General features: G+C 69.2%; 55 protein-coding genes and 4 pseudogenes (1 of these 59 cut by a window edge). 22 read left to right on the top strand and 37 right to left on the bottom strand.

Annotated elements, in window-relative coordinates; genetic code table 11:
* Positions 1–790 carry the 3' portion of an NAD(P)-dependent alcohol dehydrogenase gene (locus tag AB0F17_RS25620; protein WP_358027219.1) on the top strand. It extends 320 nt beyond the left edge of the window, so the window shows 790 of its 1,110 coding nt (coding positions 321–1,110); the start codon falls outside the window, past its left edge; it ends in the stop codon at positions 788–790.
* Between the two features lie 8 nt (positions 791–798).
* Here AB0F17_RS25620 and AB0F17_RS25615 read toward each other — a convergent pair whose 3' ends face one another.
* The 4 genes from AB0F17_RS25615 to AB0F17_RS25600 are packed head-to-tail and all read right to left on the bottom strand — an operon-like array spanning position 799 to position 5,399.
* Positions 799–3,057 (bottom strand): acetate--CoA ligase family protein, encoded by a 2,259-nt coding sequence (locus tag AB0F17_RS25615; RefSeq protein ID WP_358027217.1) that lies wholly within the window; start codon positions 3,055–3,057, stop codon positions 799–801.
* Positions 3,042–3,830: an enoyl-CoA hydratase-related protein gene (locus AB0F17_RS25610; RefSeq protein WP_358027215.1), complete on the bottom strand. Its 789-nt coding sequence runs from the start codon at positions 3,828–3,830 to the stop codon at positions 3,042–3,044. The genes AB0F17_RS25615 and AB0F17_RS25610 overlap by 16 nt, the downstream gene beginning before the upstream one ends.
* Complete coding sequence (locus AB0F17_RS25605) at positions 3,827–4,237, bottom strand: OB-fold domain-containing protein (protein ID WP_358027212.1); 411 nt, start codon at positions 4,235–4,237, stop codon at positions 3,827–3,829. The genes AB0F17_RS25610 and AB0F17_RS25605 overlap by 4 nt, the downstream gene beginning before the upstream one ends.
* On the bottom strand, positions 4,227–5,399 hold the full coding sequence (locus tag AB0F17_RS25600; RefSeq protein ID WP_358027210.1) for a thiolase family protein: 1,173 nt from the start codon (positions 5,397–5,399) through the stop codon (positions 4,227–4,229). Before AB0F17_RS25600 ends, AB0F17_RS25605 begins: the two co-directional genes overlap by 11 nt.
* 258 nt (positions 5,400–5,657) lie before the next feature.
* Here AB0F17_RS25600 and AB0F17_RS25595 point away from each other — a divergent pair, with 258 nt between their 5' ends.
* Complete coding sequence (locus AB0F17_RS25595) at positions 5,658–6,698, top strand: NADP-dependent oxidoreductase (protein ID WP_358027207.1); 1,041 nt, start codon at positions 5,658–5,660, stop codon at positions 6,696–6,698.
* A 252-nt stretch (positions 6,699–6,950) separates the two neighbouring features.
* Here AB0F17_RS25595 and AB0F17_RS25590 read toward each other — a convergent pair whose 3' ends face one another.
* Both AB0F17_RS25590 and AB0F17_RS25585 read right to left on the bottom strand, forming a co-directional pair.
* Positions 6,951–7,574, bottom strand: coding sequence for a TetR/AcrR family transcriptional regulator (locus tag AB0F17_RS25590; RefSeq protein WP_358027204.1), 624 nt, complete (start codon positions 7,572–7,574; stop codon positions 6,951–6,953).
* A 67-nt stretch (positions 7,575–7,641) separates the two neighbouring features.
* On the bottom strand, positions 7,642–8,463 hold the full coding sequence (locus AB0F17_RS25585; protein WP_358027201.1) for a glucose 1-dehydrogenase: 822 nt from the start codon (positions 8,461–8,463) through the stop codon (positions 7,642–7,644).
* Between the two features lie 135 nt (positions 8,464–8,598).
* Between AB0F17_RS25585 and AB0F17_RS25580 the strand changes: the two genes are divergently transcribed.
* From AB0F17_RS25580 to AB0F17_RS25570, 3 genes are all read left to right on the top strand, one after another.
* The gene (locus AB0F17_RS25580) at positions 8,599–9,660 is read left to right on the top strand and encodes an extracellular solute-binding protein (RefSeq protein WP_358027199.1); all 1,062 of its coding nucleotides are present in this window, start codon (positions 8,599–8,601) and stop codon (positions 9,658–9,660) included.
* A 97-nt stretch (positions 9,661–9,757) separates the two neighbouring features.
* Positions 9,758–10,915, top strand: coding sequence for an ABC transporter ATP-binding protein (locus AB0F17_RS25575; RefSeq protein ID WP_358027197.1), 1,158 nt, complete (start codon positions 9,758–9,760; stop codon positions 10,913–10,915).
* Positions 10,916–10,918: 3 nt separating this feature from the next.
* Positions 10,919–12,655, top strand: coding sequence for an iron ABC transporter permease (locus tag AB0F17_RS25570; RefSeq protein WP_358027194.1), 1,737 nt, complete (start codon positions 10,919–10,921; stop codon positions 12,653–12,655).
* 161 nt (positions 12,656–12,816) lie between these two features.
* Here the strand turns inward: AB0F17_RS25570 and AB0F17_RS25565 are convergent, their stop codons facing one another.
* The gene (locus tag AB0F17_RS25565; protein WP_358027191.1) at positions 12,817–13,008 is read right to left on the bottom strand and encodes a hypothetical protein; all 192 of its coding nucleotides are present in this window, start codon (positions 13,006–13,008) and stop codon (positions 12,817–12,819) included.
* A gap of 353 nt (positions 13,009–13,361) precedes the next feature.
* Between AB0F17_RS25565 and AB0F17_RS25560 the strand changes: the two genes are divergently transcribed.
* Positions 13,362–14,960, top strand: a complete 1,599-nt coding sequence (locus AB0F17_RS25560) for a 2Fe-2S iron-sulfur cluster-binding protein (protein ID WP_358027188.1) — start codon at positions 13,362–13,364, stop codon at positions 14,958–14,960.
* Positions 14,961–15,205: 245 nt separating this feature from the next.
* On the opposite strand, the gene AB0F17_RS25555 is transcribed toward AB0F17_RS25560, so the two are convergent.
* Both AB0F17_RS25555 and AB0F17_RS25550 read right to left on the bottom strand, forming a co-directional pair.
* Positions 15,206–15,424 (bottom strand): nitroreductase/quinone reductase family protein, encoded by a 219-nt coding sequence (locus AB0F17_RS25555; protein ID WP_358027185.1) that lies wholly within the window; start codon positions 15,422–15,424, stop codon positions 15,206–15,208.
* 29 nt (positions 15,425–15,453) lie between these two features.
* Positions 15,454–16,095, bottom strand: coding sequence for an NAD(P)H-dependent oxidoreductase (locus AB0F17_RS25550; RefSeq protein ID WP_358027183.1), 642 nt, complete (start codon positions 16,093–16,095; stop codon positions 15,454–15,456).
* Between the two features lie 208 nt (positions 16,096–16,303).
* Here AB0F17_RS25550 and AB0F17_RS25545 point away from each other — a divergent pair, with 208 nt between their 5' ends.
* Genes AB0F17_RS25545 through npdG form a run of 3 tightly spaced genes read left to right on the top strand, consistent with a single transcriptional unit; the run spans position 16,304 to position 20,284 of the window.
* Positions 16,304–18,892 carry a bifunctional FO biosynthesis protein CofGH gene (locus AB0F17_RS25545; protein ID WP_358027180.1) on the top strand — a complete coding sequence of 863 codons (2,589 nt, stop codon included), beginning with the start codon at positions 16,304–16,306 and terminating at the stop codon, positions 18,890–18,892.
* A gap of 13 nt (positions 18,893–18,905) precedes the next feature.
* Complete coding sequence (locus AB0F17_RS25540; protein ID WP_358027178.1) at positions 18,906–19,604, top strand: 2-phospho-L-lactate guanylyltransferase; 699 nt, start codon at positions 18,906–18,908, stop codon at positions 19,602–19,604.
* On the top strand, positions 19,601–20,284 hold the full coding sequence (gene npdG / locus AB0F17_RS25535; RefSeq protein ID WP_358027175.1) for an NADPH-dependent F420 reductase: 684 nt from the start codon (positions 19,601–19,603) through the stop codon (positions 20,282–20,284). The genes AB0F17_RS25540 and npdG overlap by 4 nt, the downstream gene beginning before the upstream one ends.
* Before the next feature lie 102 nt (positions 20,285–20,386).
* On the opposite strand, the gene AB0F17_RS25530 is transcribed toward npdG, so the two are convergent.
* The gene (locus AB0F17_RS25530) at positions 20,387–20,806 is read right to left on the bottom strand and encodes a PPOX class F420-dependent oxidoreductase (RefSeq protein ID WP_358027172.1); all 420 of its coding nucleotides are present in this window, start codon (positions 20,804–20,806) and stop codon (positions 20,387–20,389) included.
* A gap of 97 nt (positions 20,807–20,903) precedes the next feature.
* Between AB0F17_RS25530 and AB0F17_RS25525 the strand changes: the two genes are divergently transcribed.
* From AB0F17_RS25525 to AB0F17_RS25515, 3 genes are all read left to right on the top strand, one after another.
* Positions 20,904–21,416, top strand: a complete 513-nt coding sequence (locus AB0F17_RS25525) for a MarR family transcriptional regulator (protein WP_358027169.1) — start codon at positions 20,904–20,906, stop codon at positions 21,414–21,416.
* Complete coding sequence (locus tag AB0F17_RS25520) at positions 21,383–22,045, top strand: MBL fold metallo-hydrolase (protein ID WP_358027166.1); 663 nt, start codon at positions 21,383–21,385, stop codon at positions 22,043–22,045. Before AB0F17_RS25525 ends, AB0F17_RS25520 begins: the two co-directional genes overlap by 34 nt.
* Positions 22,046–22,200: 155 nt before the next feature.
* A complete protein-coding gene (locus AB0F17_RS25515) occupies positions 22,201–22,356 on the top strand; it encodes a VOC family protein (RefSeq protein ID WP_358027877.1) in 156 nt (51 codons plus the stop codon).
* Positions 22,357–22,372: 16 nt separating this feature from the next.
* On the opposite strand, the gene AB0F17_RS25510 is transcribed toward AB0F17_RS25515, so the two are convergent.
* The 3 genes from AB0F17_RS25510 to AB0F17_RS25500 all read right to left on the bottom strand — a co-directional run bounded on the left by AB0F17_RS25510 (position 22,373) and on the right by AB0F17_RS25500 (position 25,223).
* Positions 22,373–22,924, bottom strand: a complete 552-nt coding sequence (locus AB0F17_RS25510) for a YciI family protein (RefSeq protein ID WP_358027163.1) — start codon at positions 22,922–22,924, stop codon at positions 22,373–22,375.
* Between the two features lie 94 nt (positions 22,925–23,018).
* On the bottom strand, positions 23,019–24,224 hold the full coding sequence (locus AB0F17_RS25505; protein WP_358027875.1) for a carboxylesterase family protein: 1,206 nt from the start codon (positions 24,222–24,224) through the stop codon (positions 23,019–23,021).
* A gap of 120 nt (positions 24,225–24,344) precedes the next feature.
* Positions 24,345–25,223, bottom strand: coding sequence for an alpha/beta fold hydrolase (locus AB0F17_RS25500; RefSeq protein ID WP_358027160.1), 879 nt, complete (start codon positions 25,221–25,223; stop codon positions 24,345–24,347).
* A gap of 77 nt (positions 25,224–25,300) precedes the next feature.
* Here AB0F17_RS25500 and AB0F17_RS25495 point away from each other — a divergent pair, with 77 nt between their 5' ends.
* Complete coding sequence (locus tag AB0F17_RS25495; RefSeq protein WP_358027158.1) at positions 25,301–26,143, top strand: helix-turn-helix domain-containing protein; 843 nt, start codon at positions 25,301–25,303, stop codon at positions 26,141–26,143.
* Between the two features lie 129 nt (positions 26,144–26,272).
* On the opposite strand, the gene AB0F17_RS25490 is transcribed toward AB0F17_RS25495, so the two are convergent.
* On the bottom strand, positions 26,273–26,929 hold the full coding sequence (locus AB0F17_RS25490) for a CBS domain-containing protein (protein ID WP_358027155.1): 657 nt from the start codon (positions 26,927–26,929) through the stop codon (positions 26,273–26,275).
* A gap of 276 nt (positions 26,930–27,205) precedes the next feature.
* On the opposite strand from AB0F17_RS25490, the gene AB0F17_RS25485 reads away from it, so the two are divergent.
* Both AB0F17_RS25485 and AB0F17_RS25480 read left to right on the top strand, forming a co-directional pair.
* Positions 27,206–28,099 carry an ABC transporter ATP-binding protein gene (locus AB0F17_RS25485; protein ID WP_358027152.1) on the top strand — a complete coding sequence of 298 codons (894 nt, stop codon included), beginning with the start codon at positions 27,206–27,208 and terminating at the stop codon, positions 28,097–28,099.
* A complete protein-coding gene (locus AB0F17_RS25480) occupies positions 28,096–29,685 on the top strand; it encodes an ABC transporter permease (RefSeq protein WP_358027150.1) in 1,590 nt (529 codons plus the stop codon). Before AB0F17_RS25485 ends, AB0F17_RS25480 begins: the two co-directional genes overlap by 4 nt.
* A gap of 76 nt (positions 29,686–29,761) precedes the next feature.
* Here the strand turns inward: AB0F17_RS25480 and AB0F17_RS25475 are convergent, their stop codons facing one another.
* Positions 29,762–30,235 (bottom strand): nitroreductase family deazaflavin-dependent oxidoreductase, encoded by a 474-nt coding sequence (locus AB0F17_RS25475; protein WP_358027147.1) that lies wholly within the window; start codon positions 30,233–30,235, stop codon positions 29,762–29,764.
* Positions 30,236–30,313: 78 nt separating this feature from the next.
* Entirely contained in the window at positions 30,314–30,766 is a 453-nt protein-coding gene (locus tag AB0F17_RS25470; protein WP_358027144.1) for a helix-turn-helix domain-containing protein, read from the bottom strand.
* A gap of 89 nt (positions 30,767–30,855) precedes the next feature.
* On the opposite strand from AB0F17_RS25470, the gene AB0F17_RS25465 reads away from it, so the two are divergent.
* Positions 30,856–31,449 (top strand): dihydrofolate reductase family protein, encoded by a 594-nt coding sequence (locus AB0F17_RS25465; protein ID WP_358027141.1) that lies wholly within the window; start codon positions 30,856–30,858, stop codon positions 31,447–31,449.
* A 79-nt stretch (positions 31,450–31,528) separates the two neighbouring features.
* On the top strand, positions 31,529–31,915 hold the full coding sequence (locus tag AB0F17_RS25460; RefSeq protein WP_358027138.1) for a PPOX class F420-dependent oxidoreductase: 387 nt from the start codon (positions 31,529–31,531) through the stop codon (positions 31,913–31,915).
* A 19-nt stretch (positions 31,916–31,934) separates the two neighbouring features.
* On the opposite strand, the pseudogene AB0F17_RS25455 reads toward AB0F17_RS25460, so the two are convergent.
* The 3 genes and pseudogenes from AB0F17_RS25455 to AB0F17_RS25445 form a co-directional block, all read right to left on the bottom strand.
* Positions 31,935–32,324, bottom strand: a pseudogene (locus AB0F17_RS25455) (response regulator transcription factor); the annotation flags it as partial.
* A 59-nt stretch (positions 32,325–32,383) separates the two neighbouring features.
* Complete coding sequence (locus AB0F17_RS25450) at positions 32,384–32,761, bottom strand: zinc-binding dehydrogenase (RefSeq protein ID WP_358027136.1); 378 nt, start codon at positions 32,759–32,761, stop codon at positions 32,384–32,386.
* 89 nt (positions 32,762–32,850) lie between these two features.
* Positions 32,851–32,982: pseudogene (locus AB0F17_RS25445) on the bottom strand (hypothetical protein); the annotation flags it as partial.
* On the opposite strand from AB0F17_RS25445, the gene AB0F17_RS25440 reads away from it, so the two are divergent.
* Positions 32,942–33,166 carry a hypothetical protein gene (locus AB0F17_RS25440; RefSeq protein WP_358027133.1) on the top strand — a complete coding sequence of 75 codons (225 nt, stop codon included), beginning with the start codon at positions 32,942–32,944 and terminating at the stop codon, positions 33,164–33,166. The pseudogene AB0F17_RS25445 and the gene AB0F17_RS25440 sit on opposite strands and share 41 nt — an antisense overlap.
* Positions 33,167–33,244: 78 nt before the next feature.
* Here AB0F17_RS25440 and AB0F17_RS25435 read toward each other — a convergent pair whose 3' ends face one another.
* Complete coding sequence (locus AB0F17_RS25435) at positions 33,245–33,733, bottom strand: hypothetical protein (RefSeq protein ID WP_358027130.1); 489 nt, start codon at positions 33,731–33,733, stop codon at positions 33,245–33,247.
* Here AB0F17_RS25435 and AB0F17_RS25430 point away from each other — a divergent pair.
* A pseudogene (locus tag AB0F17_RS25430) lies at positions 33,704–34,241 on the top strand (SDR family NAD(P)-dependent oxidoreductase). The gene AB0F17_RS25435 and the pseudogene AB0F17_RS25430 sit on opposite strands and share 30 nt — an antisense overlap.
* A 57-nt stretch (positions 34,242–34,298) precedes the next feature.
* On the opposite strand, the gene AB0F17_RS25425 reads toward AB0F17_RS25430, so the two are convergent.
* The 5 genes from AB0F17_RS25425 to AB0F17_RS25405 form a co-directional block, all read right to left on the bottom strand.
* Positions 34,299–34,508, bottom strand: a complete 210-nt coding sequence (locus AB0F17_RS25425; RefSeq protein WP_358027127.1) for a hypothetical protein — start codon at positions 34,506–34,508, stop codon at positions 34,299–34,301.
* Between the two features lie 141 nt (positions 34,509–34,649).
* Positions 34,650–35,687: a LacI family DNA-binding transcriptional regulator gene (locus AB0F17_RS25420; protein ID WP_358027125.1), complete on the bottom strand. Its 1,038-nt coding sequence runs from the start codon at positions 35,685–35,687 to the stop codon at positions 34,650–34,652.
* A 112-nt stretch (positions 35,688–35,799) separates the two neighbouring features.
* Positions 35,800–37,317 carry a cytosine permease gene (locus AB0F17_RS25415; RefSeq protein WP_358027123.1) on the bottom strand — a complete coding sequence of 506 codons (1,518 nt, stop codon included), beginning with the start codon at positions 37,315–37,317 and terminating at the stop codon, positions 35,800–35,802.
* Entirely contained in the window at positions 37,314–38,000 is a 687-nt protein-coding gene (locus AB0F17_RS25410; RefSeq protein ID WP_358027120.1) for a gamma-glutamyl-gamma-aminobutyrate hydrolase family protein, read from the bottom strand. The genes AB0F17_RS25415 and AB0F17_RS25410 overlap by 4 nt, the downstream gene beginning before the upstream one ends.
* Before the next feature lie 2 nt (positions 38,001–38,002).
* The gene (locus AB0F17_RS25405; RefSeq protein ID WP_358027117.1) at positions 38,003–39,358 is read right to left on the bottom strand and encodes a hypothetical protein; all 1,356 of its coding nucleotides are present in this window, start codon (positions 39,356–39,358) and stop codon (positions 38,003–38,005) included.
* A gap of 167 nt (positions 39,359–39,525) precedes the next feature.
* Here AB0F17_RS25405 and AB0F17_RS25400 point away from each other — a divergent pair, with 167 nt between their 5' ends.
* Both AB0F17_RS25400 and AB0F17_RS25395 read left to right on the top strand, forming a co-directional pair.
* The gene (locus AB0F17_RS25400) at positions 39,526–40,233 is read left to right on the top strand and encodes a flavodoxin family protein (protein WP_358027114.1); all 708 of its coding nucleotides are present in this window, start codon (positions 39,526–39,528) and stop codon (positions 40,231–40,233) included.
* Positions 40,234–40,282: 49 nt separating this feature from the next.
* Positions 40,283–41,524, top strand: coding sequence for a DUF1116 domain-containing protein (locus AB0F17_RS25395; RefSeq protein ID WP_358027111.1), 1,242 nt, complete (start codon positions 40,283–40,285; stop codon positions 41,522–41,524).
* 305 nt (positions 41,525–41,829) lie between these two features.
* Here AB0F17_RS25395 and AB0F17_RS25390 read toward each other — a convergent pair whose 3' ends face one another.
* From AB0F17_RS25390 to AB0F17_RS25340, 11 genes and pseudogenes are all read right to left on the bottom strand, one after another.
* Positions 41,830–42,834 carry a LacI family DNA-binding transcriptional regulator gene (locus tag AB0F17_RS25390; RefSeq protein ID WP_358027109.1) on the bottom strand — a complete coding sequence of 335 codons (1,005 nt, stop codon included), beginning with the start codon at positions 42,832–42,834 and terminating at the stop codon, positions 41,830–41,832.
* Between the two features lie 86 nt (positions 42,835–42,920).
* Entirely contained in the window at positions 42,921–44,402 is a 1,482-nt protein-coding gene (locus tag AB0F17_RS25385) for a cytosine permease (protein ID WP_358027106.1), read from the bottom strand.
* 407 nt (positions 44,403–44,809) lie between these two features.
* On the bottom strand, positions 44,810–45,121 hold the full coding sequence (locus AB0F17_RS25380) for a hypothetical protein (RefSeq protein ID WP_358027104.1): 312 nt from the start codon (positions 45,119–45,121) through the stop codon (positions 44,810–44,812).
* The gene (locus AB0F17_RS25375; RefSeq protein WP_358027101.1) at positions 45,108–45,773 is read right to left on the bottom strand and encodes a flavodoxin family protein; all 666 of its coding nucleotides are present in this window, start codon (positions 45,771–45,773) and stop codon (positions 45,108–45,110) included. Before AB0F17_RS25375 ends, AB0F17_RS25380 begins: the two co-directional genes overlap by 14 nt.
* A 46-nt stretch (positions 45,774–45,819) precedes the next feature.
* Complete coding sequence (locus AB0F17_RS25370; protein WP_358027099.1) at positions 45,820–46,152, bottom strand: hypothetical protein; 333 nt, start codon at positions 46,150–46,152, stop codon at positions 45,820–45,822.
* Positions 46,149–46,918 (bottom strand): annotated as a pseudogene (locus AB0F17_RS25365) (DUF4158 domain-containing protein). Before AB0F17_RS25365 ends, AB0F17_RS25370 begins: the two are co-directional and overlap by 4 nt.
* 163 nt (positions 46,919–47,081) lie before the next feature.
* Entirely contained in the window at positions 47,082–49,190 is a 2,109-nt protein-coding gene (gene scpA / locus AB0F17_RS25360) for a methylmalonyl-CoA mutase (RefSeq protein WP_358027873.1), read from the bottom strand.
* Positions 49,191–49,213: 23 nt separating this feature from the next.
* Positions 49,214–50,896, bottom strand: coding sequence for a methylmalonyl-CoA mutase family protein (locus AB0F17_RS25355; protein WP_358027096.1), 1,683 nt, complete (start codon positions 50,894–50,896; stop codon positions 49,214–49,216).
* Complete coding sequence (locus tag AB0F17_RS25350; protein WP_358027870.1) at positions 50,893–52,635, bottom strand: biotin carboxylase N-terminal domain-containing protein; 1,743 nt, start codon at positions 52,633–52,635, stop codon at positions 50,893–50,895. Before AB0F17_RS25350 ends, AB0F17_RS25355 begins: the two co-directional genes overlap by 4 nt.
* Before the next feature lie 8 nt (positions 52,636–52,643).
* Positions 52,644–52,829 (bottom strand): acyl-CoA carboxylase subunit epsilon, encoded by a 186-nt coding sequence (locus tag AB0F17_RS25345; RefSeq protein ID WP_358027093.1) that lies wholly within the window; start codon positions 52,827–52,829, stop codon positions 52,644–52,646.
* A complete protein-coding gene (locus AB0F17_RS25340; RefSeq protein WP_358027090.1) occupies positions 52,826–54,364 on the bottom strand; it encodes an acyl-CoA carboxylase subunit beta in 1,539 nt (512 codons plus the stop codon). The genes AB0F17_RS25345 and AB0F17_RS25340 overlap by 4 nt, the downstream gene beginning before the upstream one ends.
* 91 nt (positions 54,365–54,455) lie before the next feature.
* On the opposite strand from AB0F17_RS25340, the gene AB0F17_RS25335 reads away from it, so the two are divergent.
* Complete coding sequence (locus tag AB0F17_RS25335) at positions 54,456–55,133, top strand: TetR family transcriptional regulator (RefSeq protein ID WP_358027087.1); 678 nt, start codon at positions 54,456–54,458, stop codon at positions 55,131–55,133.
* A gap of 381 nt (positions 55,134–55,514) precedes the next feature.
* Here the strand turns inward: AB0F17_RS25335 and AB0F17_RS25330 are convergent, their stop codons facing one another.
* Positions 55,515–55,664 carry an integrase core domain-containing protein gene (locus AB0F17_RS25330; protein ID WP_358027867.1) on the bottom strand — a complete coding sequence of 50 codons (150 nt, stop codon included), beginning with the start codon at positions 55,662–55,664 and terminating at the stop codon, positions 55,515–55,517.
* Between the last annotated feature and the right edge of the window lie 167 nt (positions 55,665–55,831).

Raw genomic sequence — 55,831 nt, 5'->3', positions numbered from 1 at the left:
GTACTACTGCCGCCGGTTCGGCGCGCTGAACGCGAGCGGGGTCCGGCCGGACGGCTCGACGACCCTGCGGGCAGGCGGCCGGGCCGTGTACGGCTCCTTCTTCGGACAGTCGAGCTTCGCCACGTACGCGCTCGCCTACGAGGACAATGCGGTGGTGATTGGCCCGGACGTCGACCCCAGCGTGGTCGCGCCGTTCGGGTGCGGCGTGCAGACGGGGGCGGGCACCGTCATGAACGTGCTCGACCTCGACGAGCGCTCCTCGCTCGTCGTGTTCGGAGCCGGAGGGGTGGGGCTTTCGGCGGTCATGGCGGCGCGGGCGCTCGGCGTCTCGACGATCGTGGTGGACCCGGTGGAGAGCCGCCGTCGGCTGGCGGTCGAGCTGGGCGCCTCCACCACGATCGATCCGAAGGCCGAGAACGTGGTCGAGGCCGTTCGCGACCACACCGGCGGCGGGGCGACGGGTTCGATCGAGACGACCGCGATCGTCGACGTCCTGTTCCAGGCGCTCGACTGTCTCGCGACGCGGGGCACGTGCGTCGCGCTCGGCGTCGACACGCCGCCGTTCACGTTCGGCATGGAACGGCTCTCCGGCGGCAGGTCCCTGCGCCGGAGCATCGAGGGTGACGCCGACCCGCACGAGTTCGTCCCCAAGCTCCTGGACCTGCACGCGCGCGGCCTGCTCCCCGTGGAGAAGCTCATCCGTACGTACCCCTTCGAGGACTTCGAACAGGCCGTGCGCGACGCCGAGTCCGGCGAAACGATCAAGCCCGTGCTCGTCTTCGACCAGTAGGCCGTCTCTCATAGCCAGAGGACGGCGGCGTCGAGCGCCTCGATCTCGGCGCCGTCGACCCTGAGCGGGTTGATCTCGATCGACGCCAGCCGGGGCCCGAGCCGTCCGGCCATCCGGGCGAAGTCGACGATCACCCGCACCAGCCCGTCGAGGTCGACGGGCGCGGACCCGCGAACGCCTTCGAGCAGCGCCTTGCCACGAAGCTCGCCCAGCATGTCACGTACGTCGCTCTCGTCCACCGGCAGCAGCCGCAGGCTGGTGTCGTCGGCGACGTGCACCCACACGCCACCGAACCCGACCGCCAGCGTCGGCCCCCAGTGCGCGTCGCGGACCAGTCCGACGATCAGCTCCAGCCCGCCGGCGCGCATCGGCGCGACCAGAGCCCCTTCGACGTGCGCGCCGGCCACGCGCGCGCCCGCGGCGGTCACCCGGTCGAACGCCTGGCCCACCTCCGCGTCCGTGCGCAGACCTAGGGCGACGCCGCCGATGTCGCTCTTGTGCAGGATCTGTGGCGACACGACCTTGAGCACGACGGGATACCCGAGCTCGCGGGCCGCCGCGACGGCCTCCTCCCGGGTGGCCGCCGCCCGCCACGGGACGACGGGGATCCCGTGCTCGGCGAGCAGCCCGAGCCCCCGCGCCTCCGACCACGGGCCATCGCCCGCCTGCGGGGGCGGGCCGTCCTCTGTCTCCGGCCACGGGCCGGCCACTGCCGATGGCCACGTGCCGCCGATTTCCTCTCGTGACGGGCCGTCATGGCCGTCGGCCTGCGGGCCGGTCTCGGCTTGCGTCGCCATGCGTCGTCGGCGTAGCCAGGCCGACCAGCGCATGGCCGCGCCGATCGCGTCGATGGAGTCGCGCAGACCGGTGAGGGCGTGGGGGACCCCCATCCGCTCCAGCTCGGCCGCGGTGTGCGGGCTGATCGTGTCGAAGGTCTGGTCCATGAGGACGCCACGGCCTCCGGCGGCGCGCAGCCCCTTCGCGATCATCTCGACCTTGTGCCTGATGCGTTCGGAGCGCTGCTCCGTCGGCAGGACGTAGACGGCGGCGAGCAGCGCCACGGAGGGATCGTCGGCGAACACGGCGAGGGCATCGGCGAAGAGCTGGGGGTTCTCGGACGCGGCGCCCGTGATGTCGAGCGGATTGCGCAGTGCGCCGTAGGAAGGGAGCAACCGCGACAGGCGCTCCTGCGTCTCCTCGGCGAGCGGCTCCAGCGGCACCCCGACGATTTCGGCCCGGTCGGCGATGATGTCGCAGGCGCCCCCGGAGATCGACACGACGCCGAGCCCGCCGGGCGCCAGCGGTCCGGTACGCGCGAGCAGCCCCGCCGTGATCGCCAGCTGCTCCAGCGACCCCACGCGGACGACGCCGAACTGCCGCAGCGCGGCGTCCACGAGCCGGTCGTCACCGACCAGCGCGCCCGTGTGGGTGAGCGCGATCTCGGCGGCGAGGGCGCTCGTGCCGACCTTCATCACCACGATCGGCTTGCGGAGCTCTGCCGCCCGCGCGGCCAAGCGCCGGAGGCTCCCGACGTCGCGGATCGACTCCATGAACATGGCCACCGAGCGCACGCGGTCGTCCTCGAGCACGGCCGCGGCCATGTCGACCGTGTCGACCATGGCCTCGTTGCCGGTCGAGATCACGTGGCTGAGCCCGATGTTCTGCGTGGCGGCGAACGACGCGATCGTGTAGGCCGTCGCTCCGCTCTGGGACACCACCGCGACGCCGCCGGGAGCCACTGAAGGCATCGGCCCCGACCAGGCGGGCGCCCGGTCCACGACGTTGACGAACCCGAGGCAGTTGGGGCCGACACACATGAGGCCGAGCTCGCGGCAGCGCTCGGCCAACTCCTGCTGGGCGCGTACGCCCTCGTGGCCCGTCTCACCGAATCCTGCGGCGAGCACGACCACCGAACGGATGCCGGCCGCCGCGGCGTCGGCCAACGCCACCGGCAGCGCGTTCGCGCCGACGAGCATGAGAGCCAGGTCGACGGGCTCGCCGATCTCGGTACAGCTCGTGACGGATGGGCGGCCGTGCACCTCACCGCCGTTGCGGTTGACCAGGTGGAGGGAGCCCTCGAAGCCGAGCCGCGCGAAGTTGGCGAACGAGCCGGTGGACCAGCCCAGCCGGTCGGAGGCGCCGACGAGGGCCACGCTCTTCGGCGACAGCAGCGCACGAAGGCGCGCGGAGACATCCCGCGCGGAACCATCCCGTGCGGAGACGTCACGCGAGGCGCCGGGCGCGCTCTCCCCTACTGGCCCGTCCACTGCGGCTTCCTCTTCTCGGTGAACGCCTTGGGGCCCTCGACATAGTCGGCCGATGCCAGGAGGGTCTCGCGGCGGGTGTGATCGCGCTCGAACGCGTCGTCGACGCTGTGCAGGAGACCGTCGAAGGCGGCCTCCTTCGTCAGCCGTACCGAGAGCGGAGAGCATTGGAGGATCTCGGCGGCCCAGCGTTCGGCGGTCGCCATCAGCTCCGCGATCGGCACCACCTCGTTGACGACCCCGATCCGGTGCGCCTCCTCCGCCTTGATGATGCGGCCGGTCATCAGCAGCCCCATCGCGTGTTTGAACGGCACCTGCCGCGCCAGCCGGTGGATGCCGCCCGCGCCCGCGAACAGCCCGACCCGCGGCTCCGGCAGCCCGAACCGCGCGTGGTCGGCCGCGATGACGATGTCGCAGGCGAGGACCATCTCGAAGCCGCCGCCGACGGCGGCGCCGTTCACCGCGGCGATCATCGGCTTCGGGCAGTCGAAGTCGCGCGTGATCCGGCCGAACGGCGGTCGCGCGTTGCCCTGGACCTCGCCCCCGGCGGCGGTGCGCTGCGCCGTCGCCTTGAGATCGTTGCCCGCCGAGAACGCCCGCTCGCCGGCGCCTGTCAGGATCGCGACCCAGACCTCGGGGTCGTCGCGGAAGTCCTCCCAGATCTCCTTGAGCTCCAGGTGCGCCTCCAGGTGGAGCGCGTTCATCACCTCGGGGCGGTTGAGGGTGATGTACGCGACGCGACCGCGCTTTTCGTACCGTACGAACTCGTAGCTCATGCTGCCCTCCTGAACTTCGGCACGACGACGTCGGCCGAGACGGGCTCGAACACGACCTCGAGCGGCATCCCGATCTTCAGCTCGCCGGGAGCGGCGCCGACGACGCTGGTGTTGAAGCGGACCCCTTCGGGGGTTTCCACGGTGGCGACGACGTACGGCTCCTCGAAGCCCGGATAGCGCTGGTGCACCACGACGAAGCTGTAGAGGCAAGCCCGGCCACTCGCGGGCTCCCACCGCACCTCGCCCGAGAAGCACTCCACGCAGCGCGGCTTGACCGGCCACATGAAAGCTCCGCACGAGCCACAGCGCTGGAGCATCAGCTCGCCCCTGGCGGCCCCCTCGAAGAAGGGGGCGCTGGCCTCGTCAGGCACGGGTATCGGCCGTTGTGCGGCGGCTTCAGGCGGCATGTTTGCTCCAGATCGTCGTCGAGTGGTAGTTGAGAACGCCGCCGTTGCCGCTCGCGAGCACGATGTCGTTCCTGCCGATCTGCCGCTCGCCCGCCTGGCCCCGCGCCTGGATCACCGCCTCCGAGAGCGGTGTGAAGCCCCACATGTAGTAACCGGACAGCTGCCCGCCGCCGGTGTTGGTGGGCAAGGAGCCGCCGGGGCCGAGCCTGCCGTCCTCGACGAAAGCGCCGCCCTCGCCCTTGGCGCAGAATCCGTAGTCCTCCAGCGTGACGAGCACGGTGTAGGTGTAGCAGTCGTACAGCTGCAGGACGTCGACGTCGTCGCGCGTGATGCCGGCCATCGCGAACGCGGTCTCACCGGCCCGCCGGGCGCCCGTGTCGATCCCCGGATCGCGGCCGGCCCGCTGGTTGTCTCCGGGCGCGGCCTGCGTGGCGGCGAGCAGGTGGACGGGCGGCTGACGGAGGTGCCTCGCGCGGTCGGCCGTGGTCATGACTACCGCGACCGCCCCGTTGGAGACGAGACAGCAGTCGAACAGGTGGAAGGGGTCGACGACCATCCGGGAGCTCTGGTGGTCGTCGATAGTCATCGGCTTGGTCATCTGCGCGCGCGGATTCAGCCGCGCCCACTCGCGCTGCGCGACGGCGATCGCGCCCAGTTGCCGGCTCGTCGTGCCGTACTCGTGCATGTGCCTGCGGGCGGCCAGCGCGTACGGCGGATTGCCGCCGAACTCTCCGTACGCGGCGCGAAGGCCGTTCATGCCGTTCCAGGCGCCTCGGCGGGCGTAGGCCGCGGCGGCGCCCACGTCCTGCCGCAGCGGCGCGTCGGCGTAGACGAGCACCACGTGGGAGACGATGCCCGCATCGAGGGCGAGCGCGGCGTACTGCACCATCGCTCCGGAGGTCGAACCCGCCGCGCTCATCACGTTGAGCATCGCGAGGTCCTGGAAGCCGAGCGTCATCTGCAGGCGCGGCTCCATGTCGACGTTGCCGTTGCCGTTGACCAGCAGGCCGTCGATGTCGGTCTTGTCCAGACCTGCGTCGGCGAGCGCGAGCGCGATCGCCTCGGCGGCGAAGTCGGCGGCGCTCCGGCCGTAGATCTTGCCCATCTCGGTGATCCCGAGGCCGACGATCGTAGCGCTGGTCTTCCATGGCGTTGCCTTCACGGCCGTGAAGCTATCCGAAGTCCATACGCAAATCAAACCTACTTCAATTCTGGAACTTTGGTCGCACGTATGCCTTGCTCGCCACGTGCACCGCGACACCCGAGAGCGGCCCCGTAGCTACCTCCACACTCGGACCACCAGAGGTGGACGGGCCGAACACTGCATGATACGAATTCAGTTCATGAAAAACTCTGGCCAGAGGTGCGGCGGGACCACCGAGTTGCCGCCAGCCGGGGCGGCACGCGAAGGCGTGCGGCCATGATCGGCCGTGAGGTTCAGCCGGTCGCGTACCCGCGCGGCGAGGTCCGTCCGTCGGACTTCCGCGTCGTCGAGGTCCCCGTGCGGGATCCGCGGCCGGGCGAGGTGCTCGTCCGCAACACGTGGACCTCCGCCGACGCCGCACTGCGGCTGCGACTCAGGGAGAAGTCGCCGCCGGGCTACTTCCCGGCCTTCCCGCTCGGCGCGCCGATGGACGGCATCATGACGGTCGGCGAGGTCATCGCGTCGCGCGTCGACGGGTTCGCACCGGGTGACACCGTCTGGCACGCCTCCGGGTGGCGCGACTACTCGCTCGTCGAGGCGGGCGGCCAGGCTCTGGGCGGCGTGGGCACGCTCACCAGGCTCGACGTCGAGGGCGTGCCCGCGCAGGCCTACCTCGGTGTGCTGGGCGCCAACGGGCTCACCGCGTACGCCGGGCTCTTCCACATCGCCGCCCTGCGGGAGGGTGACGTCGTGTGGGTCTCTGCGGCGGCGGGCTGCGTCGGCGGCCTCGTGGCGCAGATGGCGAAGATCCGCGGGCACCGCGTCATCGGCAGCGCAGGCTCCGCCGAGAAGGTGCGCTACCTCCTGGACGAGCTGGGCCTGGACGCCGCGTTCGACTACCGGGCCGGCTCCATCCCGGAGTCGCTGCGCGAGGCGGCACCCGACGGCATCGACGTCTACTTCGACAACGTGGGCGGCGACCACCTGCAGGCCGCGCTCGGCGCGCTGCGCAAGGGGGGCCGCGTGGCGATCTGCGGCATGATCTCCGAGTACGACGCCCCTGAGCAGCCGCCAGGGCCGTCCAACCTCATGCTGGCGGTGACCAACGACCTGACGATCCGCGGCTTCCGCGCCAGCAGCAACGCCCACCTGCTGCCCGAGATGACGCGGGAGGTGGGGGCATGGATCCGGGAGGGCCGCCTCCGCTACCGGGAGACGGTCATCGAGGGCCTGGAGCGGGCGCCGGTGGCGCTGGCCGGGCTGATGCGCGGCGACAACATCGGCAAGACGCTGGTACGGATCGACGCCGCCGGCTGAGACGGCGACAGCCGGTGAGCCCTCGTCAGGGCTCACCGGCTGGGTCTCACTGGCCGGAGCTCACCGCTCGGGGTCAGCCGTGAACAGCTCGGCCCCCGCGCCCATGACGGCGATGCGCCGGCCCAGCAGCGTGATCAGGAAGCGGATGTCCGAGGCGACGAGCTTGAGCCCGCTCTCCGGGTCCGGCCCGTCCAGACAGGCGTAGCAGTCGGTCAGTCGCAGCGCAGCGGCCCTCCGGCCGTTAGTTCTCCACTAGCTCTCGACCATGCGCAGCGCGCACCCGACGTAGAAGTCGCGCACCGCGTTGAGGGTGAGCCGTCCGCCCCAGCGGTACCACCGCCAGACACTGACCAGCAGCCCCAGCACGGCCTGGGCGAGGGTGTGCGGGTCACGCCGGGGGAACACCCCGGCCTCCATCCCGCGTTCCAGCAATCCGGTCCACGCCACCTCTATGTCGTGGACGAGGACGCGGGACGCCTGCCGGGCCTCCTCCTCGCGCTTGGAGCTGCGCGGGGTCTCCAGCAGGCCGATGTGGTTCTGCAGGATGCGCATCTGCAGCACCTCCTGCTGGGTGACGTCGAAGGCGCCGGACAGCGCGGCCCGCAGCCCCTCCGCCGGGTCGACGCCGGCCGCGGCCTCCAGGAAGTGCTCATGTGAGCGGTGCAGCTCGTGGTGCATGATGGTCAGCAGGCAGTGCGCCTTCGACTCGAAATAGTGATAGAGCGACGTCTGGCTGATGCCCACCCGGCCGGCCACGGCCGACCACTTGGTGGCCTCGTAGCCGAACTCCCCGAAGTAGCCGACGGCGGCCTCCAGGATGGCGCCGCGCTTGGACCGCGGTCCCGCGTCCATGTCAGCGATAGGCTTCCCCGCCACGCCTCCTCCTCTCGGAACGATCGCATCGTAGTCTACCGAACTGAGGTTGGTTCATGCCGCGAAATGATCAGACCGTGTCCAGTCCGAGGGTGTCGACCGTGCCGCGCCAGGCGAGCGAGCCGCCGTCGACGAGCCAGACCACGCCGTTGACGTACGCCGCCTCCCCGCTGGCCAGGAAGCAGACCAGGGCCGCGATGTCGTCCGGGGTGCCGATGCGCCCCACGAGCTGGGTGCGGGTCAGCATGCGCCGTCGTTCGTCCCGGTTGTCCCCCGCGTCCAGGTAGTCGCTCACCATCCTGGTCTCCGTCGCGCTCGGACAGTAGCAGTTGACCCTGATCCCATACCTGGCCAGCTCGACCGCCAGGTTCTTGGTGAGCAGCGCGACCCCGCCCTTGCTGGCCCCGTACGCCAGGCTCGACACCCCGCCGACCAACGAGCCGGAGGAGCCGCAATTGATGATCGACGGCCCGCGCGTGCTCCCCTTCAGGTACGGCACCGCGAACTTCGCGCACAGCCAGGAGCCGCGCAGGTTGACCGCCATCACCCGGTCCCACGCCTCCAGCGGCATCTCCTCGATCGAGAGCGGGACGCCGAGCATGGTCTCGTGAATGCCGGCGTTGTTGTGCAGGACGTCGATCCCGCCGAACGCCTCGGCCGCGGCCCGCATCAGCTCGCGCACCTGGTCCGCGTCGGTGACGTCGCAGTGCTGGTAGCAGGCCCTGCCGCCGGCCTCGGTGATCTCCTCGACGGTACGGGCGCCCGCCACGTCGTCGAGGTCGGCCACGACGACGGCGGCCCCGCGCGAGGCCGCCATCCGCGCCGTGGCGGCGCCCATGCCCCGTGCCGCGCCGGTGATCACGAAGGTCATGCCGTCCAGCTGAGCGCCCATGGGTTACTCCCTTGCTAAAACTGAGTTCAGTTTGGTAACTTCCAGGAAATCTAAGCCAGCGGCCACAAACCAGCAAGAAGTCAGCACGGGGGCACGTCGGTTCAGCTGGGAGCCGGTTCATCTGAGGAGCCCAGAATGCGCGCACATCCGCGACGGCCCAGTGCTCTGCCCGTCGTCCTGCTGCTGATGACCAGCCTGTCCCTGGCCGCGTGCGGCGGAGGCGGCGAGACGCAGGTCCAGGCCGTGCCCGCCTCGGCGGGCGTGGACGCGCTGATCGAGGCGGCGAAGAAGGAAGCCAAGATCACCGTCTACTCCGCCCAGGGGCTGGACGCCCTGAACGCTCTGGCCTCCGCCTTCGAGGCGAAGTACCCGGGCATCGACGTCGAGCCGGTCCGCGGCGTCGACGGCGACCTCAGCGTCAAGATCGAGACAGAGTTCCAGACCGGCAAGGGCATCGCCGACATGTTCGTCAGCGCGAGCCTGCCCTGGGTGCAGAAGCACGCCAAGGACGGCCGCTTCCTCGCGCCGACCGGTCCGGAGCTGACCGGCAAGGGCGCCTACGACATCAAGAAGTACGTCCACCCGGGCAACTACTTCGAGACCAACTCCGCGGTGCTCACCTTCGGCTGGAACACCAAGCTCTACACCAAGGGCCTGACGGACTACACCGACCTGCTCGATCCGGCCCTGTCCGGCGGGAAGATCGGCGTCATCGAGCCCACCGCGGCCTCCATCGTCGACTTCTACCTCTGGCTGGAGGAGACCTACGGCGCCGACTTCGTGCAGAAGCTGGCCGCCCAGAAGCCGCGCATCTACCCCAGCGCCCTGCCTATGACCGAGGCACTCTCCTCCGGCGAGATCGCCGCCGGCACCTTCGTGGCACCGCTGTCGCTGGTCCCCGCCAAGGCCAAGGGCGCGCCGGTCGACTTCAAGATGCCGCCCACCGGCGCCTGGGGCGCCCGCTACTACGGCATGGTGCTCAAGAGTGGCACGCACCCCAACGCGGCCCAGCTCTTCGCCGACTTCATGGTCACCGCGAAGGGCCAGGAGCTGATCACGCCGGCCGCCGGCGCGGTGCTGCCGGACATCCCCGGCACGCTGATCACCAACGACAAGGTGCGGCTGCAGGACCCGGCCAAGCTGACGCCCGAGGTCGTCACCGCCTACCACACGAAGTGGAAGTCACTCTTCCAGTAACCCCCTTCCCGCTCCGTCCAGCGATGGATGCCATGGCAGGCACCCGCGCCACGCGGGCGCCTGCCTGGTCCGATCTCCCCACATAAGGATTTTCGCCATGTCCCACGTGCGCATCGAGGGTCTGACCAAACGATTCGCCGGCAAGCCGCCCGCCGTCGCGGTGGACGACCTGTCACTGGAGATCGAACCGGGCGAGTTCGTGGTGCTCCTGGGCCCCAGCGGCTGCGGGAAGACGACCACGCTGCGCTGCCTGGCCGGCCTGGAGACGCCCGACGAGGGGCGCATCTCGCTGGGCGAGGAGACGGTCCTGGACCTGCGCGGGAAGCTCAACCTGCCGCCGAACAAACGGCGGATCGGGATGGTGTTCCAGTCGTACGCGCTGTGGCCGCACATGACGGTGCGCCGCAACATCGGCTACCCGCTGCGGGCCCGGCGCGTGGCCCGCGACCAGTCGCGGCAGTGGATCGAGGAGACCGCGGAGCTCGTCGACTGCGGGGCGCTGCTCGACCGCTACCCGGCCCAGCTCAGCGGCGGCCAGCAGCAACGGGTCGCGCTGGCGCGCGGCCTGGTCGCCCGGCCCGACCTGGTGCTCTTCGACGAGCCGCTCAGCAACCTCGACGCCCGGCTGCGCGACCAGGTCCGCGCCCAGCTGCACGAGCTGCACACCCGGCTCGGCTTCACCGCGGTGTTCGTCACCCACGACCAGAGCGAGGCGCTCGCCCTCGGCAGCCGCCTGGCGATCATGAGGGCCGGCCGGATCGAGCAGCTCGACACACCCCAGACCGTGTTCGAGGCCCCGGCCACCGAGTACGTCGCCGGTTTCATCGGCATGTCGAACCGGCTCCCGCTGCGCCGCCACGGCGACGGCTGGGACCTGAGCCCGCAGGGGGACGAGCCGCCCCAGGACATCGCCGGCGAGCTGCCGGTGCCACGCCCGTACGACGAGATCGCCGTACGACTGCGACCCGACGATGTGCAGCTCGCACCCGCCGGGCAGAAGCCGCCCGCGGGCGGCGTCGGCCTCGCCGCGCAGGTCGTGGACGCGCAGTTCGGCGGTCGGCACATGGACGTGACCATCTCGGTCGCCGGAAACCGTCTGCAGGCCCGCGCCGCGCTGACCGGCAGCCAGTGGGCCCGGAACCTGGCGCCCGCCCAGCAGGTCACCGCCTGGTTTCCCGCCGAGGCCGCCATCTGCTACGACTCCGGTGGCGTGCGCGTCGAGGCGCACCCGACCGCCACCACCGTGGGGGCGTGAGACGTGGCCGCACCCGTTGCCCCTCCTGTCGAGACGGCTGCGCCCGCCGCCATGCCACCGGCGCGCACCACGGCCCTGGCCCGCGCGCGGCGGCTGCTGCCGTGGCTGGGCGCGCTCACCTTCCTGGCCGTCATCGGCTACCTCGTCCTCGCGCCCCTGATCGGCCTGCAGTGGCTGGCGTTCGAGGACGGCGGCCGTGGCTACGCCGCCGCCTTCGACGACCCGCAGATCGGCGTCACCCTGCGCACCACCGTGGGGCTGTCGCTGGGCTCGCTGGTCATCGCGCTCGTCCTCGGGACGCTGCTCGCGTGGGCGGCGACCCGGCTGCCGCCCCGCCTGCGCCTGCTGCGCGCGCTGCCGATCCTGCCCATCGTGGTCCCGGCCGTGGCGGCGGTGACCGGCTGGGCGTTCCTGCTGTCGCCCCGGCCGGGCTACCTGAACGCGCTGATGCGCCAGCTGCCCTGGTGGAGCCACCTGGAGGAGGGGCCGGTCGACATCTACACGCTGCCCTGGATCGTGATCATCACCGGTTTCGGGCTGACGGCGTTCGTCTACCTGTTCGTCAGCTCGGGCTTCGCCGGAATCAACTCCGAGCTGATCGAAGCGGCGCAGGTCAGCGGGTCGTCGGCCACCGGGGTGTTCTTCCGGGTGACGCTGCCGCTGCTGCGGCCGGTGCTGGTGTACGGCGGGTTCGTGGCGCTGCTGCTGGGGCTCGGCCAGTTCACCGGGCCGCTGCTGCTCGGCCGTACCAACGGCATCAACGTGCTGACCACCGGCATGTACGTCGCGGTGTCGCAGAGCCCCGTGGACTTCGGCAAGGCCGCGGCGATCGGGTCGCCGCTGCTGCTCGTCGGCATCGCGGTCGTCCTGTGCCAGAAGGTGATGCTCGGCGATCACAGCCGTTTCGTCACCCACGGCGGCAAGGGGTTCAAGGGCGGCGGGCGGCCGTCGCGGCTCGCGGTCGTGGCCATCGTCCTGTACGGCCTGATCGCCATGGGGCTGCCGCTGGGCGCCCTCGCGATCGTGTCGCTGTCGTCCTTCTGGAGCGGCACGATCGACGTGAGCGGGTTCACCCTGGACAATTTCCGGCGCATCTTCGCCGAGTCCGGCATCACCGACGCCATCGTCAACAGCCTCACCATCTCCGTCATCTCGGTCGCCATCGCGCTGCCCGTGGGCTTCATCGCCGCGACGCTGCTGCTCAAGGGGCGACGCTTCCGGGCCGTCCGGACGGCCGTGGACTTCATCGTGGCCATGCCGCTCGGGATCCCGGCCGTGGTGTTCGGGGCGGGATTCCTGCTGACGTACAGCCGCGAGCCGTTCATCCTGTACGGCACGCACGAGGTGATCGTGCTGGTGTACGTCACGCTGATGCTGCCCTTCACCACCCGGATGCAGTTGTCCGGGATGGTGGCGCTCGGCGACACCTACCAGGAGGCGTCCCGCACCAGCGGGGCCGGCCCGCTGCGGACGAACGCCGAGATCGTGCTGCCGCTGATGCGGCCCACGCTGGCGGGCGCGGCGGCGCTCATCTTCGTGCTGCTCACCCACGAGTTCACCGCGTCGCTGCTGGTGCGGGCACCCACGACGCAGGTGATGGGGACGATCCTGTTCGACTACTGGTCCAACGGGTCGTATCCGACGGTCGCGGCCATCGCCCTGGTCATGACGCTGGTGACGTCGGCCGGTGTCTTCGCGGCCATGGCCGCCGCCGGCCCCGACGTCTTCGACAAGCTCTGACCGTCTCGGCTCCGGGAAGGAGACGACCGTGCCCCACACGTTCGACATCAGCGACGAGGTCGCGGGGGTGGACATGGCCGCGCTGCAACGGTACTTCGACACCCGCGTGCCAGGGTGCCGCTCTGGCTGAGCCTCATCCACGGCGGGCGGTCCAACCTCACCTACCAGGTGACCGACGGGCACAACCGCTGGCTGCGCGCCCGGCCCGCCCCGCGCACCCCCGCCAGGTACGCGCACGCCTCGACATGCAACCCGAGGTCCTCATCCACCACCACCCACGACACCGACTCATCGGCGACCACCACCCGCTCGGGCCGGTAGAACCGAGGCAGCGCACCTAACATGCCTGACATGCCTAAAGACCCCTGAATACTGGTGAGGCAGGAACGCGCCAACCCTACTTGCCTCACATGGCTGACTACTGAACTTGCCCAAGACAACCTGGGCCGCGGCGGGGAACACCCCCCACCAGCAACGCGCCCGCGACGGCGACGATCAGGCGTTTGACTCTCACGGATTCCTCCGCTCTTCGAGTGATGTGCGATATGCACCTGTCAAGCAGTAGGCGTTCGTCGGCGAGACGCTCCGGGTGAACGGCTCGGTCGCCGAGCGATCCCCTGGTCGGATCGTCGTCGAGGTCAGCCAGGCCTATGTCCACTGTGCGCGTGCGATTCTCCGGTCCCGGCTGTGGGACCCGGTCGTTCCGATGGCGTCCGTTCCCGCCGTCGCCGACGGGCCGCTGTCCGGCGCGGGCGTCGCCGGCTTCCTGGGGCCCACGCCGTTCTTCGTCGTGTCCTCCTGGGACCGTGACGGCGGCAGCGACACGAGCCCGCGCGGTGACACGCCCGGCTTCGTCCAGGTGATCGACGGGCACACGCTGGCCATCCCGGACCGGCGCGGCAACAAGCGCGCGGACACCTCTCGCAACCTGCTCGCCGACGACCGGATCTCCGTGGCGATGCTCGTTCCCGGCCGTACGGACGTGCTGCATCTGAGCGGTACCGCCGTGGTCACCGACGACGCGAACCTGCTGGCGGACATGGCGCTGGGCGGCGCCGTCCCGCAGGCCGCTCTCATCGTCACCGTGGAGCGGGCCGAAGTGCGGCACAACCAGGCCGTCGCCGCCGCGAACATCTGGGACCGCGCCAACCGCGTCGACGCGGCCACGCTCTCCGAGCTGATGGCGTTGACGACACGGCAACTCGGCGTGCGGAAGCCGGCGTTGCGCTGGCTGGCCAGGTCGCTGGCCGCGTTGTCCCCGCTGATCCGACGGATCATCAACGCCACCTACCGCCGCGCGCTCAAGAAGGAAGGCTACGGCGTTGCGACCGGCTCCCGCCCCGGGCGGCCGGTGCGGGTGATCGACGTGATCCGGGAGACTTCCGACGCGGTCACGCTGGTGTTCTCCGGGGCCGACACGGGGTTCGCGCCCGGCCAGTTCTACACGCTCATCATGGAGATCGACGGGCGTACCGTCCGGCGCGCCTACTCGGCCACCTCCGTCCCCGGCACGGATCGGCTCGCGCTGACCGTCAAACGGAACGGGCTCTGCTCCACCTATCTCAACGACCACGCCCGCGTCGGCACCGAGATGCGCGTCCTCGGGCCGTCCGGCAACTTCGGCGTGACGGATCCCGCGGCGGCCGGCGCGGACTATGTCCTGATCGGCGCCGGCAGCGGCATCACGCCGCTCATGAGCATCATGCGTACGGTGCTCGCCGCCTCGCCCGACACCACGATCACCCTGCACTACGGCAACCGCACCGAGGCCGACATCATCTTCGCCGACGAACTCACGGCGATGCGAGACGCCCATCCCGGCCGTCTCACGGTCCACCACGTGCTGTCTCGCCCCGACCCGGGTTGGACCGGCCGCACCGGCCGAATCGGCCCCGATCACCTGACCTGCTCAGAGGGGGCCCACTACTACGTCTGCGGACCGGCGGCCATGCTGACCAGCGTCCGGGACTGTCTCACCGGCCTCGGCGTCGCCTCGGACCGCCTGCACGAGGAGGAGTTCACCAGCGCGCCCGAGGCGGCTCCCGAGCTGACCGCACGGACGATGACGGTCGAGAACGTCGGTGACGTGGTGGTCGCCACCGGCCAGACCATGCTCGACGCGGGCCTCGCCGCAGGTGTGCCGATGCCTTATTCGTGCACCGTCGGCAGTTGTGGCGAATGCCGGATCCAGCTCCTCCATGGCGAGGTGCGGGGCACCGTCGAGGACGGCGGCGTCCTCACCTGCGTCTCCTATCCGCTGACCGACACCGCCGTCGCGATCGGACCGGCGGAACCTCGGGACTGAAAGCGTCGTGGCGGCCGCCATAACTGTTCGAACAGCTAAAAATATCTCTCTCATCGCAGAGGCGTGCCACGAAAGACTGATGACATCCACCCTCTACCTGATCAGCGGGTCGTGACGCAGTTCACAACTTCCGGGGAATGTCCGATCACAATTTACTTGTTCAGACAGCCAATGACGCGATGGGCGCCAGGCAAGTGGCGCCGCCCTGAGCGGCGACCTTCTCAGAACAAGGAATGTGATCATGCCTACGGTTCAGCGCACAACCCCGGGAACCAGCCGACCGGATTCGTCCGCTCCAGTCCGCTCTTGCGGCCGATCGTGGTCAGGACCAGGGCGTTGAAGCCCATGAAGGTGCCGCCGCCCTTGCGGCGAATCCGCCTGGCCATCACCTTGTTCAGCCATCGGAACGCCCATCCGGCCGGCAGACGGGCGCCGCGGGTTCCGGCGGGTGTGTTGAAGCTCATGTGACTTCCTCCATCGGTACGAGCGAGAGTCATGCCCGGGCGGCGGCCATCGCGGCCCTGGCCCGGATGACGCCGGGGATCAGCTCTCCTTCGATGCGGGCCCTGTTCAGCACGGAGGACCACCAGGCCAGGTCGTCGAGCATGATCTGCAGGCTGATGTCCGCCGCGGCATTGACCGGCTCGTCCTGGTCGTCGAAAGCCGCCTGCACGTACGGGATCACCACGGTGTTGCGCAGCGGAACAGCTTCGGCCTCGACGAACATGTGAGCCAGATGCTCGATCGCGCGGATCCCTCCCCCGACGCCACCGCTGTAGCCGACGGCCGCCACCGGCTTGTTGCGGAACCCGAACGACATCCACACGTTGTCGATGGCGTTCTTCAGCCCGCCGGGAACGCTGTGGTTGTACTCGGGGGTGATGACGACGAAGGCATCGGCTTGCTTCACCTTCTCGTTCCAGGCCCGCACGATCGGCTCGGAGTACGTCGGGTCGCTCATGTCGCCGATCGTCCCCATGTGCTCGGCGAAGATCGGCAGCGGCCACTCCCGCAGATCGGCGAGCTCGACCTCGAAGCCGTCGTACGCACGGACCCGCGACATGACCCAGGGCAGCACACGATCCGCCGCCCGGGTGGGGCGGGTGCTCCCGACGATGACAAGAAGTTTCGGCATGTGCTGCTCTCCGGATGGTCGATGCGCCGGCCCGGCCGCGCTGCGAGGGACGGCGGGCCGAGAGGGGGCCTCGCGGGCACTACAGTTATCGACGCATACTGTACATGTCATTAACTATGTTCGCACAGTGCCACTCACCAGGGAGATTCATGAGCTGCGACATCGCCCACCTGTGGACCTCGACCGCACGCGAGCAGGAGGGGTGTCTGTGAGCCAGGGTGTCGTGCCCGGCGAGTCGGCCGTCCGCCGGGCGTTGCGTCGAGCCAGGGACGGCGTCGCCCTCGACAAGACCGAGGCCGAGATGCTGCTGCACGCCCGCGGTGCGCAACTGACGGAGTTGCTGGCCGCCGCGTCCCGGGTGCGCGACGCCGGGCTCGTCGAGGCGGGCCGGCCAGGGGTGATCACCTATTCCCGCAGCGTGTTCGTACCGCTGACCAAGCTCTGCCGGGACCACTGCCATTACTGCACGTTCGCCACCGTTCCCGGGCGTACGCCGGCGGCGTTCCTCAGCGAGGACGAGGTGCTCGACATCGTCCGGCGCGGCGCCGAACTGGGCTGCAAGGAGGTCCTGTTCACTCTCGGGGACCGGCCGGAGGACAGATGGACCGCGGCACGCGAGTGGCTCGATGAGGCCGGCTACCCGGACACGCTCTCCTACGTGCGGGCGATGTCGATCAAGGTGCTGGAGGAGACCGGGGTGCTGCCGCACCTGAACCCAGGCGTGCTGACCTGGACCGACTTCCAGCGGCTCAAGCCGGTGTCGGCGTCGATGGGCATGATGCTGGAGACGACCGCGACCCGGCTGTGGTCGGAGAAGGGCGGCCCGCACCACGGCTCGCCCGACAAGGAGCCGGCCGTCCGGCTGCGCGTGCTCGAGGACGCCGGGCGCAGCTCGGTGCCGTTCACCACCGGGATCCTGATCGGCATCGGCGAGACCCTCGCCGAGCGGGTCGACTCGCTGTTCGCGATCCGCAAGGTGGCCCGGCAGTACGGCGGCATCCAGGAAGTCATCGTGCAGAACTTCCGCGCCAAGCCCGACACCGCGATGGCCGGCATGGCCGACGCCACACTCGACGAGCTCGCCGCGACCGTCGCGGTCGCCCGCCTGGTGCTGGGGCCGAAGATGCGCATCCAGGCGCCACCGAACCTGATCGCCGGCGAGTTCGAGCTGCTGCTGCGGGCCGGGATCGACGACTGGGGCGGGGTGTCGCCGCTGACGCCCGACCACGTGAACCCCGAGCGGCCGTGGCCGCAGGAGGAGACGCTGGCCGAGCACACCGAGAGGGCGGGGTTCTCGCTCGCGGAGCGGCTGCCGATCTACCCGGAGTACGTGCTTCGCGGGGAGCCGTGGCTGGATCCGCGGGTCGCCGGGCACGTCGCCGCTCTCGCCGACCCGGCCACAGGTCTGGCCGCCCCGGACGTCCGGCCGGTCGGGCGGCCGTGGCAGGAGCCGGAGGTCGCGCTGATCTCGACCGGGCGGACAGACCTGAACGCGTCGATCGACACCGAAGGCCGCACGTCGGATCGGCGGGACGACTTCGACTCCGTGTACGGGGATTGGGAGACGCTGCGGAATCAGGTGGCGGCGATGCCCTCCGCGATGTCGTCCGGCCCGGCCCGCGGGATCCGCCGGGAGTTCTCCGCCGCGCTGCTGCGTGCCGAGTCCGACCCGGGTGGGCTGTCCGATGAGGACAGCCTCATGCTGCTGTCCGCCGGCGAGGGCCCCGAGATCTCGGCGCTCGCCGCGCTGGCCGACGACGTCCGCCGGGACGCGGTCGGCGACGAGGTGACCTATGTGGTCACCCGGAACATCAACTTCACCAACGTCTGCTACACCGGCTGCCGGTTCTGCGCGTTCGCGCAGCGGCGTACGGACAGCGACGCGTACACGCTGTCGCTGGAGCAGGTCGGTCAGCGGGCGGAGCAGGCGTGGTCGGTCGGCGCGACCGAGGTGTGCATGCAGGGCGGCATCCACCCGGACCTGCCCGGCACGGCGTATTTCGACATCGCCGCCGAGGTGAAGCGGCGCGCGCCGGGGCTGCACGTGCATGCCTTCTCCCCCATGGAGGTAGTGAACGGCGCATCGCGTACCAACCTCTCCATTCGCGACTGGCTGACCGCGGCGAAGGAAGCCGGGGTGGACTCCCTGCCCGGCACCGCGGCCGAGATCCTCGACGACGACGTCCGCTGGATCCTGACCAAGGGCAAGCTTCCGACGGCGTCCTGGATCGAGGTCGTGACCACGGCCCACGAGCTGGGCCTCCCGACGACGTCGACGATGATGTACGGCCACGTCGACAACCCGGCGCACTGGGTGGCCCACATCAAGCTGATCAGGGACATCCAGGCGCGAACGGGTGGGTTCACCGAGTTCGTGCTGCTGCCCTTCGTCCACACGAACGCGCCGCTCTACCTGGCCGGCATCGCCCGCCCAGGCCCCACGCACCTGGAGAACCGGGCCGTGCACGCCCTGGCCCGGCTGCTGCTGCACGGCCAAATCCCGAACATCCAGACGAGTTGGGTGAAGCTGGGCCCGGCGGGGGTGGTCGACGTGCTCCGCGGCGGCGTGAACGACCTGGGCGGCACGCTGATGGAGGAGACCATCAGCCGCATGGCGGGCTCGGAGAACGGCAGCTACAAGACGATCGCCGACCTCGCGGCCCTGGCGCACGCCGCCGGCCGCCCCGCCCGCCAGCGAACGACCACCTACGGCGAGGTCCCCGCGGAACGCCTGGCGACAGGCCGCGAGCACGACGGCGTCTGGCGGCCGAACCTGCTCCCGCTGATCAGCGGCTGACTCGATGGGTCGTGTGGAGTATGAAGTGGACCTGGTCGTCCCCATCAAGGGGCTGGACCGGGCGAAGTCGCGGCTGCGCGGCGCCGTGCCGCCGTACGAGCACGCCGACCTCGTGCTCGCGCTGCTGCTGGACACCGTGACAGCCGCCGCGCAGGCCGGCGGGGTCCGGCGGGTCCTCGTGGTCTGCGAGGACGAGCGGATCCCGGCGGCGCTGGCCGGCACCGGCGTGGAGTGCGTCGACGAGCGCGGCCTTCCCGGCCTGAACGCGGCCCTGGCGTTCGGCGCGGAGTACCTGCGCACTCCGAACGACACCGTCAGAGCGGAGCACCCGCACACGCCGAACGGCACGGTCGGCGCGGAGCACCCGCGCACGGCGAACGGCACAGTCGGCGCGCTGCAGGCCGACCTGCCCGCGCTGCGCCCGGCCGACCTGTCCGCGGCGATCGAGGAGGCCGCCGGGCGGCGGGCGTACTGCGCGGACCGGCCGGGCACCGGGACCACGCTGCTGCTGGCCGCACCCGGGGAGCCGCTCCACCCGCGCTTCGGCCGGCGCTCCGCCGACGCGCACGCCGCCACCGGCGCCGTGCGGGTCGGCGGGTCGCTGGCGTCACTGCGGTGCGATGTGGACACCGAGTCCGATCTCGCCGTCGCGGCCGAGATCGGACTCGGAAAGTTCACCCTCGCCCGTTCTACCGCCGCATCCGGCGGATGAGCGAAATAACCAACACAGGAGGAAACGTGACCGACGTGACAAGCCTGACCGTGGGTGTGTTCGGGGGCACCGGCCCGCAGGGGAAGGGCCTCGCAGTGCGCTGGGCCAGGGCCGGCATCAAGGTGATCATCGGCTCGCGGAGCGCCGAGCGTGCCGAGACGACCGCCGACGAGCTGGGTGACGGCGTGACCGGCATGGACAACCAGGACACAGCCGCCATGGCGGACGTCGTGCTCGTCGCGGTGCCATGGGAGGGCCACGGTGAGCTGCTGGCCTCGCTGCGGGACCAGCTCGTCGGCAAGGTCGTCATCGACTGCGTGAACCCGCTCGGCTTCGACAAGCAGGGCCCCTTCGCGCTCCCCGTCGAGGAGGGGAGCGCCGCGCAGCAGGCGGAGAAGCTGCTGCCGGAGTCCCGGGTGACGGCGGCGTTCCACCACGTGTCGGCGGTGCACCTCGCCGACCTGTCGATCCCTGAGCTGCGAACCGACGTGCTCGTACTCGGCGACGATCGCGAGGCCACCGACCTGGTGCGCGCGCTGGCCGACGCGGTGCCGGGCATGCGGGGCGTGTACGGCGGGCGGCTGCGCAACGCCCACCAGGTGGAGGCGCTGACCGCCAACCTGATCGCGATCAACCGCCGCCACAAGGCACACGCGGGAATCCGCATCACCGACGTGTGACGATCCCGCCGCCACCGTCTCGCCGAGCGTCAGTTCGCGAACGCCCTGCCGCTCGGCGAGACGGTGGTGAACGTCGCACGGCCGAGCGCCGGGGATGTCCGGCTACGCGCCCACGGCTTGATGCGCGGTGCGCTGGACGTGGACCTCGCGGTCATGGGTGAACGGCAACCCTTCCAGGTTGAAGCTCCACGACACGGTGGGGACGATCCGCATGTAGGACGCGGGCCCGAACTGGCCTGGGCGTTCCACGAGTTCGGCTTCGCCGTAGATCCGCAGGTAGCGGGGCGTCCACGGGTCCGCTGACAGCAGGTCGTCGATGACGAGCGCGACCTTGGTGTTCCCGTCCCGCACATTGCGGAATTTCCGCGTCTTGTCTGGGTCGATGCCGCCCACATACAGGTGCGTACCGTCGAACTCGAACCCCACCGGCACCACGTCCGGCTGGTCGTCGGCCGAGACGGTGGCGATCCGGGCCAGTCGCTGGGATCGCAGGTAGGCGAGCTCTTCTTCGTTGAAAGACACCTGGGGCCTCCTCATGTGATGATCTATGCACGGCCAAGAAAGTTCATGCCACACACTGTACGCGTCATTAACTATATGCGTACTGTACCGTAGTGCCGTGGATGAGACGGCGCAAGCGATGGTGGCCACGGCGACGGCCGCTGGGCAGGGGTGCGTAACGGATGACGCGCACGACCCGCAGATCGACGTCGCCACCGGACTGGTGCAGCTCACCGGGCTGGTGCAGGGCATCTACACCCGCATCTCCGAACGCCACGATCTGACCCCCGTCCAGGCCAAGCTCCTGTGCGTCCTGCTCGACGGCCCCAGAGGCATGGCCGAACTCGCCCGCTGCTTCGGCGTGGAGAAGGCCGCACTCACCGGCCTCATGAACCGTGCCGAGCGGCGCGGCCTCGCCCAGCGATCATCCGTACCCGGTGACCGGCGGGCGGTGCAGGTCACGCTGACCGACGCCGGCCGCCAGGCGGCGATCGCCTTCCACACCGAGGTGAGCGCGGAGCTGGGTCATCTCACTTCGCAGCTCACCACCCACGACCGCGAACGCTTCCGCAGCACGACGGCCGAGATCATCACCAGGTGCCGGACGTCGTCCCTCTCGAACACCTGCTGAAGAACCCCAGCGGCCACGATGAGGAAGGCGGCCGCCACGACCGGCTTGATCCCGGCGTCACCCGCGAAACCGCGGCCGCCCAGATCCGGTCGCTTGGATACACCACCGATGACGTCAGACACATCGTGCTGACCCATCTGGACTTTGACCACATCGGCGGACTGGCCGACTTTGCGAGCGCGGTCGTGCACACGACCGCCGCTGAACAGCAGGCCGCCATGATCACCCCGGGCGAGGTGGAGAAGCAACGCTACCGGCCGGTCCAATGGGCCCATCGTCCCATCATGTCGCTCTACGAAGGCCCAGGGGAGCCGTGGCGCGGCTTCACCGGCGCCTACCAAGTCAACGGACTCGACGACCGATTCGCGCTCTCTTCGACGGCAGCAGCGCGAACCTCACAGACCACACCGGACGCCCGCTGGAACCCCGGCCGGAGCTCCGGCTGCTCGAACAGCAGGCCGCCATCGACCCCGGTGCCATCGCCGCCAACCACCGCCGGCTCGCCCAGCTCAACACCGAGCCGGGCGTTCAGATCGTCTGTTCCCATGACCCCCGCGTCTTCGCTGCGGTCACAGCTCTCCGCTCGAATCTGTCCGTCGAACCTGGCCACCCCCCCAACGGGGCCATAGGGGAGGCCTTCGAACGCTCCTCTCGCCCCGCCCCGCCGGTCAACTCCCGCAAACGCGGGAGCCAGGACGCGTTTGTCGGTCACCCGGCCGCGAACCCGATCGGATTTCGGGTGGCTCTCACCACGTGATCTCGGCGGCTCCCGGTCCTCCTCGAGATCGAGGTCGACGACCCGGACGCCGTCGGCGAACGCATCATCGCTCACGGCGCCGAGGTGGTCGTGCCGATCGAGAACCGGCCCTATGGCAAGCGCTCGGGCCGCATTCGTGACCCATTCGGCCACCTGTGGATCATCACCGGCGAGCTTCGCTAACACGCCGAATCTCGGGTTATGAGGACCGCCCGCCGAACTGCCAGTTGTGCACCTCGATGTCCGCGTACCGGTTCGTGGTCAGGACGCTGCGTGCGATGTCCGCGTTCGGCGCCCGGACCAACGCCGCCGTGCCCAGCCAGGTGGCGCCGTCGTCGGACAACAGCGGCCCGTAGGCGATCAGCGAGTCCCCGTCGGGCGGCACGGCGATGTCGGCAGCCTGCCCCGTGCCGAGGCCGAGCACCAGGTACCGGTTGCCGCCGGTCCGGCCGCCGGGGAAATCCCACATGGTGCGCCCCAGCGTGTTGCGCCACCGTCGCAGCAGAACGTCCCGGTATACGCCAGCCTGGTAGTTCGGCTCGTCGAAGGCGAACGCGCGGGCGGCGACGGGATCGGGAAGGTCGACGATGTGCACGCTGCCAGTGGGTGTGTCGCCGTCGTCGGCCATGGTCGGGCCCCGGGCGATCATCTCCTTTGCGTACCCATCCATATAGGACCAATGCAGCTCAAGTAGCTCGTCGCGCAGCGCTAGGGAGCCGGGCCGGTCGCGGTGGTAGCAGAGGAACTCCATGCCCATAGTTTCGCCCGCCCTCGCACAAGGCGTTCCGGAAACGATCGTTCGCACTCGTGGGGTGAGAGCGTTCTCGAGGGGACGGTTCTTGCCGTTACCGGATGCGGTCCCAGCAGGTGCGCTCGGCGGCGGCCGGGTCGTCGGTGACGGTGACGCGATCGGAGATCAGGCCGGTGGCGCGGCGGCTGTTGTCGTAGGCCGGCCATCCCGGGTCTCCGCGGGTGATGAAGTCCACCCACACCTTGTGTGCCTGGTCGGCGACGGCCTGCGACGGCGTGGCGCCGAGGCGCGGCCGGACGTCATCGCGGCCGATGGTGTCGAACACGTACGGCACTTCCGAGCCGTGGCACGCGCCCAGCCGGCTGTTGTCCTCGGGATCGGGGTGGTCGAACCGGTAGGTCCAGGTGTTCGCCGTCCCCCGACGAGCGCGGGCTTCGGCGACCCGGATCGACGGGATGGCGTAGTACCAGTCGGTGATGACGGCGGCCAGCAGGTCGCCCGGCCCGGCTCCCGGCCGGTTGGCGCGATAGGCGGCCAGCGACTCCACCGGCAGGCCGTACGCTTCGGCGGCCGACTCGAGCGTCGCGTCGTCGATCAGGTCGATGGCGCCCGGCGCGACGAGGAACAGGCGGGCTTCGTCACGGTTCGATCCGATCAGCAGGGCGACGTCGGCGCCCTGCCCGGTGCTGATCGCCGGCAGGGGTGCCTGGGGCAGTGTGACGCCGTCGACGGTCGGCGCGAACGGCAGCAAGTTCAGCGCGAGCTTGCCCCACTTGATTGGATCGGGGGTGGTCTGCACCTCGACGACCAGGTCCGACGCGGCCTGGATGAGCCGCTCGAGCGGAACCGCTTCGATAGAGTCCCGATCCGCCGGCACGCCCAGCGAGTCGGCGAGGAAGCCGCTGACCTTGAGCGCCTCGTCGCGGGTAAGCGTGTGCGCGGCCGCGCCGCTCTGCGCGATGGCCTGGCTGAACATGCCCTCAGCGAGCGGCATCGAGAGCAGCGCGGTCACGCTCATGGCCCCGGCCGACTCGCCGGCCACGGTGACCCGCGCCGGATCGCCGCCGAACATGGCGATGTTGGCCCGCACCCAGCGCAGCGCCGCCAGTTGATCCAGCAGGCCGAGGTTGGCGATGCCATCGTCGAAGAAGAGGAAGCCATCGACGGCCAGCCGGTAGTTGACGGTCACGCACACGACGCCGTCGCGCGCGAACGCGCTGCCGTCGTATTCGCCGACCGACCCGGATCCGTTGGTGAACGAGCCGCCGTGGATCCAGACCAGCACCGGCTCCTCTACGATGTTCGCTCGGGCCTGGTACAGCTAGGGCTTGACGAGGTGCTCGACCGAGACTCCGGAGCTGGTACCGGATCGCCGGTCCCTGCTCGTCGCGGGCCGCCCAGGGATGCTCGTGCCGCGAGATCAGCCGCCATCCGTCGGGTGTTCCGTCGAAATGGTGGCGTGGATCGCGGCGAAGTCCAGGAGGGGGACTGCGGTCCGCGGCGGATCCTCGAGTATGGGTGAGTGTCCGAGACCGGGCAGCAACTCGACGTTCGCGCCCGGAACGGTGCGGTAGTCGGCGGCGGATGAGGATCGCCATCTGCGGTCGTCCGCGCCGAAGATCACCAGCAGCGGCTTGCCGAGGGCCACCAGCCGATCCGGGAGCGCCTGCTGCTCCAGGTAGTAGCGAGTGGCCTGCATCGTCATGGTGAGCGTGTGGTACGTCATAGCGCGTACCTCATCCAGCAACTCTTGTGGGATCTGGTAGCCCGCGCGGCTGAAACCGGTGCTCGCGAACTGGCGGATCTGCTCGTCGGTCGGCGGCCACTGCGCGGGTTCGATCGCGGCGGACTCCGATGGGATGAAGGCGTTCAGGCTGGGTCCGGTGTTGATGAGCGCGAGCGCGGTCACGAGGTCGGGTCGCTGCTCGGCGAGGGCGGTGGCGATCGCACCGCCGCTGGAATGGCCGACGACTACGGCGTGCTCGACGCCGAGCCGGTCCAGTACCGCGCCGACCCGGCGTCCCTGGTCCGGGGTCGCGTAGCTACGGTCGGCCGGTTTGGCCGACCGGCCGTGCCCGAGCAGGTCGATCCGGATGACGCGATGGGACCGGGTCAGCATCGGAACCAGCGCGTCCCACGAGCGAGTCGAGGACGCGGACCCATGGATGAGCTGGAGTACGGGGGCGTCGCGGGGGCCGTCCTGGCATACGTAGATGTCGCCGTCGTCCAGGGACAGGGTCGTACCCTCGGTGGGCTCGGCGTCGGCTTTCACGTGCGGTCCGCCGTCAGAAATGGTCATGAGCCCACTGTCGCCGCCGGTGCGCGGTGGTGGATTGGACAAATGTTCCCTTCGGCCGGCTCGCGTAGCATGGGGCGGTGCGAACTTTCGTGCACGGTACGGCTGTGTGGGACGTCGCATGCCCGCAGCGGCCCAGCCGGGTGGCCGGTGTCACCATGGCCGGGTTCCGTGTCCGTGACCTGGACGCGCTCCGGATGGTCCCGCACCCGGCCGTGACGCTGCTTCTGGAGTTCGGCACCAGTTCGCCCGTCCTGGACTATGCCGCCGGGCGGCAGCAGCGGGGAAGTGTCGTCGCCGGGCCTGGGATCGGGTCCGGAGGCGCGGTCTGGGTGCGGGGGGAGAATGTCGAGTGCGTGCAGGTGCGCCTGTCCCCGGTGATCGCACGCGCGGTTCTGGGCGTCTCCCCCGCCGACCTCGACGGTACCGTGGTGGCCCTCGACGACCTGTGGGGCCGGGAGGCGTCACGGATCCGTGAGCGACTGGGCGATGTCTCGTCGTGGCAGGATCGCTTCGCGTTGACGGACGCGCTGCTCGCGCGCCGGCATGAGGTGGGGCCGCCGGTGGACCCGGAGGTGGCTTGGGCCTGGGACCGGATCGTCGGCGACCGCGGCCTGGTCCGGGTCGACGGACTCGCGAGCGAGGTCGGATGGAGCCGTAAGCGCCTGTGGTCCCGGTTCCGGTCGCAGCTCGGCCTGCCGCCCAAGCGCGCCGTGAAGCTGGTCCGCTTCGACCATGCCGCCCACCGCCTGGTCGCGGGCGAAGGCGCGGCCCGGGTCGCGGCCGACGGCGGCTACGCCGACCAGTCCCACCTGCATCGGGATGTCGTGGCGTTCACCGGGGTGACCCCCGCGACCGTGGTCGGCGAGCCGTTTCTGGCGGTCGACGACATCGCATGGGCCGGTCACGGAGCACCCCGCTGAAGATCCACGCCTGTCACCGACTTGCCCGAGATCTGGAGCACACCTTCCGGCTGTTCAAGCAGACCCTCGGCCGGCCCGCTCCCGAGATCCGCCACTCCGATGGACCGCAACGCCGTTGCGTTCAGCCGCCTACAAGAGCGGCGGGACGATGAGGAGGTCGTCCTTGTTGTAGGTGAGCTCGGAGACGACGTCGATCACGCCCTCCACCCGGCGGATCTCCTCCACCAACTCGACGGCCTGGGAACCGCGCGCCACCCGGCCGCTGACCGTCACCACTCCGCCGGAGACGCTGGCGGACACCGGCTCCAGGTCACCGATCACGGCTTTGACATCACTCTCCAACTGGCCCGCGGACCGGGTGAAGACACGCAGCACGTCCAACTGGTGCAGGGTGCCGACGATGCGCCCGGTGACCGCGTCGATCACCGGCAGCTGCTTGATCCATTTCTCGTGCATCAACCGCGCCGCGTCGCGAACCGGGGCTCCCGGGGTCACGGTGATCGCGGGCGTGCTCATGAGCGCGGAGGCGGTGACCGCGGCTGCCTTCTCGTGCTCCTCACGCCGCTTACGGCTCTCGAAGATCGAGACGCCGTGCCGTACCGGGTCCACCTCCTTGAGCAGCAGATCGTCTTCGGAGACGACCCCCATCGGCCGGCAATCAGCGTCGACCACGCTGACCGCTCCGACGGCGTATCGCCGCATCGTGCGGACGATCTCGGCGAACGACGCGTCCTCCAGAACCGCGATGGCGACGTTCCTCATGACGTCCCTGACCTTGATGGACATGGCGGTCTCCTCTCACCTCTCCCCCGCAACGATGCTCTTGGGGCCGTATGGGCGGCATGGGTCGAACGTCCCTCGTCGCCGAGTCTTTGGTCCCGGTTCGGCAGAAACCCTCGGCCCCGAAGTTCCCGGGCGTGCTGGAGGCAGCCCCGTACCAGCGTCCGACGGATTCGCTGAGATGTGTCTGGTGTGGAGGGATCCGTGGTGTTAGCGTCGGTTGTGGAGCGCCGGGAAGTCTGGTCGGCAATGTCATATCGGACCGGCTTCAAGGAGGCGCCCATGTCGGGCAATCCTGCCATTCTCATCAGCGGGCTGACCAAGACCTTCGGGCGCGTGCGCGCCCTGGACGGACTCGATCTCACCGTGGACACGGGCGAGGTCCACGGCTTCCTCGGCCCCAACGGTGCGGGCAAAACCACCACTCTGCGCATCCTGCTCGGCCTACTGCGGGCCGGCTCCGGCCACGCCGAACTCCTCGGTGGCCACCCATGGCGCGACGCGGTCGAGTTGCACCGGCGCCTGGCCTACGTACCCGGCGACGTCGTGCTCTGGCCGACGCTGTCCGGCGGCGAGGCCATCGACCTGCTCGGGCGCCTACGCGGCGGGCTCGACCAGCGGCGCAAGAAGGCGCTGCTGGAGCTCTTCGACCTCGACCCGACCAAGAAGGGCCGCGCCTACTCCAAAGGCAACCGGCAGAAGGTGGCCCTCGTCGCGGCTCTGGCCTCCGATGTGGAACTGCTGCTGCTGGACGAACCGACCGCCGGGCTCGACCCGCTGATGGAGGCCGCCTTCCGCGAGTGCGTCACCGAGGAGCGCGGCAACGGCCGTACGGTGCTGCTGTCCAGCCACATCCTGTCCGAGGTCGAGGCCCTGTGCGACCGGGTCACCATCGTCCGCGACGGCCGAGCCGTCGAGAGCGGCACCCTGGCGCAGTTACGTCACCTGACCCGGAGCTCCATCACCGCCGAGCTCGACCGGATCCCTGACGGCCTGGCCGGGCTGGCGGGCGTGCACGAGCTGGCCGTCAGCGGCTCCCGCGTGCGCTTCGAGGTCGAGGCCGACCGGCTCGGCGGCGCGCTGCGACTGCTGACCGACGCGGGCGTACGCAGCCTGACCTGCCAACCGCCCACCCTGGAAGAGCTGTTCCTGCGGCACTATCAGAGCGCGTCATGACGGGCACGTTCGCGCTGGTACGGCTGGCGCTGCGCCGTGACCGCCTCCTCCTGCCGATCTGGATCCTGATCATCACGGGTGCCGTCGCGGCCACCGCCTCGGCGATCGGCGAGCTCTACCCCGGCATGGCACAACGTCTCGCCCTGGGCGTCACCATCGGCTCGACCCCCGCGCTGCAGGCGCTCACCGGCCCGGTCTTCGACGCGACATCGGTGGGCGGTCTGACCGCCTGGCGAGCGACCACCCTGGCCACCGGCCTGGCCGCCTTGATGAGCATCATGGTGGTGACCAGGCACACCCGCGCGGAGGAGGAAACCGGCCGCGCCGAGCTGATCGGGGCCTGCGCGGTCGGCCGCCACGCGATCCCGGCGGCCGCCGTGATCGTGGCAGGTGGCGCCAACCTCCTCATCGCGCTCCTCCTCACCGTGGCTCTGAGCGGCCAAGGACTTCCCGGTTCCGGCGCGCTCGGGTTCGGGCTCGCGGTGGGCGGCACCGGGTGGGTGTTCACCGGCATCGCCGTGGTGGCCGCGCAGGTGACCGAGCATGCCCGCACCGCCAACGGGCTGGCCGTCTCGGTACTCGGCCTGGCCTACCTGCTGCGGGCTTCGGGTGACGCCGCCGGTGTCGAGACACTGGCATGGCTGTCGCCGTTGGGCTGGGCTCAGCGAGTGCGAGCTTTTGCCGGCGAACGCTGGTGGGTGGTCGGCCTGCTGGCGCTGACCGGACTCCTCCTGGTCGGACTGGCCGCGCTGCTGGCCAGGCGGCGAGATGTGGGCGCCGGACTGCTGCCGCCCCGGCTGGGCCCGTCGAATGCCGCGCCGAGCCTGGCCAGTGCGCTGGCGCTGGCGTGGCGGTTGCAGCGGGGCGGGCTGCTGGGCTGGATGATCGGCTTCGCGATCGGCGGGGCCATGTTCGGCTCGCTGGCCCAAAGCGTGGGCGACATCGTCAACGACAACCCTCAGCTCGCTGCGATCCTGGCGCGGATAGGCGGCGCGGGGGCGCTGGTGGACACGTTCCTGGCCGCCGCGATGGGGCTGTTCGGCCTGATCGTGGGCGGTTTCGCCGTACAGGCCACGCTGCGGTTGCAGGGCGAAGAGGCCGGCAGCCGCGCCGAGCCCGTGCTGGCGGCGGCCGTACCCCGCTGGCGGTGGACGGTCAGCCATCTGGTCATCGCTCTGGGCGGCACCCCGATCATCCTCACGGCCGGTGGCCTGGCGGCCGGGCTGGCTCATGGCGTGCGAACGGGCGAGGTGGGCGAGCAGGTCCTCCGGCTGCTGGGCGCGGCCTGGGTACAGGTGCCCGCGGCGTGGGTGCTGGCCGGGATCGCGATGCTGCTGTTCGGCCTGCTGCCCCGGCTGACCGGCCTGGCCTGGGCGGCTCTGGTGGCCTTCGCCCTGCTCGGCCAGCTCGGCGAGCTGCTCCAGCTCGACGACTGGATCAGGAGCCTGTCGCCCTTCGCCCACCTCCCCCAGGTGCCCGGTGGCGAGGTGAGCGCCGCGCCGCTGCTCTGGTTGACCGCCGTCGCGATGGCGCTCGTTCTGGCCGGTGTCGCCGCGTTCCAGCGGCGGGACCTGGCCGGCAGCTGACTTGTTGGGAGATGTCCTGCTGTGTGCCGGTGGCCGCGATGCTGACGCTGGCGGCTTCTCCAGCGTGGTGGGGGCATCAGGCACGTGGCGCGAACCGCACGAACGGGATGTGCCGCCCGACCTCCCGGTAGTCCTGCGCGCTGCCGTCGATCGCGAAGCCCATGATCTTGCAGAGCCGGCGGGCGGCGGCCGGGTGACGGGGGGCGTACCGGGCCATGATCTCCGCACCCTCGTCGGCGGGGAGCGGGGTGGCGGTCACCTGGAGGGTCCGGCCACCGACCTGGATGGTGATGTCTGGGGTCTTCATGACGTTCTGGTACCAGTCGGCCTTCGGCCCGAATCCGGAGGCGGCCACGTAGCCGTGCTCTCCGTGTTCGATGACCTCGATGACGGCCTGGCGCGGCCGGCCGGAGACGCGGCCGATGTGGGCGAGCAGCATGATCCGGCGCCCCAGCAGCGGGCCCAGCCCTATCCGGTACAGCCGGATAGGGAGGCGCCACAGCCTGCGGCGCAGCCCGGCGGGCGGGCCGGGCCTTTTGATGATCTGCATGGTTCAGTCCTTTCCGGCGTCAATTACGTGCGGGCAGGTGCCTCCTGGGGTGTCATGAAACTGTGGAGGCGGTCCCGATCACGCGGCTGCGCCTGGGCCTGGCAGGAAGTCGACGTCGCTCGCGTGCATCGGCTCGCCGCAGTGGGCGCAGCGCAGGTCGACACGGCTGATCTCGCCACACGCGTGATGGCGGTAGAGCACCGGCGGCCCGGCCTCGCCGGCGAGCCACTTGTCCCCCCAGCCGGCCATGACCATGAGCAGGTCGACCAGCTCGGCACCCTTCACCGTCAGGCGGTACTCGTAGCGCGGCCGATTGTCGTAGGGATGGCGCTCTAGAACGCCCTGGTCGACGAGGTGGTTGAGCCGCTCGGTCAGCACCTTGCGCGAGATCCCTAGGTCAGCCTGGAGCTGGTCGAAGCGACTCATCCCCACCCATACGTCGCGCAGGATCAGCGGCGACCACGGCTCTCCGATCACATCGAGGGTGCGCGCGATGGAGCAGGCCATCTCCCCGAACTTCGTGCGTTGCATGCGATCAGTCTAGCAATTGGGGTTCCCTTACGGAACTCATCGCGCTACGCTAGTGGAGTCTCTTCAAGGAACCCAAAAGGAGTCGCAAGATGAGCAAGGTCTTCAGCGCCCACGCGGTGTCGGTCGACGGTTACCTCACCGGGCGCGACCCGGGCGACGGGCGCGGACTGGGCGACGGAACGATGCTCTTCGACTGGTACTTCGATGGCGACACGCCCAGTCAGGTGTTCGACGGGTTCCGGCTGAGCGGGCCCAGTGCCCGGGTCTTCGACGCCCTCGCCGGACGCGTGGGTGCGATCGTGGCGGGGCGCAACACCTATGAGGACTCCGAGCGTTTCGGCGGCGGCGGCCCGCACCCGACGGCCCGGCTGTTCGTCCTCAGCCATCGGGCGGCGCCGGAGATGACCGAGCGGCAGACCCTGGTCGCCACCGGCATCGAGGACGCGGTCGCGGCGGCTCGCGAGGCCGCCGACGGAAGGGACGTCGGCCTCATGGGCGGCGGCGTCGCGACCGAGGCCCTGAAGGCGGGGCTCGTCGACGAGGTGATCCTCCACCAGGTGCCGATCCTGCTCGGCGGCGGCCGCCCCTTCTTCCAGGCGCTGCCCGAGCACGTGCGCCTGCGCCTGGTCGAAGCCGTCCCGGCGCCGGGCGTCACCCATCTCCATTACGAGGTCGAACGCTGATCCTCATCACCCGGCACCGCAAAGACGTCCGCTCCCGCGACAAGCCCACCCAGAGCCAGTACAGACTTCATGCCAGGAGATGATCCTGATGCTCAACCCCGACATCCGCCGCGTGCTCGACGGCACCTCGATCGCCCACCTCGCCAGCATCCTCCCCGACGGCGCTCCCCACTCCGTCCCCGTCTGGATCGGCACGGAGGGCGACCACATCGTGATCCTCACCGGCCCACATTCCCGTAAGGCCCGCAACCTGCGGCGCGACCCGCGGGTCGCGCTCTCCCTGACGCCGGCCGGCAACCCGTTCCAGCCGGTCATCGTCCGCGGCAGGGTCGTCGAATGGCTCGAGGGCGACGCCGCCTGGGCGATCGTCGACCGGATCGCCATGAAGTACATCGGCGGCCCCTACTCCCGCGACGAGGAGCGACACGTCGCGCTCATCGAGCCCGATCGACAGAGCATGGGCTGAGACGGCCTGCCCATGTATCTCAGGTCACCAGGCCCCTGCGGTAGGCATACACCACGGCCTGCACGCGGTCACGCAGGTCGAGTTTGGTGAGGATGCGCGACACGTACGTCTTGACGGTTTCCTGGCTGATCACCAACGTCGCGGCGATCTCGCTGTTGGACCTGCCGTCGGCGATGAGGCGCAGCACCTCCAGTTCGCGCGGGGTCAGGGCGGCGTCGTCCGGCGTGCCCTCGGCGGGACGGATCCCCGCCGCGTACCTGCCGACGAGCTGCCGCGTCACCTCGGGGGCCAGCAGCGCGGCGCCCGACGCGACGGTGCGGATGCCGTTCAGCAACTGCGCCGGCGGGGCGTCCTTGAGCAGGAACCCGCTCGCCCCCGCGCGCAGCGCCTCGTACACGTACTTGTCCACCACGGCGGCGCTGATCTCCATGGGCTCTTCCTCAAGTAGTCGGTGTGGACAGTGCACCGTCATGGGTGCAGGACGACCTTGATCGCGCCGGTTGACCGGTCGGCGGCCCCCCGGAACGCCTCGGTCGCCTCCGCCAGCGGGAACCGGTGCGTGATGACGGTCTCCGCGATCTCCGGCTGGTCGGCCAGCATCGCGGCCACCTCGGCGAACTCGCGGCGGCCGTCGCGGTGGTCGTACGCGATGGCGTTGATGTAGGAAAGTTCCTTGACCAGGCTCGTCGGGCCCGGGAACGAGGCGGTCTCGAAGTACACGGCGACCACCACGACACGGCCGCCCGGCCTGGCCAGTTCGGCGCATCGGGCCAGCGCGGTGGGCCCGCCGGCCGCGTCGATGACCACGTCGTACTGCCCGTGCGGGAGCCCGGCTCGACCAGACACGCGTCCTCCACCGGCAGCCCGCCGGGGAGCGGGAGCAGGGTGACCTCCGGGACGACGATCTCCGAGGCCATCCCGCCGTCCTGGAAGATCCCCAGCACGCCGTGCCCCTCGGCGTCGCAGCGCTGGACGTCGCCGCTCGCGCACTCCGCGCAGCTGCCGCAGTAGAGCAACGGTACATTCGTGGTCGGGTCGGTGCAGTTCAACCTGGGCGTGGACTCCACGAGCCTGGTGGAGCAACAGCTGCGCCGCAGGCTCTACGAGGGTCTGGACCCTCAGCGGTACCCCATCATGACCGCCCACGCCGAAGAGCTGTCGCGCGTGGGAAGCCACGACGAGTTCGAGTTCGGCCTGGCGGCACTGCTGGACGCCATCGAAGCCCGAATCAGTTCCCGGCGTCCCGGCTGAGGCGGCCGCCGCCGGGTCGCCGGCCCGTCTCCGGCGTCCGGGCGGGTCACGTGCTCGCGCCCGGGCGGGCGGTGGGACTCAGGAAGCGAATCGAGCCGGCGGGAGCTCGGCCAGGCCCGCGCGGGCGACGTCGAGTACGCGCTCGACCAGGGGAAGGAGTCTCTCGGTAGCGGTGTCGCGGTGGTGGGCCTCGTGGGTCATGTACAGCTCGCGCAGGCCGCCCATCACGGTGTACGCCGTCAGGCGCGGGGCCAGCGCGTTGGGCGGTAGGCCCAGATCCTTGCCGATGGCAGCGGCGATCAGACGTTCCAGTTCGTAATAGCGGGCGCGGCCGCGGAGGTCCTCGTCCTCGGCTATCAAGGTGGCGCGTTCGATGCGGAGAGACCAGGTCTCCCCCGGCTTGCGGCCCTGGTCGGCGTCGCATTCGTCGAGGGTGTGCATCGTGTCGCGCATCCACTCACCGACGGCGTCGAGGGCGGTGCCGGACCGGGCGTCGAAGCGGGCGGCCAGGCAGCCGAGCACTTCGGCGGGCTGGACGTGGTGGTCAACAGCGCGGGCTACGGCCACTTCGGCATGGTCGAGGAGTTGACCGAGACCGAGATCCGCGCCGAGATGGAGACCAACTTCTTCGGCACGCTGTGGGTGACGCAGACGGTCCTGCCCGTGCTGCGCGCAGGGCCACGGCCGGATCATTCAGGTCGCCAGCGAGGGCGGCGTCCGGGCGTTCCCTGGCATCGGCGGCTACCACGCCTCGAAGTGGGCGGTGGAGGGGCTGTCGGAGTCGCTCCGCAAGGAGGTCATGCGCTTCGGCATCGACGTGATCTGCCTGGAGCCTGGCCCGTACTCGACCGACTTCGGTGGCGGCAGCATCCGTATCAGCGCCGAGCACCCGGCCTACGCCGAGATCCGCGCGGACACCGAAATCGCCTGGGAACTCGGCGACCCGAAGGCGATGCGCGGGCCGATCCTGGAGTTGGCCGACACCGACGACCCGCCCGCCCGGATCTTCTTCGGCGAGTCGTTCGAGCCGGTCGCGGCCGAGTACGAGGAACGGCTCGCCACGTGGCGCAAGTGACAGCCGGTCGCACTGGCCGCATTCCGTTGATCGAATCCGTGCGCTCCGTTCGAGAATCTAGCGCAGCTCGGCGAACCAGTCGCCCACGACATCGTCGCGGCGCAGCCGTACCCGGTCGACACGGCTGCTCACCCCCGGCGGGTCGACCTCGACAATGGCCCGGCCACCCGGGCGTACCAGCTCTCTGACGCGGGTACCGGCGCCGAGTAGCCGGTGCGCAGGGAGGGCCGTAGACCCCGGACCGCGACGAGCCCGCCACGCTTCCACCTGGAGACACGGGCGCGGCACTCACATGCTCAGGATCCGCGACCCTGAACCGATTACGAACAGTCACAACAAATGCGATCACCGACCGTGATCAGGTAACAGCACGACCCCGCTCAACTTTCGAGAGGCTCACGTGCCGGATCACTTCTCCGTACTGGGCGTGCCTTGTGCCTTCCGGACAGTGGAGGCCCTGACGTTCAGGTCCACCGGAATCGCGATGGTGCGGGGTGGCTGACCGACCTCCTCGATCAGGTCGATCAGCGCCGACGCGGCATTACGCCCCACGGCACGGGGATGGACGTACATGCCGGTGATAGCCGGCGACGTGAGCTGTAGCGAGCCACTGTCGACCGCGCTACAGATCCCGAGCTGTCCGGGAACGGAGATCTCTCGCCACCGGGCTTCATGGAGAGCGCCCAGAGCGAGGTTCTCAGCACTGGTGAAGACAGAATCAGGCGGCCGGGGGCTGTCGAGCAAGGAGGCCAGTGCCTGCCCGGCATCGTCGAGGGTCGGTTGCTCGGCGATCTCGATCACGCGTTCCCGTAACCTGCGCTCGGCTACCCATCGGCGGTATCCCTGAGTGAGGTCCCACGTGTAGGACCGGGTTGTCTCGGTCGTGATGAACGCTGGATCGCGGTATCCCTGCTCCCAGAGGTGGTCAAGCATCTGCATCGCGGCAGCCTCTAGATCGTTGTCCACAGTGACGAGCGGCCTGCGCTGTTTGACGATCGGACGGCCAGTGGTGACGATCGGCGGCTTCGGCTTGACCGGGGAGGAGAACCACGCCTCCTCCCCGGTCGGGTCCACCAGGATGACCCCGTCCACGGCGAAGCCTGCCAGCGTCGCGGGCGTCGATGTCGGGGAGGCGAGAAGCAGCGCGTACGAGCGCTCGTTGGCGATCTCGGCGGCGCCGTTGAGAACTTCGAGGAAGTATTCCGAGTTCGGCACAAGTGAGCAGCTACCACTCGCCTCGACCGAGTTGGCGATCTGCACCGCCAGCGTCCGACTGCGCCGGGTCATGAGCTGTTGTGCGTGGATGTTCGCGCGGTATCGCAGCGTCCGCGCCGACGTGAGCACCCGTTCGCGGGTCTCGGTCGCCACCCGACCTCGTCCGCTCAGCACGTGCGAGACGGTCGTGATGGAGACCCCGGCGTGGTTGGCCACGTCTTGGATCGTCACGCGTGCCATACCGAGATGCCTCCGTCCACTAGCCTTGTCAAAGCCCTTTCGCAAGGCTAGCGGAAACCTGCGACGGCCCGCTGGGGGCCGCTGCGGGGGGGCATGGTCGGGATCAGTCAACGATGGGAGTCCGCTCCTCCTCCGGCACACCGCCGAGCACCTCGGCCGGTTCCGGAAAGATACGCACGACGATCGGGTAGAGCGCCGCGGCGATCACGGCCGCCACCAGGAAGCCGATGTCAGCGCCGCCAACCAGATCGGAGCCAGGACCGGCGAACCAGGTGTTGTTCGCGAAGAGCAGTCCGGCGACGGACGACACGATCCAGACCCCGAGCGCCTGGATGTTGAATCCACGCCAGAACCAGTAGATACCGCCACGCTGACCCCGGTTGAACACCTGGAGTGGGATCGGGTCGTAGAAGCCGCGACGGCGGAAGTGCCCGATCGTCATCATGATGATCCACGGCAGCGAGAAGCAGGCCAGCAACTGGAGGAAGACACTCACGGCCGACGCGATCGACTCGTCGAAGTAGCCGACATACACGAGCACGGTTGACAGGGTGCACGCCGTCAGCGTCGCCTGGACACGCGACAGCCGGGGGATGATCGCCGACGTGTCCAGGCCTGTGCCGTAGGTGTTGATCACGGCTTGCGCGGTTCCCGAGGCGAGCCCGAGATAGACCAGCGCCGGGACGAACCACAGCGGTGCGGCATCGACCAGACCGAAGACGTACGGTGTGTCCGCGGTCGCACCCGCCCCGAAGATCGCCGCGGCTGTGACGGTCCCCCACATGAAGGGGCCACCCATGCCGAACAGTCCGCCCAGGAACAGAGCGCGCATGACGCTCCGGTCACCGTGCACCTTCGGTGCGATGTGCCGGGTCCAGTCACCGACGTACGGTCCGTACGACGCGACCGTTGACGCGCAGAGCAGGACCGAGAGCAGCCAGGTCGAGAGCCCGGAGCCCAGCGCGTACGAGCCGGTTCCCGCGTAGCTGGGGTCGAAGTCGGGCAGGTAGACGAAGAAGCCGACCACCATGCAGGCGCCTGCGGTCGGGATCATGAACCGCTGCGCGGCGACCATGTTGGCGTGCCCGAGAACGGAGACGGCAGCCACGATGACACTGAGCACGCCGTACGCGATGAGGCGCATCGGACCGTCGTCGGTGATGCCGAAGAACCGGGTCAACGCGCCGGCCAGGGCGTCACCACCCGTCCAGATGCTCAGCGCCGCGAACGCCAGCGACGCGGTCGCCTCAAGGACCGACCCGATGATCCGGCCGGCCACACCGAAGAACGCACCACTTGACACGGGGTTGTTGGTTCCGGTCCGTGGCCCCATCAAGCCCATCGGCGCGAGCAGGAGAGCACCGAGCGCTGAGCCCACGACAACGGCTGAGGCCGCCTGCCAGAAGCTCAGCCCGAAGCTGATGGGGAACCAGCCAATGATGATGACCGAGAAGGTCAGACTTCCCCCGCAGAGGATCGAGAACAGGTTGCGCGGACGGGACTTGCGCACCTCCTCGGGGATGTACTCGATGCCGCACTGTTCGATCTTGCCGACTTGGTCTCGGTACTGATGATGAGCTTCCGGCGCGACCGAAGCGCGCCGTGCAGTTTCTTCCGTCATCCCAGCCACTTGCTTTCTCCATGCACCAGCCATGCAAACGGCCGCTGATGCAGGTTTGAGGCGCCTGCGCTTACTTCCGGGTGCCACTGGAGAGCCAGGAGTCGAGGCGCCTCAAGCGCCTCGATTATTCCGTCCTCGGACCACGCTGTGGGTACGAGTATTTGACCTGGATCCCGAACGGCCTGGTGGTGATGCGAGTTGACTTCGGTGAGCCCGTCCAGCAGTTCGCCGACAAGGCTCCCTGGCTTTGTCCTAATGGGATGCGACCGCGCGGCGTAGCCACCCCCGGGGTCCTTGTGTCCGGAGTGACCGAGAGTGGGCAGATCCTGGATGAGCGATCCGCCTGTGGCGACTGCCATCAGCTGAGCGCCGCGGCAGATGCCCAGGACTGGACGGCGGTGGCTCATCATCCACTCCAGCGCCGCCAGCTCGGCCTCGTCGCGGGTGCGGTTTACCTCGTCGAGTTCCGCACTCGCCTCCTCCCGGTAGTACGAGGGGTGCACATCTCCACCACCGGCCAGCAGCAGCCCGTCCACCGCCTCCAGGGCGGCGACCAACCGTTTGGCCGGCAAATGCGAGGCGGGGAGGAGCAGCGGTGTGCCGCTGACGGCGAGCACGGCCTCGACGTACCGGGACTGGTTCTCCAACTCCGAGGGGGACAGTCCCACGGAGATGCCGATCACGCTCACAGGTTGAGGAGGTAGCGCGAGCGTTCGGAATCGGTGACCTCGGCGTGGTCCCCCTCCCACTCCGCCAGCTTCATCGCGACGTAGTCATCGATGAAGCCGCGATGGAAGACCTGGTTGGTCAGCGGGTCCGCCTTGAACGCCTCGATCGCCTCCAGCAGCGTGCGGGGCAGGACCGGACCGTCAGCATCATAGGTCAGGTCGTCACGTGGCTCGCCCGGGTCCATCCCCTGCGCGATGCCGTCGAGACCACTGGCCAGCATGTACGCGGCCGTCAGATAGGTGTTCGCGGCGCTGTCGACCGCGCGGTTCTCGATCGCCGGGCGGTTGGCGGGCAGCCGCAGCATGCACGACCTGTTGTTGTACCCGTAGCTGGCCTTGGTCGGCGCCCAGCTGACCTGACCGTCGACCAGCCGTGACACCAGCCGCCGGTAGGAGTTGGTGACCGGGTTGGCCAGTGCGGTCAGCGCGGGCGCGTGCTCAAGCACTCCCGCCACGAACTGGTACGTCTCCTTCGACCAGCCCTGTCGGCCGGTCTCCTCACGGAAGAGGTTGTTGCCGGAGAGGTCCTCCAGGCTCATGTTGAAGTGAGCGCCCGAGCCCCAGGCTTCGGCGTACGGCTTCGGCATGAAGGTCGCCAGCATCCCGCACTGTTTCGCGGCCTGGCGGACCATCAACCGGAACAGCGTGAGCCGGTCGGCGGACTGCACCACCGGCGCGTGCGCGAAGTCGAACTCGTACTGACCCTCACCACCTTCGGAGTCGAAGCTGAACAGACCGAAGTCGAGCTCCTCCATCCAGTCGCACATCAGGTCCAGGAATGCCATGGAGTCGAGCACCGGCTGGACGTCGTAGGCCGGGGACGGCTTGATCTCCTCGCTCAGCGCCATCGGGATGAGCCGACCGGCGCCCACCTCAAGCGACTCGGGCTTGAACACGTAGAACTCCGGCTCCACCCCGAGCTGCACCACGTAACCCAGATCCCGGGCGGCCTGGGCCTGCCGCTTGAGCACCGAGCGCGGACACAGCGCGTGGGGCTCCCGGCCTCCGATGTAGAGATCGGCGGTCATCCAGGCGAACCGGCGGTCCCATGGGAGCACCTTGAGGCTGTCGATGTCGGGAATTGCCGCCCCCTCATCTTCAACCGGGTTCATCTGCCCGATCCCGCCCATTCCGCGCGGGGTGTAGCGCTCTGACCCCGCGAGCAGATTCGGCAGGTGGCTGATCGGAACGGTCTTCGACTTCGCACGGCCGAGAACGTCGATCCAGCTGGCCACGGCGTACTTGACGCCCTGACCGGCGAGCTCTTTCGCGAGCTCAACATGATCGGAATTGATTTCCTTGACGGTATCCACACGATCTCCTCTGCCCGGCGCCGGCATCGGGGTCGGGGTCCGACCTGCCAAAGCGCTTTGGCTGCGAGTATCGGACCGTGTCGCAACAGGCGTCAAGCCCCTTGCGGAACTGGCTGGGGCGATGGATGCTGATTAGCCAAAGCGCTTTGGCAGCAAGGAGTAGACAGATGAAGGTTGTTGTTCTGAACGCCAGCTCGCGCCGCGACGGCAACTCGGCGACCCTGTCGCAAGAGGCCGCCCGCGGAGCGAAAGACGCAGGTCACGATGTGGAAACGCTTTTTCTGGCGGACTATGTGGCCGGGCTCCTCGGCGACTGCAAGACGTGCCGGGACGCCAACGGCCAGTGCACCATCGGCGACAACTACGGGGAGCTCCTTGTCAACCACGTGGTCCCGGCGGACGCCCTCATCCTGGCCACCCCGCTGCACTACTACGGGATGGCGGGCCGGATGAAGGCGTTCATCGACCGGCTGTTCTGCTACACCTCGAACAGCGCACCGGACGGCGAGCGGATCATGGCTTCCCTGCCCGGCAAGCGGGTCGGGGTGGTGATCTCGTGCGAGGAGACCTACCAGGGAGCCACGCTCGGGCTGATCGCCCAGTTCCAGGAGCTCACCCGCTACAACCGCCAGGAGCTGGTCGGCGTCGTCGTTGGTGTGGCCAACACCCGGGGCGAGGTCAGGCGGGACCCCTCGAATCCGTTGCAGCGCGCCTACGATCTCGGTCGCCGTCTCTTCGAAGCCCACGTCACCGACTACCGCCTCGACACGCCGCGTTCCAACCACGTGTGGCTGGACGACGGCACCCCCGCGAACAAGTCCGTGAGCGGCGACGACGCACTCACCTCGACGCCGCCCGCCGGCTCCGCGGATTGATGCGTCAGCGCCAGCCAGTCCCGTCAGCACCTGATTTCCCGGAGAACTGATGCCCACTCCCGTAACCACCAACGTCGACGCGGCGAACGACGAGTCGATCTCACGCCTGTTCAACAGCCAGCCCGTACTCATTGATGTCGCTCCCGCCCATGAGGTCGTCCCCGGCATGACCACCCGGACGATCCTGACCTCCGGAGCACCGCTGGCCGCGGATGCCTACACCGGTGGGCAGCGGCTGGGCCTTCTCGGCGCGGCGGTCTACGAGGGGTTCGCCAGCACGATTGACGAAGCCGAGACCCTGTTGCGCGAAGGCGCGCTCACCATCGACGGCTGTCACGACCACGGCGTCGTCGGTTCGGTAGCCGGCATCACCAGCGCGAGCATGCCCGTACTGGTTGTGGAGGACGCGAGCACCGGGCGCAGGGGCTTCTGCACCCTGTTCGAAGGCGCCTCACCGGCACGGCTGAACTACGGGGTGTGGAACGACGACGTCCGCGTGAACCTGGACCAGCTGAAGAACGAGGTCGCGCCGGCGCTGCGAACCGCGATCCAGGCGGTCGGAGGCGTCCCACTGAAGCCGATCATCGAACGGGCCCTGCGGCAGGGCGACGAGCTGCACAGCCGCAATAGCGCGGCCTCTTTGCTGTTCCTCCGCGAGATCCTGCCTGGCCTGTTGTCGCTGAACGAGCGCGACCAGAAGGTCCTGACGGACTACCTCGCGGCTGGTGACTACTTCTTCCTGCGCCCGAGCATGGCGGCGTGCAAGGTGATGGCAGACTCGATGCGTGACGTCGAGGGGTCCACCCTGGTGACGGCCATGGCGATGTCGTGCTCGGAGTTCAGCATCCGCGTCTCGGGCACCGGTGACCGCTGGTTCCGCGGCCCGCTGCCGACGCTCCAGGATTGCCACCTCTTTCCCGGCCACACCCGGGACGACCTGGAGGTGATGGGCGGCGAAAGCATCATCACCGAGGTCTGCGGGCTCGGCGGGCTGGCCCAAGCCGCAGCGTTCCCACTCCAGAGCTACCAGGGCGGCAGCGCACAGGCGCTGATCGAGCGGAACCTCGAAATGTACGCCGTCGCGCACACCGAGCATCCGACCTTCAAGATCCCCGCGCTCGACTACCGCGGCTGCCCAGCCGGCATCGACATCCGGCGCGTTGTCCAGTCCGGTACGACACCCCTCATGGACGTCGGCCTCCCGGGCAAGGGCGGCGGACAGGTCGGAGCAGGCGCCTACCGGGCCCCGATGAGCCCCTTCCAGGAAGCCTGCGAAGCACTGGGACTCTAAGTGCTCTGCGCCGGAAGTCCTTCGGGGGTTGACGGCGCGGACCCGTTTGTGATCAGGCGTTGACGATGTGAAGGTCGCAGACCTGCTTGACCGTTCGCCGCAAGATGTCCCGTTCAAGCTCAAGCTGCCGTACTCGGTTGTGGAAGGAGTTCGCCAGGGGCGGCCACTTCCCGGCGATGGAACAGCCTGAGCTGTACATGGACGAGGTTCGCTCGTTCTTTCGCCTGGTGCGCTGACCAGGATCTCCTTGATGCTGCCCTACGCCTGGCGGCAAAGGCAGGGTAGTTGTCAGAGCCTCTGCGTTCTCACAAACGCGAGTCACGTCGTGTCGAGGCGCGTGCGTTCAGCTGGACGGGGATCTCGATCGTGCGCTCTGTCGTCCCGCCGTCGTCGATGAGGGCCATGAGCGCCGCCGCTGCCTTGCGTCCTACCTCACGGGGGTGGACGAACATGCCGGTGACCTGCGGAGAAGTCAGTTGCAGCGAGCCGCTGTCGACGGCGCTGCAGATGCCGAGGCGGTCGGGCACGTCGAGGCCGCGCGCCCTGGCCTCGTGCAGGACGCTCAGGGCCAGATTCTCCGAGGTCGTGAAGATGGCGTCCGGGGGCTCCGGGCGGTCCAGCAGGTGGCCGAGCGCGCGGGCCACGTCATCGACGGTAGGCGGTTCGTCCAACTCGGCGACCATAGGGGCGAGCCCGCGGGCGGCGGTCCAGCGCGTGTACCCGGCGACGAGGTCGAAGGTGTAGGAGCGCGAGGTGTCGGTGGTGATGACGGCGGGCCGACGGTAGCCGTTGCGTTCCAAGTGGTCGAGCATCAACTCGGCCGCCGCGACCAGGTCGTTGTCAATGACGACGGGCACCGCTTGGGGGACGGCGATCGGCCGTCCCGTGGTCACCAGGGGATGGTCGCGGGCCCAGCCCGTGGCGAAGAACGGCTCGTCGCCGCGGGGATCCACCAGGATCGCCCCGTCGACCGCGAACGAGTTCAGGCTGTAGAGATCGGCGTCGGGCGGCGTCAGCAGCAGCGCGTACGCCGCCTCCGCCGCCGCCTCTGCCGCGCCGTTGAGCACTTCGAGGAAGTAGTCGGAGTTCGGGACCAAGGCGGCGCCGGTAACCACCTCGATCGAGTTGGCGAGCTGGATCGCCAGGATGCGGCTGCGGCGGGTGACCAGCTGCTGGGCGTGTGTGTTGGCCTGGTAACCGAGGTCAGCCACCACCTTGGCCACCCGTCGGCGGGTCGTCTCGGAGATCCGGCCTTGCCCGCTGAGGACGTGTGAGACCGTGGTGATCGAAACTCCAGCGGCCGCCGCCACGTCATGAATTGTGGGTGACACCACACTCCCCATACCGGACCCGATAGTAAGCCTAAGTTTACTTCAAGGGAGTGCGGTGCCGCCCCTCAGGTGGACGGCCCGTAGACCTCGTCCGGCTCGGGGAAGATCTTGATGGCCAGCGGGTAAAGGACGGCGGCGATAACGCCAGCGACCAGGAAGCCCAGGTCGGCCTTACCGACCAGCGCCGCACCTGGCCCCACGTACCAGGCATTGCTCGCAAACAACAGCCCCGAACCGGCCGCGATGATCCACACCGTCATGCCACAAACATTGAAGCCGTGCCAGAACCAGTAGATGCCGCCCCGCTCGCCCCGATTGAACACCTGCAGGGCGTCGGGCTCATAGAAGCCGCGGCGGCGCCGGTGCCCGATCGCCACCATGACGATCCACGGGATGGAGAAACAGGCCAGGAGCTGTAGGAACACACTCACCGCATCAGCCACGGCCGCGCTGAAGTGGCCGATGTAGACCAGCACCGTGGCCAGCCCACACGCGACCAGCGTAGCCTGGACGCGGTTGAGGCGCGGAATGATCGCGGAGGTGTCCAGGCCGGTTCCGTAGGTGTTGATGACAGCCTGAGCGGTACCGGCTGCGAGGCCCAAGTAGATCAGCGCCGGCACGAACCACAAGGGCGCGGCATTCACCAGCCCCAGCACGTACGGCGTGTCAGTGGTAGCGTGGCCGCCGCCGATGACGGCTGCGGCGGTGAAGGTGCCCCACATGAACGGACCGCCCATGCCGAACACCCCGCCGAGCAGCAGCGACCGCATAATCGAGCCGTCCGTGTGCAGTTTGCCGGAGATGTGCCGGGTCCAGTCGCCGGCGTAGGCTCCGTAGGAGGCAACCGTGGACGCGCAGATCAGCGCCGACACCACCCACGTGGCTGCCGCCGAGCCGAAGGCATACGCGCCGGTGCCCGAGTAGGAAGGGTTGAAGTCGGGGGCATACACGAAGATCCCGGCAACTAGGCACAGTCCGGCGGTGGGGATCATGAAGCGTTGTGCGGCGACCATATTGGCATGGCCGAGCACCGACATCACTGTGACGATCACGCTGAGCACCGCGTAGGCGGCCAGGCGGGGGACCGTGGCATCTTCGATGCCGAAGAAAGCCGCCAGCGCTCCGCCCAAAGCATCGCCGCCGGTCCAGATGCTGAGCGCGGCGAACGCCAGCGACGCGGTCGCCTCCAGCAGCGAGCCGATCAGCCGTCCGGCGACACCGAAGAACGCCCCGCTGGAAACCGGGTTGTTGGTGCCAGTACGCGGCCCCATCAGGCCCATTGGTGCCAGTAGCGCCGCGCCTGCGGCTGACCCGGCCACCACGGCGGAGGCCGCCTGCCAGAACCCCAGCCCGAAGCTGATGGGGAACCAGCCGATGATGATGACGCTGAAGGTCAGGCTGCCACCAAAGAGGATGGTGAATAGGTTTCTGGGAGACGACTTGCGGGTGTTCTCGGGGATGTAATCGATCCCGCATTGCTCGATCTTGCCGACCCGGTCCTCGTAGGTTCTGGACCGAGGTGGTTCGGCCGCCACATCAGAGCTCATCGTTGAGGTTCCCTCTTTCTGCTTCTCCGCGCACCAGTCACTGGAACGTGCGCAGGTGTCTCCGATCCGGCCTCGGTCTTCGGATGCCGCTGGAGGTCAAGGAGGCCCGGCCCCTCCAGCGCCTCCAGGGCTCCTTCGTGTGCCCAGGCGGTTGCCCGTAGCAGATGTCCGGGATCGCGATCGCTTGGTGATGGTGGGAGCTGACGGTGTCCACGCCAGCCAGTGCATGTTCGATCAGGCTGCCGGGCTTGGCTTTGATGCCGTGCCGGAGCGTCTCGGCCAGTCGGCCGCCGATCCCGGAGGTGGGGTCAGCAGGGGGTTCCGTCGACGGCAAAGCACGCAGCCGGTGTAGCCGCGATGGAGCCTCAGGTGTTTGCACGTCCTACCGATGATGACCGCGACGGCGGTCACAGGTTCAGCAGGTAGGCAGAGCGTTCGCGGTCGGTGACCTCCACGTTTGCGCGCTCCCACTCGCCGAGCTTCATCTCGGCGTAGTCGCTGATGAACTGCTCGTGGAAGACCTCGGCGGTCAGCGGGTCGGCTCGGAACGCCTCGACGGCGTCGAAGAGCGAGTGCGGCAGCCGGTCAACGTCGGCCAGGTAGGTCAGGTCGTCCCTGGCCTGGCCGGGGTCCATGCCCTGCCGGATACCGTCCAACCCGGCTCTCAAGCGCCTCGGCCGACCAGGCGACCTTTGGCAGTGCTCGCTAGTAGGACTCACTCCACGACGCCGTGGCGTCCTGCGGCCCCCAGATACGGTTCGAGCGGGGCGTGTCCAGCCGGTAGTCGGTCACTCGCACCTCGAACAACCTGCGTCCGAGATCGGCGGCCCGCTCCAGCGGTCGGGACGGGTCGGACTCCACCTCGCCGCGGCTGTTGCCGATACCGACGACGACGCCCACCAGTTCCTGATGCAGGTACCGGGTGAGCTCTTGAAGCTGGGTCTCGACCGCGAGGGTCGCGCCGCGATAGCTTTCCTCGCAGGAGATCATCAGCGCGACTCGTTTGCCCGGCAGCGCCGCCGAGACCTGTTCGCCCACAGGGGAGCTGCCTGCGGTGTAGCAGAATAGGCGGTCGAAGAAGGTTTTCAAACGCCCCGTGATCCCGTACCAGTGCAGCGGGGTCGCGATGATCAGCCCGTCCGCGGGCACGATGTGCTCCATGAGCAGCCGTTCGTAGCCGTCGCCGATCCCGCATGTGCCGTCGCTTCGCCGGCAGCGGCGGCAGTCGTCCAGCATGCCGTCAACGAAATCGGAGAGGTGGACCGTCTCGACCTCGTGGCCGGCCTCGCGCGCCCCTTTGGCGGCGGCCTCGGCCAGCGTCCACGAGTTGCCGTCGTGGCGTGGACTGGAACTGATGGCGACAATCCGCACGGGGGACCTCCAAGTGCAAAAGCGTTTTTTCAGATGCTTCTGACCACTATGCGAGGGCGATCTGAGAACTGTCAAGAGTTTCAGCCTTAACACCATCCACTACCGAAATGTGCAGGCCAAGGGCTTGGCACGCCCGGAACGGGTGCTCCCCGAAGGCGCTCAACGGCCGTAAGGCCCAGCTGACGGTGGCTCGGCAGCGCGCTGAAATCAGAGTGGGCGCAGGCGATGCTGCATCCGGCCGCACCACCCCCAACACACCCTGCGCCATCGGATCGCCGTCCTTGATGATGATCGGCAGGACGTCTTTCTGGGTGCCGGTCTTGATGGGCGTGTTGACCGTGGGAACGTCTTTGCGTCCGTTCGCGAACGCGGCGTTCACCAGATTGGCGGGTGGCCGCTGCCCTTTGGCGAGGGCGACGGCAAGTTCGGCGGCAGCCTCCGCCTGCGGCTGGATGGGTTATAAACGGTCATGTACTGCTCGTCGGCGAGGACGCGCTGACGCTCCAGCACCAGACCGGGGACGCCGTACTGAGCAAGGGGCGTTGCGATCCGATCTAGATCACTACAGACCTGCTCGGTCAGCAGATCGGCCACCGTCTGCGGGATGAGATCGGTGGCTGCGTTACGCGCCGTCCCGACAATCTCCATGAGGGTGACCACACCCGGCCGGATCACCTTCGCCGCGATCAGATACTCACGCGCCAGGTTGAACAACAACGTCGGCGAGTCGTGCTCCATCGCCCGGTCCAGCAGGAACTGCTCCAGCTCCTTGAACTCCGCGTTGCCCGGCAATGCCTGCTTCCACCCCAGATACTTCGCCACCGACCGCAGATGATCGGTCCGGGTCTGCTCCCGCCTGCCGTACTCCTCCAGCACCGCCGCATCCACACCCAGCCGCTTCGCCAGCCTGGCCAACGCCACCGGCGGCGCCGAGCTCACCTCATCCGGCACGAACCCAAGCCACGGCAACGTACACAGCTGAACAGAAAGCCCAGGCGGTCCGCCGGGCCCCTCCCACGGCCCAGGTCGACGAACGCGACATCAGCCGGCGTCAGCGTGAAGAACCGAATCAGATCATCCCGGCCGATGTCGGGGAACGACCGCAGCTGCTCCAACTGCCCATCAGAGAACAACCGCGTCGACACCGACCACCTCCACGACGTACCAATCAAACGGTACGAACCGTAGCGGGGGCGATCAGAACACCCGACGCTGGCCCCCGCATCACCGCAGGTCAGCGATATCCGTTGTATTTTCGGCCAGGACTACCGGGACCCCAGGAGCGCACCAGCCGGGCAGCTCCGCTTGTCATGCGGCGAGGTTGTGGCCCAAGTGGGCCGATAGTTTACGGAGCAGGTCGAGGGCTGCATCGGTGATGACGGTACCGGGGTGAAAGACGCCTGCTACCCCGGCCTGGCGCAGAGCGGGCACGTCGGCGGGTGGGATGACGCCTCCTACGACGATCATGATGTCATCGCGACCGGCTGCGGCCAGTTCCGCGCGGAGGGCGGGCACGAGGGTGAGGTGGCCGGCTGCCAGGGAGGAAATGCCGACGATGTGCGCGTCGGCCTCGACGGCCTGGCGGGCGACCTCTTCGGGGGTCTGAAAGAGGGGGCCGACGTCCACGTCGAAGCCCAGGTCGGCGAAAGCGGTGGCGATCACCTTCTGGCCGCGGTCATGGCCATCCTGGCCCACCTTGGCCACCAGGATGCGTGGGCGGCGGCCCTCGGCCTCGGCGAAGGCCGCACAGGCGGCGCGGACCGCGTCGGTTGCCGTGCCCATCTCCTGGAGGTAAGCACCGGTGATGGTGCGGACGCCAGCCTGGTGACGGCCGAACACCTGTTCCAAGGCGTCGGAGATCTCGCCGACGGTGGCGTGGGCGCGAGCGGCGTCCACTGCCAGGGCCAGGAGGTTGGCGTTGGTGGCGGCGCCGCGGGTGAGCGCGTCGAGGGCGCGGCGGACGGCGTCCGGGTCGCGTTCGGCACGGAGCTTGCGCAGGCGTTCGATCTGCGTGGCGCGGACGGCGGTGTTGTCGACCTTGAGGACCTCGATGGGCTCCTCGGTTTCGGTGCGGTACTTGTTGACGCCGATGACCGGCTGGAGGCCGGAGTCGATGCGGGCCTGGGTGCGGGCGGCGGCCTCCTCGATGCGGAGTTTGGGCAGCCCGGCCTCGATGGCTTTGGCCATGCCGCCGGCGGCCTCGACCTCCTGGATGTGGGCCCAGGCGCGTTCGGCGAGGTCGTGGGTGAGGCGTTCGACGTAGTAGGAGCCGCCCCATGGGTCGATCACGCGAGTGGTGCCCGATTCGTGCTGGAGGACGAGCTGGGTGTTGCGGGCGATCCTGGCCGAGAAGTCGGTCGGCAGCGCGAGCGCTTCGTCGAGGGAGTTGGTGTGCAGGGACTGGGTGTGTCCTTGGGTGGCGGCCATAGCCTCGACGCAAGTGCGCACGACGTTGTTGAACACATCCTGGGCGGTCAGCGACCAGCCGGAGGTCTGGCAGTGGGTACGCAGCGCCAGCGATCGCGGGTCTTGCGCGCCTGCGTCGCGTACCAGGCCGGACCACAGCAGACGGGCCGCGCGAAGTTTGGCGACCTCCATGAAGAAGTTCATGCCGACGCACCAGAAGAACGACAGCCGCGGGGCGAATGCGTCGATGTCGAGCCCGGCGGCGACCCCGGCGCGCAGGTATTCGATGCCGTCGGCGAGCGTGTAGGCCAGTTCCAGATCGCAGGTCGCCCCTGCCTCCTGCAGGTGGTAGCCGGAGATGGAAATGGAGTTGAACTTCGGCATCTTCTCGCTGGTGTAGGCGAAGATGTCGGAGATGATCCGCATTGAGGGGGCGGGCGGGTAGATGTAGGTGTTACGGACCATGAACTCCTTGAGGATGTCGTTCTGGATGGTCCCGGTGAGCTGCTCCGGCGCGACACCCTGTTCCTCGGCGGCCACAATGTACAGGGCCAGGATGGGCAGGACGGCGCCGTTCATGGTCATCGACACCGACATCTTGTTGAGCGGGATGCCGTCGAACAGGATCCGCATGTCGGCGATGGAGTCGATCGCCACCCCGGCCATGCCCACGTCGCCGGCCACCCGTGGGTGGTCGGAGTCGTAGCCGCGGTGGGTGGCCAGGTCGAAGGCCACCGACAGGCCCTTCTGCCCGGCCGCGAGGTTGCGCCGGTAGAACGCGTTTGACTCCTCGGCGGTGGAGAAGCCGGCGTACTGGCGGATGGTCCACGGGCGGGTCACATACATGGTGGGGTACGGGCCGCGGACGTACGGCGCGATGCCAGGATAGCCGTGCGGGTCGCAGCCCTCCAGGTCCGCCGGCGTGTAGACCGGTTTGATCGGGATGCCCTCCGGGCTGTTCCACGGACTCGTGTTGGGCTTTTCCTGCTCGTATTGCGTCGAGCCGGTCAAGTCGACGCCGCGGAAGTCCGGGATCACGCGCCCACCTCCAGGAGCGTGGTGCGGAGCACGTCGAGCACGTCGCACCCCGCGTACAGGTTGGCGTCCACACCGTCGTAGCGGTCCCGCCCGGCCAGCCAGATCCTCTTCGCACCCGCCGCGCGCAGGGCTTTGGCCACTGCGGTGGCGTGGTCGTCGTACAGACGGTCGCTGGAGCACAGGCAGGCCACCGTGGCACCGCTGGCTGCGAAGTAGTCGGGGCGCCCGGTCGCCGTCTCGATGCCGCCCGCGTGGAAGAGGCTCTCCGCGAACGAGACCCGGGCGCTGTGCTCGCCGACCGGCCCGATGGCGGCCAGGAACACCCGCGGGCGGGCCGATTGGGCATCGGCCAGGTCGCGCAGGTCCTCGAAGTCCTGGGCGTAGCGGATCCTGGGCAGCGCCCCCTCCGGCGTGCTCTGGGTGGGGGTGTGCATGGGCGGCGTCTCGGTCAGGTGCGGATATTGGCTGACACCAACGATCGGGGTCCTTCTGCGGGCGATGTCGCGCGATCTCTGCGCCTGGGTGGCCGCCAGCCGGTCCTTGATGACGCCGAGCGCTTCGGGCATCCCGCCTGCTTCTTCGATCTCCTGAAACCACTGCCAGGCTTTGTCGGCCAGGTCGGCTGTGAGGCGTTCGGCGTACCAGGAGCCTCCGGCCGGGTCGGCTACTTTGGCCGTGTGGACCTCCTCGACCAGCAGCGCCGAGGTGTTGCGGGCGATGCGCTGGGAGAAGCCATCGGGCAGGCCGAGCGCGTCGTCGAACGGCCGCACAGTCACTGCGTCTGCCCCCGCCACTCCGGCCGCGAAGCTGGCCAGGGTGGTGCGCAGCATGTTCGTCCACGGGTCGCGTCGGGTCATCATCGCCGCCGAGGTCACCGCGTGCTGGAGCTGGCTGGGCGGGCCGCCGCACACCTCGGCCACCCGCGCCCACAGCATCCGGGCCGCGCGCAACTTGGCGATGGTGGCGAACTGGTCGGCGGTCGCGGCGTACCGGAACTCCAGTTGGCCGAACGCCTCGCGGATGCTGAAGCCGTTACCGGTGAGCTCGCGCAGGTAGGTCAGGCCGGTCGCGATCGAGCAGCCGAGTTCCTCGGCATCGCCGCCGCCCGCCTCGTGGTAGGGGGTGGCGTCCACGACGATCGCCCGCATACCGGGCAGGGCGTTAGCGCAGCGGTGTGCCAACTCGATCATGCACGACATGTCAGGGTTCGTTCCGTGGCGTACGGCGTGGCCGATGGGGTCGGCACCGAGACAGCCCCGCAGGGGCCTACCATCGGCCAGTGCCAGAACCGTGTCCGCAGCCTCCCGGGTTCGGTTCCCCGCGTCCAGCACGATCGAGATCAGGTCCAGGTGCACGCCTTTGAGGAGACGGGGTAGGTCGTGGGGAGCGACGGCGAGCCAGAGCGAGTCGACGCCGTTCTCTAGGTCGGCCAGGACGGCCTCGGGGTCGGCGACCTCGTGACGTTGCCGGACCTCCCAGGGGGCGCCCGGCGTTCGCGCCGCAGAAGGCGGCAATCCAAGAGTCTCGGGCAGGTCGGTGGCGTCGTGCAGCGGGGCGATCGCAATGCCGTCGTAGGTCGTGGTGGCCAGAGCCCGCTCCGGCGACTCGACGTCACGTCCGGAATTGCGCAGTGCCTCCCGGGCCAGCTCCCGCCACTGTTCCCGCGTGGCCGGGGTCACGCCGGGTCCTTGATCTCGCAGATGACGGCGCCCGCCGCCACCGTGGCGCCGACCTGGGCGGACATGCTGACCACGGTCCCGGTCTTGTGCGCGGTGAGCGGCTGCTCCATCTTCATGGCCTCCAGCACGACAATGGTGTCGCCGACGAGCACGTCGTCGCCGTCCGAGGCCACGACCTTGACGATGGTGCCCTGCATGGGGCTGACCAGGGCGTTACCACCGACCGAGGTCTTCGCCGCACCGGTCCGGGTGTTGCGCCGGGGGGCGGCGCTCTTGGCGGCACGCGGTTTCATGGCGGCGGGAAGGACGACCTCCAGGCGCTTGCCCGCCACCTCGACGGTGATCCGCTCCTGCTCCCCCGGTTCCTCGACCGCGACCCGGCCTTCGTAGGGGGCGATCCGGTTGTCGAACTCCGTCTCGATCCAGCGGGTGTGCACGGTGAAGGGCTCCGCGGCGAAGGTCGGCTCCGCCACGACCGCCCGGTGGAACGGCAGCACGGTCGGCATGCCGTCGATCTCGAACTCGGCCAGCGCCCGCCGGGCGCGCTGGATGGCCTGCTCCCGGGTGGCGCCGGTGACGATCAGCTTGGCGATCAGCGAGTCGAAGGCGCATGGCACGGTCTCGCCCTGCTCGTAGCCGGTGTCCAGGCGGACGCCTGGACCGGAGGGGGCGTTCCAACGGGTGATGGTGCCGGGGGCGGGCAGGAAGTTACGCCCGGCGTCCTCGGCGTTGATCCGGAACTCGATGGAGTGCCCGCGCGGCTCCGGGTCGTCGTAGCCCAGCGGCTCCCCCGCGGCGATGCGGAACATCTCGCGTACGAGGTCGATGCCGGTGACCTCCTCGGTGACCGGGTGCTCGACCTGCAGGCGGGTGTTGACCTCCAGGAAGGAGATCGTGCCGTCCTGGGCGACGAGGAACTCGCACGTCCCGGCGCCGACGTATCCGGCCTCGCGCAGGATCGCCTTGGAGCCCTCGCGCAGCAGCGCCTCCTGCTCGGCGGACAGGAACGGCGCGGGTGCCTCCTCGACCAGCTTCTGGTGGCGGCGCTGCAGCGAGCAGTCCCGGGTGGAGACCACGACCACGGTACCGTGCCGGTCGGCCAGGCACTGGGTCTCCACGTGCCGGGGACGGTCCAGGTAGCGCTCCACGAAGCACTCGCCCCGTCCGAAGGCCGACACCGCCTCGCGCACCGCGCTGTCGTACAGGTCGGGGATCTCCTCAAGTGTGCGGGCGACCTTGAGCCCGCGCCCGCCACCGCCGAACGCCGCCTTGATCGCGATCGGCAAGCCGTGCTCGGCGGCGAACGCCAGCACTTCCTCCGCCCCGGACACCGGATCCGGCGTGCCCGCCACCAGCGGCGCGCCGACTCGCTGGGCGATGTGTCGGGCCTGCACCTTGTCGCCGAGCGCGGTGATCGCCTCCGGCGACGGCCCGATCCACACCAGGTCGGCGTCGATGACCGCCTGGGCGAAGGCGGCGTTCTCGGCCAGGAAGCCGTACCCGGGATGCACCGCGTCCGCGCCGGACCGCACCGCCACCTCGATGATCTTGTCGATCGACAGGTACGTCTCCCCCGGCGTGGCACCTCCCAACGCGTACGCCTCATCGGCCATCCGCGCGAACAGCGCGTCGCGATCCTGGTCGGCGTACACGGCCACGGAACCGATGCCGGCGTCCCTGCAGGCCCGGATGACGCGGACGGCGATCTCGCCGCGGTTGGCGATCAGTACCTTGCGCAAGCTCGTGCTCACAGCACTCCTCCAAGGGTCCATCTCGACTCCCGCCACCCGCGGGGGTCGGTCGCCAGGGGGCGGCGCAGCACGCGCCGGGGAAAGGGCGGCGGCGTGGCCGGGGCGGGAGCCTGCATGACCAAGAACGCCAGGACGAGCGCGGCCAGTTCTTCCTGCGACGGGTTGCCTTTGACCACGTTCATAGCGGGATGTTCCCGTGCTTCTTGGGCGGCAGGGCGTCGCGCTTGCCGCGCAGCAGCCGCAGCGCGCGGGTGACCTCGCGCCGGGTTTGGCTGGGCGCGATCACCGCGTCCACGTATCCGCGCTCGGCCGCCAGGTACGGGGTGGCCAGCGTGTCCTCGTACTCCTGGATCAGCTCGGCGCGCAGCGTGTCGGGGTCGTCGGCGGCGGCCAGGCGCTTGCGGTGCAGGATGTTGACCGCGCCCTGTGCGCCCATCACCGCGATCTGCGCGGTGGACCAGGCCAGGTTGACGTCCGCGCCCAGATGCTTGGAGCCCATCACGTCGTAGGCGCCGCCGTACGCCTTGCGGGTGATCACCGTCACCAGTGGGACCGTGGCCTCTCCGTAGGCGTACAGCAGCTTGGCGCCGCGCCGGATGATGCCGTTCCATTCCTGGTCGGTGCCGGGCAGGAAGCCGGGCACGTCCACCAGCGTGAGCACCGGGATGCTGAAGGCGTCGCAGGTGCGCACGAACCGGGCGGCCTTCTCCGAGGCGTCGATGTCGAGCGTCCCGGCCAGCCGCATCGGCTGGTTGGCCACCACGCCGACCGGCCGGCCCTCGACGCGCCCGAAGCCGACCACGATGTTGGGCGCGAACAGCGGCTGCACCTCCAGGAACTCCCCGTCGTCCAGCAGCGCCGCGATCACATGGTGCATGTCGTAGGGCTGGTTCGGCGAGTCGGGCACCAGCGCGTCCAGCGCCAGGTCCTCGGCGGCCAATGCCAGGTCCGCCTCGAACTCCAGGTGCGGCGGCTCGTCGAGGTTGTTCTGCGGCAGGTACGACAGCAGCGCCCGGGCGTAGTCCAGCGCGTCGTCCTCGTCCTGGGCCAGGTAGTGGGCGGTGCCGCTGCGGCTGTTGTGCACACGGGCGCCGCCCAGGTCCTCGAAGGTGACATCCTCGCCGGTGACGGTCTTGATGACGTCCGGGCCGGTCACGAACATGTGCGACGACTCATCCACCATGATCGTGAAGTCGGTGAGCGCCGGCGAGTAGACGTGACCGCCCGCGCACGCGCCCATGATGAGCGAGATCTGCGGGATCACGCCGGAGGCGCGGATGTTGCGGCGGAAGATCTCGCCGTACAAGCCGAGCGAGACCACACCCTCCTGGATGCGCGCGCCCGCGCCCTCGTTGATGCCGACGATCGGGCACCCGTTGCGCACGGCCAGATCCATGACCTTGCAGATCTTCTGCCCGTACACCTCGCCCAGGCTGCCGCCGGAGACGGTGAAGTCCTGCGAGAAGACGCACACCGGGCGGCCGTCGATCGTCCCGTGACCGGTGACCACCCCATCGCCGTACACCAGGCCGCCCCGGGCCAGGGCGTCCAGCTCCACGAACGAACCGGCGTCCAGCAGCCGCTCGATCCGCTCCCGAGCCGTCAGCTTGCCCTTCACGTGCTGCTTGGCCGCCGCCCGGGCCTCGCCCACGTGGACCGCATCGTCCAGACGCTCCTTCAGACGGGCGAGACTGCCCGCAGTGCCATGCGGCTCCATGCACCACCATCCAAGCGTAAGACTGAGTTTCAAGATAATGATACTCAGTCTCCCTATGATTGAACACCCTCGAGTCCGAGAGAATGGCCATGTGCCCACACCGCCCATCCGCCAGCGCCTCGCCGAAGCCGCCGTGGCGCTCTTCGACGAAAACGGCTACGACTCCACCACCGTCGACGACATCGCGGCCCGAGCAGGCGTCAGCCGCAGCACGTTCTTCCGCTACTACCGCTCCAAAGAAGACGCGATCTTCCCCGACCACGACACCTTGCTCGCCATGGTCGACGCCCGCCTCCGCGCCTCCACCGCCGACACCGCGATCGTCGCCATCACCGACGCCGTCCGCCTCGTGCTCGCCAACTACGTCGACGACGCCGAGGTCTCGCTACGCCGCTACCGCCTCGTCCGCAAGGTGCCGGCGCTCCGCGACCGCGAGATCACCAGCGTGGCTCGCTATCAGCGGTTGTTCCGCGAATTCGTCGGCGAATGGCTGGGTGACTCGCCCGATGCCGACCTGCGCGCCGAGCTCATGGCCGCCTCCGTCGTGGCCGCCCATAACCAGGTCTTGCGCGGCTGGCTCCGCTCGGGCGGCACCTACGACCCCTCCGGGCCCCTCGATCACGCCCTCCGCTACGTGATCGCCACCTTCCGCCACCTGGAACAACCCCAGGAGAACGGCGACCAGGTCGTCGTCGCCGCCTTCACCCGATCAACCTCCCCCCATGCCGTGATGGCCGCCATCCAGCAACACCTGGACGCCCGGACCTGACCCCAACCCTGCACCTGGCGAAACCTCATGCGAATACTCGTGGAGTACGCCACCGATCCGTTTCGTCTGAATCCGTGGAGAGGAGAATGCGCGACTCATCGATTGGCTTCGGCACGGTGCGCAATCGGGCGCCCGGTCGACGACGACAGCGCCACCGAAGCCGCCCCGGGTACTGAAGATGTCCCGCACAACGGCGTATGCCGTCCGGAAACATCCGGCCCTCTGAGCGTGCCCGAAACTGCTCGTGGCGCTGGCCTGCGGTTTCATCGCGTCATTAGGCGGCTCGGTGATGCTCATGCTCAGGCCGCAGAGGGTGGTTCGTCGCTGTATTCGAGCCCTGAGATCGATCACTTCGGCCGGATCATGGGGTGGCAAGCGTAGCTACAGGGCCCGATGCAGCCTGTGCTCGGTGTAGTGGCGTTCGCACTTGGCCAGCACCCATCGAAGATACCGCTCGCTGTGAACCAGAAGGGATCGAGGCATTCGCGCCCGAAGTGTGCCGACGAACCGCTCGGCGAATGCGTTCGTCAGGGTGAGCGCGGCGGAATCTTGAGGACCCGCGCGTCCGTTCCGGCGAACACCTCATCAAAACCTCCACCGGCTTGTAGGATCCGCAATTCCGTGTCGGATGGCAGCGTCTGGACCTGCGGTTGATGGACAGTCCGCGTGATCTGTCGGACGTGTTAGTCCGCGAAGGC

Origin of the sequence: Nonomuraea sp. NPDC026600, assembly GCF_040638335.1 — a bacterium.
Classification (GTDB): Bacteria; Actinomycetota; Actinomycetes; order Streptosporangiales; family Streptosporangiaceae; genus Nonomuraea.
The sequence above is the reverse complement of the archived record's forward strand: the minus strand, read 5'-3'. Positions and strand labels throughout refer to the sequence as shown.

Bases quoted from the DNA above. Each gene is read 5' to 3' on its own strand.
- AB0F17_RS25575 (WP_358027197.1), top strand. From the start codon at position 9,758: ATGTCCCACGTGCGCATCGAGGGTCTGACCAAACGATTCGCCGGCAAG.
- AB0F17_RS25560 (WP_358027188.1), top strand. From the start codon at position 13,362: ATGGCGTCCGTTCCCGCCGTCGCCGACGGGCCGCTGTCCGGCGCGGGC.
- AB0F17_RS25460 (WP_358027138.1), top strand. From the start codon at position 31,529: ATGATCCTGATGCTCAACCCCGACATCCGCCGCGTGCTCGACGGCACC.
- AB0F17_RS25585 (WP_358027201.1), bottom strand. From the start codon at position 8,463: ATGGGCGCTCAGCTGGACGGCATGACCTTCGTGATCACCGGCGCGGCA.
- AB0F17_RS25395 (WP_358027111.1), top strand. From the start codon at position 40,283: ATGCCCACTCCCGTAACCACCAACGTCGACGCGGCGAACGACGAGTCG.
- AB0F17_RS25510 (WP_358027163.1), bottom strand. From the start codon at position 22,924: ATGGAGTTCCTCTGCTACCACCGCGACCGGCCCGGCTCCCTAGCGCTG.
- AB0F17_RS25415 (WP_358027123.1), bottom strand. From the start codon at position 37,317: ATGACGGAAGAAACTGCACGGCGCGCTTCGGTCGCGCCGGAAGCTCAT.
- AB0F17_RS25470 (WP_358027144.1), bottom strand. From the start codon at position 30,766: ATGCAACGCACGAAGTTCGGGGAGATGGCCTGCTCCATCGCGCGCACC.
- AB0F17_RS25480 (WP_358027150.1), top strand. From the start codon at position 28,096: ATGACGGGCACGTTCGCGCTGGTACGGCTGGCGCTGCGCCGTGACCGC.
- AB0F17_RS25385 (WP_358027106.1), bottom strand. From the start codon at position 44,402: ATGAGCTCTGATGTGGCGGCCGAACCACCTCGGTCCAGAACCTACGAG.
- AB0F17_RS25580 (WP_358027199.1), top strand. From the start codon at position 8,599: ATGCGCGCACATCCGCGACGGCCCAGTGCTCTGCCCGTCGTCCTGCTG.
- AB0F17_RS25490 (WP_358027155.1), bottom strand. From the start codon at position 26,929: ATGTCCATCAAGGTCAGGGACGTCATGAGGAACGTCGCCATCGCGGTT.
- AB0F17_RS25475 (WP_358027147.1), bottom strand. From the start codon at position 30,235: ATGCAGATCATCAAAAGGCCCGGCCCGCCCGCCGGGCTGCGCCGCAGG.
- AB0F17_RS25500 (WP_358027160.1), bottom strand. From the start codon at position 25,223: ATGACCATTTCTGACGGCGGACCGCACGTGAAAGCCGACGCCGAGCCC.
- npdG (WP_358027175.1), top strand. From the start codon at position 19,601: ATGAGCGAAATAACCAACACAGGAGGAAACGTGACCGACGTGACAAGC.
- AB0F17_RS25565 (WP_358027191.1), bottom strand. From the start codon at position 13,008: ATGTCAGGCATGTTAGGTGCGCTGCCTCGGTTCTACCGGCCCGAGCGG.
- AB0F17_RS25400 (WP_358027114.1), top strand. From the start codon at position 39,526: ATGAAGGTTGTTGTTCTGAACGCCAGCTCGCGCCGCGACGGCAACTCG.
- AB0F17_RS25550 (WP_358027183.1), bottom strand. From the start codon at position 16,095: ATGCCGAAACTTCTTGTCATCGTCGGGAGCACCCGCCCCACCCGGGCG.
- AB0F17_RS25555 (WP_358027185.1), bottom strand. From the start codon at position 15,424: ATGAGCTTCAACACACCCGCCGGAACCCGCGGCGCCCGTCTGCCGGCC.
- AB0F17_RS25485 (WP_358027152.1), top strand. From the start codon at position 27,206: ATGTCGGGCAATCCTGCCATTCTCATCAGCGGGCTGACCAAGACCTTC.
- AB0F17_RS25610 (WP_358027215.1), bottom strand. From the start codon at position 3,830: ATGAGCTACGAGTTCGTACGGTACGAAAAGCGCGGTCGCGTCGCGTAC.
- AB0F17_RS25595 (WP_358027207.1), top strand. From the start codon at position 5,658: ATGATCGGCCGTGAGGTTCAGCCGGTCGCGTACCCGCGCGGCGAGGTC.
- AB0F17_RS25345 (WP_358027093.1), bottom strand. From the start codon at position 52,829: ATGAACGTGGTCAAAGGCAACCCGTCGCAGGAAGAACTGGCCGCGCTC.
- AB0F17_RS25340 (WP_358027090.1), bottom strand. From the start codon at position 54,364: ATGGAGCCGCATGGCACTGCGGGCAGTCTCGCCCGTCTGAAGGAGCGT.
- AB0F17_RS25465 (WP_358027141.1), top strand. From the start codon at position 30,856: ATGAGCAAGGTCTTCAGCGCCCACGCGGTGTCGGTCGACGGTTACCTC.
- AB0F17_RS25605 (WP_358027212.1), bottom strand. From the start codon at position 4,237: ATGCCGCCTGAAGCCGCCGCACAACGGCCGATACCCGTGCCTGACGAG.